Origin of the sequence: Haliscomenobacter sp., assembly GCF_041740695.1 — a bacterium.
GTDB lineage: Bacteria > Bacteroidota > Bacteroidia > Chitinophagales > Saprospiraceae > Haliscomenobacter.
Genome location: NZ_JBGSLK010000001.1, coordinates 57,672 through 115,342, shown reverse-complemented (window position 1 = coordinate 115,342; position 57,671 = coordinate 57,672). Strand labels below are relative to the sequence as shown.

Genomic DNA, 57,671 nt, shown 5'->3' with positions numbered 1-57,671 from the left:
TCAACTTTACACGCCGAAAAACGCAAAGTTTGGTCGCTTAGTTTGTTTTGCATTCAAATTGTTGAGCATGGATGCTTGAATGTAAACTAAGCACCGGGTAAAGGACAATTTTTACCAATTTCTGTGCTAAAACATTAATCAAAGCCTTACAATTTCTTATTCCGTTCTAGCCAAACCTAGCCTTTTATCCCTCCTACCTTTGTGCGGAAATCTACACAAACACACTATTCTACTTTAAGATTTTTTAAACAAATTCACCACTATGAATCTTGCACGCCGTAAGCGTCGACGCTCCAATTTGCAGACCATGAGTCTTTGGAGTTTCGCCATGATCTCGTTTTTGGGGCTTAGCCATCCCCTTTTTTCCCATCCTTCTTTTGGTACCAATAAAGCAAGCAATGCATCCATGGAAATTGCCATTGCCGAAGAAGTCGTTGAAGGGAAAGTTACCTCCGAATCGGGCGAACCCTTGATTGGTGCCTCGATCCGAGTAAAAGGTACGGACAAAGGCGCAGTCACAGACATCGAAGGTAATTTTTCAATTGCCTTATCGACCGAAGAACCCTCTACTTTGATTGTTTCGTACATTGGATATGAAGAACGAGTCATCATTTATACTGCAAAAGCTGGAGAAAAGAATACGTTGTCCGTCAACCTGAAAGCTTCTTCCACTAACCTCAACACCCTTGTGGTTACTGGTTATGGGGTAAGGGCCAAGCGTGACCTAACGGGTTCGGTTGCTTCGGTACAGGCCAAAGATATCAAAGAACAGGCCGTAACCTCATTTGATCAAGCCTTGGTGGGCAAAATGGCAGGTGTGAACGTCATTCAAACCAGCGGTGCACCGGGCGGCAATGTATCCATCCGTATCCGTGGGGTGAGTTCGATCAGTGCGGGCAACAACCCCTTGTTTGTGATCGACGGGATTCCCGTGACCAATGATACCCGCAGTGCTTCCAACGGTGTGAACAGCTACGAGCAACCCTTCAATCCCCTGGCTTCTTTGAATCCCAGCGATATCGAATCCATCGATGTATTGAAAGATGCGGCTTCTGCGGCAATTTATGGTTCCAGAGGTTCAGGTGGCGTGGTACTGATCACCACCAAAAAAGGAAAATCTGGCCAGCTCAGAATCAACTACGACGGTAGCTACGGCCTACAGGAAGTCAACAAAAAAGTAGATTTGTTGGACGCTTACGAATACGCTCAAGTGGTATACGACGGACACAACAATGCCTATTTTGATGCGGTGCCTACGGGTAAACCAACCGACCCCAACAGTGTTCGTCCAACCAACCCTGCCTTGCGCATTCCACATCAAATTGCTCCTTACTTGGCTGGCCAGCAAGGTTTGACCAACACCGATTGGCAAGACGAAATTTTCCGCCAGGCACCGATGCAAAGCCACACTTTGAGCGTCAGTGGAGGTACAGAAAACATCACGTTTTTGTTTTCAGGCGCCTACTTGAACCAAGATGGCATCGTGATCAACAACAACCTGACCCGTTACAACACGCGCTTTAGAGTAGATGCCAAGTTGAATAAATTCAGTTTTGGCGTCAACATGAGCCCTTCTTTCTCCACCAACCAGGTGGTGAATTCTGAAGGACCTTGGTTTGCGCCCAACTCAGGCGTCATTTCGATGGCCTTGGGTTATGCGCCAATCTTCCCGGTATACAATCCAGATGGTTCCTTTGCCGACTCGGTAAACGTATGGGGTTTTGGACAAACCAACCAGCTGAACCCAGTTGCCGTAGCGAATTTGACCAAAGATCAAATCAAAAACTTCCGCCTTTTGGCCAACTCTTATGGCGAATACGAAATAATAGAAGGTTTGAAATACCGTTTGGCTGTTGCTACCGACATCAATTCCTTCCGTCGGGATTATTATCGCCCTTCTAACTTGCCTACCCAAGGTGTACTTGGCCGATCGGTGTCAACGGGTTATTCCAATACCGATCAATTTTCCAACTGGTTGGTTGAAAATACTTTGACGTATTCCAAGCTGTTTGGCGTGCACAAATTGGACTTACTGGCGGGGTATTCTGCCCAAAAAGAAAACCAGGATCGCAATACCTTGACCGCGAATAACTTTCCAACGGACGCCGTATCCACGCTGAATGCGGGTCAGATTTTGTCGGGTAACTCTTCTTTGCAGCAATGGAGCTTGCTTTCTTTGTTGGCCAGAGCGCAGTACAACTATGCTGGGAAATATTTCCTTTCGGCTTCGGCTCGGCGAGATGGTTCTTCTCGTTTTGGTGCCAACAACAAGTGGGCCTTGTTCCCATCAGTGTCTGCTGCCTGGGACATTGCCAGGGAAAACTTTTTTGGAAACTTAGGATTCATCAATGCGTTCAAAATTCGCGCCAGCTATGGTTTGACGGGCAACTTTCAGATTCCCAACTATGGCTCACGCGCCCAGTTGAGCAACAACAACAGCAACTACATTTTTGGCAACTCCGCCTTGAACAACGGGATTTCCATCACCACCCCGGCCAACGATAACTTATCCTGGGAAAATACCGCCAGTACCGATATTGGGGTGGACATCAGCTTTTTCAAATCAGCATTGAATTTGACGGTTGATTACTACAATTCCAACACCAGCAAACTACTGTTGAACCTGCCAGTACCCAGTGGTTCAGGATTCAGCACCTACCTCCAGAACATCGGGGAGATGAACAACCGTGGAGTGGAAGTGTCCTTGGGGTACAACAAAAGACTGAGCACCAATTTTGCCCTGGAAGGTAACCTCAACTATTCGACCAACCAAAACAAAATTACCAAACTGGGGCCATCTGGTGCGCCAATTATCCAAACGGGTGGTACAGGTAATACCTATTTCATTACCCAAATTGGCGAAACGATTGCCTCTTACTACCTTTACAATGTGATTGGCATCTACAAAGACCAAGCGGATCTGGACGCTTCGGCGAAAACCAGCAACCCGACCAAAGTTGGTGACTTCAAGTTTGAAGACGTCAATGGAGATGGAAAAATTGATGCCAACGACCGCAAGATTCTGGGCAACTTCCAGCCCAAGTACACCTTCGGATTCAGCAACACTTTCCGCTACAAAAACTTTGATCTGAACGTGGCCGTACAAGGCAGCCAGGGTTTCAAAGTAGTAGCGTTGCTCAACCGTTACTTTGCCAACGTAGAAGGAAACTTCAACAACACCCGAGAAGTATTGGGTTATTACAAGTCGCCAACTGACCCAGGCAATGGTTTGGTCAACCGCGCCAACCGCTTGGCTACGGGTGGCAACGGGATCACTTCAAGCTGGCACATCGAGGATGGCTCTTACGTACGGGTTCGCAACATGACCCTGGGCTATACCTTCAACAGCGAGTCACTGGCTAAGGCTAAAATCGCGGGGGCAAGAATTTACCTATCCGTTTTGAACCCGATCACCTGGAGCAAGTATCCTTACTTCAACCCCGAGATCAGCGACCGTCCTGATAGTTCATTGACTACTGGCGAAGACTACGGGTCGTATCCCTTGGCGCGCACCTACACTTTTGGCCTGAATTTCAGTTTCTAAGGAACTTGAATTTGTTTTTTATCAAAATGAAATGAACATGAAAAATATACTTATTGCGTTGAGTTTGCTCCTGATCGTGGGCACTTCTTGTCAGCAAGATTTTTTGGACCTGACGCCACAATCCACCATCTCCCCGGAGAATTTTTTTAAAACCTCATTGGACGCAATTGCTGCCGTAAATGGCTGTTACAAGTCACTGGCCGTTGGTGGGCAGTACGGGGGTACTTTTCAGATTTTGATGGAGCACCGTGGCGATAATTTTTCGGATCAGGATCCATCTTCTGGTGCTGGACAAAATTTCCAGATTAACCGCTTTTCCGACAACCCCGGAAATACCAACTTGTACAACAGTTGGACGGCCATTTACAGCAGCATTTTTCGTTGCAATACGGTGATCGAATCGGTTGAGCCGATCAACATGGACAATACCCTAAAAAACCGCATCAAAGGGGAAGCTTCTTTCATTCGTGCACTGAACTATTTCAACTTGGTGCGTCTTTGGGGTGCCGTTCCATTGGTAATCAAAACGATCGACCCTTTGAGCGCTGCCAGCTTGAAGCGCGATGATGTTGCGGCAGTTTATGCCCAAATTGAAACGGATCTGAAGTTTGCAGCGGCCAATCTTCCCGCCACGTACCCTGCGGCCGATTTGGGTCGGGTTACCCAAGGCGCGGCCAAGGGGCTCTTAGGCAAAGTGTATTTGTACCAAAAAAAGTACAACGACACCCGTACCGTGTTGGATGAACTGATCAATGCCAAAACTTTTGCATTGTTGCCCAATGTGGCCGATGTTTTCAGTGCAACCACCAAGTACCACGCCGAAATTTTGTTCGCCATTCGGTTCACCAAGGGTATTTCTGGTCAAGATCATGGATTCTGGTATGCCAATACTCAGGTAATCGGGATCGATACCACGATTCAGAAGGCTTACACGGAAGAAGGTGACTTGCGCAAAACCTTGGTTGATGCAGTAAGACCAACCGGAAGTAGCCTGATCATGCCCCGGAAGTTTCTCGACATACCCGTCAACAACAATTCAGGTACCGACTTCCCAATCTTGCGGTATGCCGATGTTCTGCTGATTCAAGCCGAAGCGCTCAATGAAATTGGGTACAACGCCAGCACGGCTGCGGGTACTGCGTTAGCACACCTCAATGCCGTGCGCAAACGCGCTGGATTGAAGGAACTAACAGGCACGGATTTACCCACCCAAGAAAGCTTCCGTGCAGAAATTTACAAACAAAGAAGGCTGGAACTGCCTTTTGAAGGCGACCGTTGGTTTGACTTGGTGCGCAGAGGTACGGCCATTGCCGAAATCGCAGCCAATAAAAAAATCACCATCGCGCCATTTCGGCTCCTGTATGCGATTCCTCAACAGGAAATCGACATCATGAACAACCCGACAACTTTTGGCCAGAATCCTGGCTACTAATCATTACTGTACTGTTTTATGATCATTTTGAAGGTAGCATCGCTGAGGGGCGGTGCTACTTTTTTTTTGCTAGCAACGCTGATTCAAGGTATACGCATAATTTTTGTCAATAGCCACCACGAAAGCAATTTGCTAACCTGCAATGAAACGATAGTGGTCTGCGTTTTAGGAAGTGATGATATGCACCTAAATGCCTTGTTCAAATTGCTTAGCAAGATATTTGCAAGTAAAACACTGCCTGCTATACCCCGCGTGGGGTATAAAACAAAGCATTGCAACAGTCTCCCTCCAAATGGAACATCCCAATTATGGCACATCGAAAAGTACCGAGGAACACCTTGTAGATGATACGTTTATAAATCCGCTGCCCCGGACGGTTTTACGCTCTAACACGCCTATACTGCTTGATGGGGAGTGGCGTTTTGCTTTAGACCCCGACGATAAAGGATTATTAGAAAGCTGGCATGTAGGGCACACTTATACTTCCACTGCCCATTGGCCCGGCTCAATAGAAGATCACATTATAGCGGCAAGAGAACCATCAGGCAACGCAGCATGGCAGGATAAAGTGGTGGCGTGGTATGAGCGTGAGTTTCCTTTGCCTGCAATGCTGCATCGCGATGGCGTCCACTCCATGCTGCAGCTTACCTTCGGTGCCTGTGGCTACGAAACGCGAGTGTGGCTCAATGGCATCCAGCTCAGCACCATAGAAGGTGAACAGGTGCACCTTGGTGAATACACCTCATTTTCTTATGAGCTTGATGAGTCTATTTTAAAGCCGATCAATCGCCTCACGGTGCGCATCTGTGACACTATGGATGCCGACCAGCCGCGGGGCAAGCAAGAGTCTCACATCTTTAAGCGTGGTGGCATTTGGTACCAGACCTATACTGGTGCTGTGCGAAGTGTGTGGATAGAGCAAGTGGAGCGCAACAGATTACGGGTAGTTTCTATTGTTGAGGATAAGCTGGTGCGGTTCAACCTCACCACACGTATTCACGATCCCGGCTTCTATACCATACGCCTTAAAGTCTTTAACCGCAAGCAAGACGGCACAGAGCCTATTGCTACTTCCGATTTTCCCATCAGGTTGGAGAATGGGCAAAAGAGACAGCGGGTGGTGGTGGAAGTGCCCGATGCGCAATTATGGTCGCCTGCCGATCCGCATCTTTATCGTCTTGTTGCACAGCTTATAGATGCGCAGGGCTACACTGCAGAAATAGAAACTTACTTCGGCCTACGCAAAATTGAATCACGTGGAAGTTTTATTTACCTCAACAATGAGCCCGTTTATCTCGATGGCATATTGTACCAGCCCGGCACTGCCACCTACGAACAAATCAAGCTGCACATTCATGCAATGAAAAAGCTTGGATGCAATCTCATCCGTATTCACATTGCAGGTGTCGACCCGCGCATTTATAACCTTGCTGACAAGCTGGGCATCCTGCTTTGGGTGGAAGTGCCAAGCCCTCATCAGTCTACTGTGATAAGCCGGCAAAATCACCGAGAGGAGCTGCTGCGCATGCTTGCATTGATAGAAAACCATCCTTCTGTAGTGATCTGGAGCCTGTATAATGAGGACTGGGGTGCGGAGGATATTGCCAGTAACCCGGAAACACGCAAGTATGTGACGGATACCTTTCACTACATGCATATAGAGCATCCGCAGTTTCTGGTGGTTGACAACGATGGCTGGAACCACATCTCTCACGAAGGCCGGCTAAGGTCTGACCTGCTGACGGTGCATCTTTACAACCCTGATTTATCGATGTGGTGTGAAAAACTGGACAGAATGATCGAAGGCGAGTTGGAAGATGTTACAGGATTCCCGCTGGTAATTGGTGACCCGTTTTTCTTTAGAAAGCAAGTGCCGCTGGTGGTAAGCGAATGGGGAGGCTTTGGCTTTGCTCATTATGGTGGACCGAGGGCTGCAGAAGAGCGGGCCAAAAAAATAAAAGCATACAAAGCAGAATTGCGCAAGCGCCCCCTGATGGGCGACATTTATACCCAGGCAACAAACATAGAAGACGAAGTAAACGGCTTAATAGATGCCGAAACAGGTGAGCTGACAGTCCCTGAAGGGTTGTTAAGCAGCGGAAGTAAGGAAGAATAAGGTCAAACGAGCGAAGTCAAAACGGGGATTTTTTTTTCTTGTTCCTAAATGAGGCAATTGTCCCTGTTTTATCCCGCCAAAATTTATATTTGCAAATCAACTCCAATTTGCAATCCAACATCAGACCAACGCGGGAAGGAACCAAAAAGAGATCAAACAGAAAACTTATTTGAATTTCGTAACTTTTCATTTGATCTACTTTACCATTGAAGGCTTGCCTTATTTTACCTTTGCAGGCGCTGCGGAAGCATACATACCATCGTAAATGAGTCAAAAATATACCCTTTTCGGAGCCATCAAGCTCTTTTTTTTATTGTTTGGAGGAATCTACGTCAACCCTAGTTTTAGCCAAAGCCTGTCGCTCAAAGCGGCCATAGATCAGGGTGTGGCCAACTATGGCATCCTCAAGGCCAAAAAGCGCTACGCACAAGCTGCCTCGGAAACGATTGTTCAGGTAAAGAGAGAGTACCTACCCAACCTGAATCTTTCTGCTCAACACAACTTTGGGACCATCAACGGCCAAAACGGCCCATTGTATGGTTTGGGCGGTTTGGGGGTCGCTTCCTCCGGACTTCCATTGGACCAACAAAGTTGGAATGCTGCTTTTGGCGCCTTGTATTTGGTCAACGTAAATTGGGAGTTTTTCAATTTTCATCGCACCCAGCAGCGCATCAGTGTGGCCCAGTCCGAGGTCGAGCGTTTTCAAAAGGATTACGAGCAGGAATTGTTCCAACATCAGGTAAAAATTGCCGCCGCTTACCTCAATCTCCTAGCCAGCCAACGCCTGCTCATTTCGCAGCAGAAAAACCTGGAACGCACCCAAGTGGTGTACCGCAATGTGAGCACCCGGGCCAAAAATGGCCTATTGCCTGGGGTGGATACCACCATCGCTTTGGCCGAAAATTCCAGAGCCAGGATCACCCTCAATCAGGTCAAAGAGCAGGTCAAAATTCAGAACAATGAATTGGTGATTTTGCTGGGCATCGCGCCCCAGGATTTGCGAATCGATACCACTTTTATCAGCAAAATCCCCACGGCAATTGCTGCAGCTGAAGCAGCGAGCGACAGTCTCCAGCACCCCAGTCGGCAGTTTTTTCAAAGCCGCATTGTACAAAGTAAGGAACTGGAAAAACTGTTCAAAAAAGAATACATGCCCACATTTACTGCGTTCGGCATTTACCAAACCAGAGCTTCGGGTTTCCGCTCCGATTATGCACAAGACCAAAATTCTTTTACCCAAAGCTACTTTACGGGTATCCTGCCAACCAGGCAAAACTACCTTTTCGGGGTAGGAGCGGTGTGGAACCTGACCAGCATCAAACGTGCGGAAAAGAAAATAAGTTACCAAAAACTGCTGACACAGGGGTTGGAAGAAGAATACAAAGCCCTTGATTTGGAGCTGCGCGTCCGGGAAGATGCCGCCAATGCCAGGCTTGGATACGCTTTGCAAAATTTCCGCGAAGCCCCCTTGCAGGTCAATGCCGCATCGCGGGTATACCAACAACAGCTGGCCCGCTACAACAATGGCCTGGCCGACCTGATCGACGTCACTACCGCTTTGTTTACCCTGAACCGCGCTGAAACCGACCGGGATGTGGCCTTCACCAATGTATGGCAGGCATTGCTGATGAAAGCGGCTGCAACGGGTGATTTTGGCTTATTCATTAATGAATTTTAATTTGCTCTAGGCGATGAATTTAATCCGTTTTGCGCTGCAAAAACCCATCTCTATCCTGGTAATGGTGGCTGGTCTTTTTTTCTTTGGCGTTCGGGCAATCCAGGAAATAAAAATCGACATCCTGCCCCAAATGAACCTTCCGGTGATCTACATCGCCCACCCCTTCGGCGGCTACACCCCGGATCAAATGGAGGCTTATTTTGCCAAAAACTACATCAATATCCTACTGTTTGCCAACGGGGTAAAATCCATCGAAACCAAAAACTTGCAGGGGATTACCCTGATGAAACTGACCTATTACGAAGGGACGAATATGGCCCAAGCTGCCGCAGAATTGACGGCACTGGCCAACCGGGTGCAAGTAGCTTTCCCGCCAGGTTCTCAGCCTCCTTTTGTCATCCGTTTTGATGCTTCTTCCTTGCCAGTTGGGCAATTGGTTTTGAGCAGTAAAGTTCGCACCAACAACGAGTTGCAGGATTTGGCAAACGTCTACGTGCGGTCTTCTTTTACCGCCATCCCCGGTTTGTTGGCGCCAGCACCCTTTGGCGGTAGCCCGCGAACCATCGAAATCAACATCGATCCAGCCAAATTGCGCGCCCACAACCTCAGCGCCGATCAGATTGTGGAAGCCCTGCGACTGAATAGTCAAACCGCCCCCTCGGGCAACGTAAGGGTAGGGAACTTCAATTACATTACACCCACCAACAATACCATCAAAAACGTAAAGGACTTTGAAAAAATCCCCCTGTTTAAAGGCGGCGTGGGAACGGTAACGGTGGGGGATGTGGCTACGGTAAAAGATGGCGCAGACCTCGTTCAAGGCTATGCCCTGGTCAATGGAAAACGCTCCGTTTACGTCAGTGTGGCCAAAGCTGCGGATGCCTCCACCTGGGAAATTGTGAAACAACTGAAGGCCAACCTGCCTAAAATCCAAAGCACCCTTCCCGAAGATGTGCAATTGACTTATGAATTTGACCAATCGGTATACGTCATCAATGCAGTAAAAAGCCTGGTCACCGAAGGGGGCATTGGCGCGATCCTGACCGGCTTAATGGTCATTCTTTTTTTGGGCGACCGCCGCGCCGCGCTGATTGTGATTTTGACCATCCCTATTTCGTTGATTTCGGGCGTATTATTCCTGAAAATGTTGGGTTTTACCATCAACCTGATGACTTTGAGTGGCCTGGCCTTGGCCATCGGCATCCTGGTAGATGAGAGTACGGTAACCATCGAAAACATCCATCAGCACCTGGACATGGGCAAATCCAAGGCCAGGGCCATTCTGGATGCCTGTGCGGAAATTGCCCTGCCCAAGTTGCTCATTTTGCTGTGTATCCTGGCCATTTTTGCACCCGCCTTCACCATGTCGGGCATACCGGGTGCCTTATTCCTGCCCTTGGCCCTGGCCATCGGATTTTCCATGACGACTTCGTTTTTGTTGTCACAAACCTTCGTGCCTGTCATGGCCAACTGGCTGATGAAAGTACACCCGAAAAAAGCCCACATTCGGGACAAAGAAGAGTTGTCAGAAAGTGAGGATTATGACGACAATGGAAAAATAAGCCCCTTTGAAAAATTCAGAATGGGGTTTATGAAACTCCTTGAAAAATTAATGCAGGTGAGAAGAATCGCCTCAGTGAGCTATTTGGTGATTGTTTCGGCGCTGGCCTTCCTGCTGATCAATCAAATCGGGCGCGACGTTTTTCCCAAAGTGAATTCCAGTCAGTTTCAGCTGCGGCTTCGTGCACCGGAGGGCACCCGCTTGGAACGAACGGAAGAAATGGCTTTGCAGGTTCTGGAAGAACTAGAGGATTTTGTAGGAAAAGAACACATTGGCATCACCTCAACCTACGTCGGGATGCACCCTGCCCAGTTCTCCATCTCACCCATTTATCTGTTTATGGCGGGCGGGCACGAGGCGGTGTTTCAAGTGGCTTTGAAGGATCTGCATCTCGATATGGATGCATTCAAAGATGCCTTGAGGGCAAAAATTATCCAACGTTTGCCCCAGGTTAAACTCTCTTTTGAACCCATTGAACTCACGGATAAAATCCTGAGCCAGGGTTCACCGACCCCCATTGAAATCCGCTTGGTAGGCAAAGACAAAAAACTCAACGCAGAGTACGGAAGAAAACTGGTGACCGCCTTGAATGACATCTCCTATTTCAGGGATGCACAAATTGGCCAATCGATCAATTATCCTGCCCTGAATATTGAAATAGACCGCACGAAGGCTGCGCAAATGGGCCTTGACGTGAACCAGATTTCCCGCTCACTCATTGCTTCTACCTCTTCCTCGCGGTACACGGAAAAAAACACCTGGATCGATCAAAAAGCTGGCTTGTCCTACAGCGTGCAAGTCCAAATTCCACTGAGTAAAATGGAGAGTGTGCAGGAAATCGGGGCTATCCCTTTGTCTAGCAACAACATTAGACCTATCCTGAGTGACGTTGCGACCATCACTCCTGGAATTACCAATGGTGAAAACGACAACCTAGGGGCAATACCCTATCTTTCCGTAACCGCCAATATTGACCACATCGACTTGGGCACTGCGGCCAAAGACGTGGAAAAAGTTATTGCAGACCTGGGTGAATTGCCGCGTGGTTTGACGGTTGAACTGATCGGCTTGAGTAAGGTTCTGCGCGAAACTTTATCGAGTTTGGAGTCGGGATTGTGGGTGGCCATCGTGGTCATTTTTTTGATGCTTGCCGCCAATTTTCAATCCTTTAAGGTTTCTTTGATCATTTTGACCGCCGCCCCAGCCGTGGTATTGGGCTCCTTGCTGATGCTCCTGGCCACGGGCTCGACCCTCAATTTGCAATCTTACATGGGCATCATTTTGTCGGTCGGGGTTTCCATTGCCAATGCGGTACTGTTGATCACCAACGCCGAACAGTTGCGCAAAAAAAATGGCGACGCCTTAAAATCAGCCAGAGAGGCTGCTTCCATTCGTTTGAGGCCAATCATCATGACCAGTATGGCCATGATTGCGGGCATGCTGCCCATGGCCATCGGCCATGGAGAAAGTGGGGAGCAAGTTGCGCCACTGGGTCGGGCGGTCATCGGCGGACTGTTGTTTTCTACCTTTGCGGTATTGGTCATTCTGCCACTCATCTTTGCCTGGGTACAGGGTAAAACCACCACCCAATCGGTTTCCTTAGACCCTGACGATGCGGAGAGTAAATTTTTCGAACCTTCAACATCCTTGTAATATGCACAGCCAAATAGTTAAAACAATCACCGCATTGAGCCTTTTGTTGGCCATCAGCGGCTGCAACAATGAAAAGCCAGTTGAAAAAGCACCTCTCGCAGCAGCAGCACCCGTGAAACTGGAAACTTTTGCCTTGCAAAAACAAACCTTAAGTTCCGAAATGCTGCTCCCAGGGGAATTGTCGGGTTTTACCGTAGTAGAGCTTTACGCTAAAGTGAACAGCTATGTCAAGTCGCTCAAGGTGGACATTGGCTCAAATGTGAAAGAAGGCCAGTTGTTGATCGAATTGGAGGCGCCCGAAATAAGTTCACAAATAGCCGCTGCATTGTCCCGCCTGCACGCCCAGGAAGCCATCTATACGGCCAGCAACAGCACCTATCAGCGCCTGTTGGAAACCAGCAAAGTGGAAGGTACGGTGTCCAAAAATGACCTGGAAGTAGCCTTGTCCAAAAAAAATGCGGACCACGCCCAATGGGAAGCTGCCCAGGCCGGCTACAAGGAATTTCAAATCATGCAAAGTTACCTGCAAATCAGAGCGCCCTTCAGCGGAAAGGTGACGGCGCGCAATGTCAACGTGGGGGCTTATGTCGGCCAGGGGGCACAGGCACCTTTGCTTACGATACAAGATCAGAAAAAGCTGCGCCTCGCTGTAGCCGTACCCGAGGCTTATTCGGGCTACCTAAAAGTTGGGGATGAACTAGCGTTTAAAGTGGCCGCCCTACACGGCAAAACCTTTAAGGCAAAAATTGGCAGAAAGTCCGGTGCGCTCGACCTCAAACTGCGCTCCGAACGGGTTGAACTGGATGTCTTCAATCCCAGTGGCACACTACTGCCGGGAATGATTGCCGAAGTTTTTTTTGCTTTAAAAAGCAAGGAAGGTACTTATGCGGTGCCTAAATCGGCTGTGATCTCTACCAGCGAAGGGGTTTTTGTCATCAAGGTGGTCGACAAAAAAGCCCAGCGTATTCCGGTAGAATTGGGCCTGGAGGCAGAGGGGAACGTGGAAGTTTTTAGCGCTTTATTGCAAGAGAACGACTCCTTGCTGATGAAGGCGAGTGAAGAAATCCGGGATGGGGCGGTGATTGAGTAGGCCCCGAACTCGTATTGATCACTTCCTTCCAAAATCCGCCGGAATCTCTCCCCAATCTTCCGTTTCCCACTTGATCATTTTGTTGCTGTAGGTATTGTCGTGCAGCCATTGTTCGGCGCGGTCAATCACATCGTAGAGATCGGCGGTTTTAGCGTTTTCGACCAGGGTCGTTTTGCATTTTTTCAGTTTGACCCACTTCATCGCGTTGACGGAGTCGGAATAAATGGGGTAGTTCCAGCCTTTTTTTTGGCAAAGCGCCAGGGCGTGCACCAGTGCCAAAAACTCGCCGATGTTGTTGGTGCCCAGGGGGAATTCTTTGTGAAAAATCAGTTCTTTGGTATCCGTCCAAACCCCCTGGTACTCCATTTTGCCGGGATTTCCACTGCAAGCTGCATCCACGCTGATGCTGGTTTTGATGATGGCACTTTTGGAAATGGTAGTGCGGGGCGCCGTAGATTTGCTACCTGTACCTCCTGCTTTGGGCTTGAAGTTGGGTGCCCCTTTTTGATAGGCAGCTTCCGCTTCGGATTTGCTTTCAAAAGACTTGTACGCTGCTCCGGGGAAGCCTTGGATTTGCGCCTGGCACTCGGGCCAGCTTTCGAATATGCCAGGTTTGGCGCCTTTCCAGACTACGTAGTATTTTTTTGCTTTGGCCATTGGGAGTGCTTTGGATTTGGAGCAAAATTACAAAAGTTGGGGGAGAAAATGGAGGGAAATGTGGGGGGACGTGGTCAACTACTTAAGCTTCTACTCTGCCGCCGTAAACAAATAAATTGCCCCAGTTTGTGGCCTTCCTATTAATACCCCATTGTCATAGGCTCTGACGACGTAATAATAAGCTCCAGGCGGTAAAAAGGCACCATTGTCCTTACTTCGCCCTCGCCATGGATTGTTGTTGTCATAGCCTGAACTTTGGTAAACAAGGTCTCCCCAACGGTTCGTAATGCTAATCTCCACTTTGGTGAAACCCTCCAGCCCTTTGATAATAAGTGTACCATTTGCACCTGGATCATTCAATACTAATCCTTCGGTAGGTTTCGGATAGTTCAATACTTCGATGAGTACAGTCGCAGTATCGCAGGGGCTTGCGCATTGGGCTTTTCCATCGCAGACGATGTATTGGTATTCCAGGTTCCCTCTAAAAAAAACATCAGCGGTGAAGCGAAAACTTTGATTGAAGGTTAAGTATTCAAATTGCCCGTTTTGGGGAGCGTTTAGCCAAGTCAGTACTGTGTCAGAAACTCCTTTAAGGTCATCGTTGAGCAATACGTTCATGACTGCGGCTGATTGTGCGTGTTCAATGGTATACTTGTCGTTTCGTAAGCGAGGAGGGGATTCCACAAAAATAGAAAGGGTATCCAACGCGGCCTGTTCGCAGCGTCCAAGTTGAACTTTTAAGACCAGTTTGTTGTCTCCAATGGCGAGGTTTTCAGCAACAGCACTCAGCGATCTGGGGTTTTGTAAGCTAATTTTGTTGTTTAAAGGAATCCAGACAGGGTTGCCTTGAGCTGCTCTGCCACGAAGTTGAATGGTATTGCCTCTGCAAATGACGGTGTCTTTTCCCGCATCAAAATTGTTTGTAGAAAGAGAAACCACATCCACAAAGACAGGCCCAAAGGCACCAGATCGGCAGCCGCCCGAGTCGCGGGCTACCGTATATTCGCCACTATATGCGCTGCTGTTGGGGGTCAATCTCAAGGATGAACTGCTCGTGGTGCGTTCCTCTCCATTGGGTAATTGCCAAATGTACCGCACAGTTGGATGAGGAAACAAATCGTCAGCACGCAGGGTGAAGGCTGTATTCCCACAAACTGTATCGGGAGCTACCAGGCCATACAGTGATTTGGGCCGCCTACTATTGCTTTCGAGGTCTACCAATACCGAATTGCTGCAACCGGCGGCATCACTCACCTCTAATTGGTAGATACCAGCGGGTAATTCGGTGATTTCAGCGGTGGTTTCTCCATTCGACCAACGAAAGCGGTAGGGTGCTTGCCCTCCAGATACTGTTGCACGGATGCTTCCATCACTACTCTCTGGGCATTGTTCATTGCTCGTCTGTATAGAAATCACAATAGTACTACACGATCTTTCTACCCCAATATTTAAGGAGGCTTTACATCCATTGGCGTCCTGAACCTCCAATTGGTAAGCGCCTAGCGATAAGTTATTGAGATTAGCGGTACTTGCACCGGTACTCCAGCTGAATTGATAAGGGGCTGTTCCTCCTGTAACTTCCACTTGAATTGAACCATCTCGGGAATTCACTCCGGTTTCGTTGCGGACTGATGGATTCAGGTTTAATGCAATTGGGGCTACTAGGTTGACCTGCGCCATATTGCTGCACCCATTGGCATCCGTTGCCGTGAGGGTGTAACTGCCTACGGCCAAATTGCTGACGGCACTGGTCGTAGCGGCATTGCTCCAGAGATAAGTGTAGGGTGCCGTTCCGCCGGAGATGCTACTGCCGATTTGGCCAGAGTTTTGGCCATTGCACAAAGGGTTGATGGGGCTCAAAGTGAGGTTGACCGCGCTTGGCGCAGTGAGGTTGACCTGTGCTGTATCGCTGCAACCGTTGGCATCGGAGACAGTTAGCGAGTAGCTTCCGACAGGCAAATTGTTGATCACACTGGATGTGGTATTGTTGCTCCAGCGGTAAGTGTAAGGTGCGGTTCCGCCAGAAATACTGCTGCTGATTTGCCCAGTATTTTGGCCATTGCACAATGGATTGATGGGGCTCAAGGTGATGCTCAAGGCATTGGGTGCGCTGATGTTGACCTGCGCGGTATTGCTACAACCGTTGGCATCCGTTGCCGTGAGGGTGTAACTGCCTACGGGCAAATTGCTGATCGCGCTAGTGGTCGCACTGTTGCTCCAAAGATAGGTGTACGGTGCCGTTCCACCGGAGATGCTGCTGCTGATTTGGCCGGTGTTTTGGCCGTTGCACAATGGGTTGACGGGGCTCAAGGTGAGGCTCAAGGCATTGGGTGTAGTGATGTTGACCTGTGCGGTATTGCTGCAACCGTTGGCATCCGTTGCCGTGAGGGAGTAACCGCCTACGGCCAAATTGCTGATGGCGCTAGTGGTCGCGGCATTGCTCCAAAGATAAGTGTACGGCGCGGTTCCTCCAGAAATACTGCTGCTGATTTGTCCAGTGTTTTGGTCGTTGCACAGTGGGTTGACGGGGCTCAAAGTGATGCTCAAGGCGTTGGGCGCAGTGATGTTGACCTGTGCGGTATTGCTGCAGCCGTTGGCATCCGTTGCCGTGAGGGTGTAGCTACCGGCGGCCAAATTGCTGATGGCGCTAGTGGTCGCGGCATTGCTCCAGAGATAAGTGTACGGTGCCGTTCCGCCAGAGATGCTGCTGCTGATTTGGCCGGTGTTTTGGCCATTGCACAAGAGGTTGATGGGGCTCAAGGTGATGCTCAAAGCGTTGGGCGCAGTGATGTTGACCTGCGCGGTATTGGTACAGCCGTTGGCGTCTGTTGCAGTGAGGGTGTAACTGCCGAGGGGCAAATTGCTGATGGCAGTTGTGGTTGCGGCATTGCTCCAAAGATAAGTGTACGGCGCGGTTCCTCCAGAAATACTGCTGCTGATTTGGCCGGTATTTTGGTCGTTGCACAGTGGGTTAACGGGACTCAAAGTGATGCTCAAAGCATTGGGGGCAGTGATGTTGACCTGCGCTGTATTGCTGCAGCCGTTGGCATCCGTTGCCGTAAGGGTGTAACTGCCTACAGCCAAATTGTTGATGGCACTAGTCGTTGCAGTATTGCTCCAAAGATAGGTGTACGGCGCTGTTCCACCGGAGATGCTGCTGCTGATTTGGCCAGTATTCTGACCATTGCACAGTGGGTTAACGGGGTTCAAAGTGATGCTTAAGGCGTTGGGGGCGTTGATGTTGACCTGTGCGGTATTGCTACAGCCATTGGCATCCGTTGCCGTGAGGGTGTAAGTGCCGACGGCCAAATTGCTGATGGCGCTAGTGGTCGCGGCATTGCTCCAAAGATAGGTGTAGGGCGCGGTTCCGCCGGCGATGCTGCTGCTGATCTGGCCAGTGTTTTGGCCATTGCACAAAGGGTTGATGGGGCTCAAGGTGATGCTCAAGGCGTTGGGTGCAGTGATGTTGACCTGTGCGGTATTGCTGCAGCCGTTGGCATCCGTTGCCGTGAGGGTGTAGCTACCGGCGGCCAAATTGCTGATGGCGCTAGTGGTCGCGGCATTGCTCCAGAGATAAGTGTAAGGTGCGGTTCCACCGGAAATGCTGCTGCTGATCTGGCCAGTGTTTTGGCCATTGCACAAGGGATTGATAGGGCTCAGGGTGATGCTCAAGGCATTGGGTGCAGTGATGTTGACCTGCGCGGTATTGCTGCAACCGTTGGCATCCGTTGCCGTGAGGGTGTAGCTGCCGACGGCCAAATTGCTGATGGCGCTAGTCGTCGCATTGTTGCTCCAAAGATAAGTGTACGGTGCCGTTCCACCGGAAATGCTGCTGCTGATTTGGCCGGTATTTTGGCCATTGCACAAGGGATTGATTGGGCTCAAGGTGAGGCTCAAGGCATTGGGCGCAGTGATGTTGACCTGTGCGGTATTGCTGCAACCGTTGGCATCCGTTGCCGTGAGGGTGTAGCTGCCTACGGCCAAATTGCTGATGGCGCTAGTGGTCGCAGCATTGCTCCAAAGATAGGTGTACGGCGCGGTTCCACCAGAGATGCTGCTGCTGATTTGGCCATTGTTTTGGCCGTTGCACAATGGATTGACGGGGCTCAAAGTGATGCTCAAAGCATTGGGTGCAGTGATGTTGGCCTGTGCGGTATTGCTACAGCCATTGGCATCCATTGCCGTGAGGGTGTAAGTGCCGACGGCCAAATTGCTGATGGCGCTAGTGGTCGCGGCATTGCTCCAAAGATAGGTGTAGGGCGCGGTTCCACCGGAAATGCTGCTGCTGATTTGGCCATTGTTTTGGCCGTTGCACAATGGGTTTATGGAACTTAAAGTAAGGGTTAGTGGAGCTGGATCGGATAAAACAGCCGCACTAGAGTTTTTGCAGCCTCTTTGGTCAGTTACGGTAAGGCTATACGCTCCTGCGGGCATTTGACTAAGGCTGGCAGTGGTCGCTCCGACATCCCATTGATAGACATAAGGGCTAGACCCACCGCTTACCAAGGCAGTCAATTGTCCAGTGCTGCTCCCGGGGCATTTTATTGCACTAGTGTTGATGCTAATGTTTACCGTAGCACCGGGCAGGAGTGTCGTTTTTTTGCTGGCTTGGCACAGGAGGGTATCGAATACCAATACTTCATAATCACCGGGAGCGAGGGATTGGATGGCGGAGGTGCTTGCACCATTGCTCCAATAATAGGCGTAAGGCCCGGCACCACCACTGACCACGGCTTTAATAAACCCCTTATTTTCTCCAGCGCACTGCGGGCTACCTTCATCCAAAAAGATGTTTAAGGCGGCAGGGGCATTGATGTTGGTCGCTGCTGCAATGCTACACCCCTGGGCATCGGTAACGGTAACGCCGTAGTTGTTCCGGGGGAGATTCATGATGGTGCTGGTGGTCGCACTGGAATTCCAAAGGTAGGTGAAAGGGGCAACCCCTCCACTGACGACTACCGTAGCGCTACCATTGGCCTCGGTGGCGCAGGTCGCGTCGGTTTTATCGATTCTTATCGATATCGGAACTGGGCCACCGACTGTAAAGGAACGATTCAGCGTACACTGCAAAGCATCGGTGACCGTTAAACTGTATGTACCAGGACTTAAGTTGCTGTTTACCGAAGTGGTTGCCCCGTTGCTCCAGCGGTAGGTGTAAGGAGGAACCCCACCATCGATGAACACCTCAACCCTGCCCAGTTGGCCAATACAAGAGGCATTGGACAGGTTTGATTTTATCCCCATATTGGAGAGGTGGTCGACAAAAACCTGAGCAGTACTTCTACAATTTGCCCCGTCAATAACCGTGACGCTATAATTTGCTGGTGTGGCTAATCCAGTGGTGGTGCTGGTCGTTGCACCGTTGCTCCAATTGTATCGGAACCCTTGATTCAGTCCACCAGTGGTTGTAACAGTAGCAGCTCCGTTGTTTGAATCGGCACAAGTGCCGTTGGTTGCACGGGCTGTAGCTTGAAAGTTTGAACAAACATTGATCACGGAGGCGCAAGATGAAAATTCAGAAGTATTGTTATCTGCATTGTGCTGGGTGGCGCTGACGCGAGCACCAGTACGGAGAGGCGGAGAAATATTTGCCGTCCAAGTACCATTATTTGAAACTGTGGCAAACCCTACACCTTGCTTTCCCTGGCAAACGTTTATGGTAGAGCAGGTTTGCCGGTCATCACTAAAAACTTCAATCAGGCTCCCAGGAACGCCTCGGCCGGTAACTAAAATCGGGGTAGGATTGGCATTTACTGTAGGTATGGCTGGAACTCCGGTAGTTCCAATGTAGTCTATACCCGCAGAGCGATTGCAATAAATTTGATTTGATGAAATCAAGGCACCATAACCATTTCCAATTTTTATGCCTGTAGCATTATAGGCAAGTTCATTTAACAAAATTGTGCCAACAGAACCCAAAGCAGAAGCGCTTTTTAGGAGATCTCCAACTTCTATTCCAACTAAATTAGGTCGGGCCAATCCATTTGCATCCACTCCAATCTTATTGTTACGGATGTAGTGGTTATTTGATCCATCAATAAATATTCCAACGTTATTATTGAAAAATTGGCAATTCTCAACGCTAGAAGAGTTTCCTTTTAGGATTAATGCATTTGAATTTGAGACATTATAATTTTGGAAGGTTAATCCATTCACCGCTATAGCATCCGCAGACAATTGTAAACTAGCTGATGATGGAGTTCCTCTGCCATCAATGGCGATGTTGTCCGTGCTCCCATCAATTTGAGCAAATGCCCTGGTCACCGTGAGATCAGAAGGCATAATGACGTGAGGGCCATTTCCGGGAATGTTAAAAGTAATCCTGTTGGGACCATTGGGGTTATTATTCATGCAACTGATGGCCCAGGGTAAACTTCTTGGAGTCAAAGGGGAACCGCTGGTATTTTCAACGACTATGGGGCCAGTGGTGGGACATTGGCCAGCTAAAATTTTTCCAAACAAACAAAGTAGAACAATTGGTACGATCCTTTTCATCATCTCTTCCATCACTAAGGTTTAGTAAAATAAAGGGTATACACCGTCGGGCCGTTCGTGGTCAGTTTAGCCAAGGGATTTCCTTTCAGCGCCGCAAGGGAGGTAATGCTGCCATTCACATCGACCCAATTCAACTGAAAACCATTGATCGTCCAGCTGTCTTCAGGTGCCAAAGAGTAGGGTAGGCCGCCAAAAAAATGCAGGGTACAGCCCAACACATCCTTAGCACTAGTACCCGCAGGAAGGATGATTTCCTGGGTTTGAGAAGTCTCGGGCCCCCAGGAAGCTCCTCGGTTTAGAGGAAACTCAATTCGTTCGGTACTGTTTTTCATGCGTACCAACAGACGCGCCTGACTCGAAACCCGCAGGTCTTCGGTACCTGTTTCGATGCTCAAGCGCAATTTGGGTGTCGCCCCCGTACCAGTTGCGGCAGGATAAATACTGCGCATAAAATGGATGTCACTCTCTGTAATTTTTTCGTTGGGCAGGATAGCGACATCCCCCAGAGTCAGTTCATTGGGTACCCCAAAGCGCAGGATGGAACGAGGATCTTGCAGCGTAAACTGACTGCGGCTGCGCTCATAACGAACCAGTATATTGTGCCCTACCTCGAGTGGACTCCAAAAATTTGGTGGGCCAGCGTAGTAGCGATTGGTGGCCTCTACATCCCAGGGAATACCAACAGCGGGATGTTGGTGCTCGTGAACTGCCCCGAGTACCTGTGCAAAAAGCCTTAACACCAGTGGTCGTAAAACGGCTGCCTCGGTGGTTTCGCTTACACTGCCCAGATTCATGGAAGGATTTTGGGTGCTGGCTGCCGAACCAGACCAGGACCAATCACCTTGATTAGCCTGAAAAGCAACCCGGATATCGGCGGGTTCGGCAGCAACAAAATCAAACTTGAGGTTTACATATTGTTGCCACTCCTGGATGTATTGTTGCACCTGAGCACTCGCCTTTGGGTAATTTTGATCAATCAGAATTCTCAGCGTTTGTCCATTTTTCCAGAATTGTCCAGGTGCAGTTTGTGGATTTTGGTCAAACGATTTTTGAGTAGGAAGTCGATCAAAACACAGGGCTGGTAGGGACGAAGGCCTATCCGTATTGATTTTGCCGAAGGCCACAAAATTAAAAGAAGTATTGACGGGCATCGGGGCATTGGCGCCGTTGTAAATCAGCCAGTGGTTGTCGCGATAAGGGTAAGCGTCGCCAGGCACGTCATACCAAACATTGAAACCATGCGGGTTGTATGCACCTGTCCAGCGCTGGGTGGCAAAGGCATAATAGTCTGGGATGTAATTCAATTTGGGGTGGTCGATTTTTGTATAGGCCCCCAGCACTCCGCCCAGTTGTCCGCTGTTGGTATGGGTGTGTACGAGCGCTACACTACCCGCTTGGTTATCCCCTTTGACCCCTTTTTTGGTCACCATCACATTGAATTGTGTACCCACAGGCATACTGGCGCGATCCAGGTTCAGAATGACCCAACGACCATTGCGGTACCACACCCCAACGTGGTGGTTATTGACCGTGTTGTACCGTTGGGTGACGAGCACGACTGCGTCGGGATTGCGGTTAAGGGCAGGATGGTTGAGGATGGTGTAATTGCCAATCCGATTGGCTGGGGTGACGGTGTGTACATAATTGCTGTCGCCAGGACCCTGGTACGTCAGGATGTTGAAACGCACTCGTTGGGTTACGTTGAAAAAAGGGTTGTTCAGTAGTGTTTGAATCGTCCAGCGCTCCCCATTGTAGCGAACAACATAGGGATAAACTACATTGTCGTCGCCATTTTCCTGCCATACTGGCGAGGCGATGACCAGGGCGTTGGGCTTGCCGTTCAGCAATGGATCATCAAGGACAGTTGAGGTGTCATTTGAGTTGGCTCGGGTAGCCAGGTGCTGGGCAAGGTGGAACGTATTGTTGCTCGCAGTAGCACTACTGGGGAAGGCCAATACATTGATTTTGCAGCCAACCGGGAATGGGGTGCCGTCACTGTTGAAAATAGACCAGAAGCCATTGCGGTAGTTCCAAATATCGTTGGGGTGATCGTACCAGGCATTGATGGGACTATCGTTGTAAGGGCCCGAAGTTTGACCTACAGTTCCACCTGGGCTCCAACCCCAGTTGGGCGTGGCAAAAACGATGGCATCGGTATTGCTATTCAGTTTCGGCTGATCCAGATAGGTGATGTGGTAGCCTTGCTCGTATCGATTGGCCTCCGTAACGGTGTGCAGGTAGGCAATGCCATTGAGGAAACCCGGCACCTGACCATTTTCAATGACCATCACATTGAATCGTGCGCCGATGGGCATCGTAGACTTGGCAGAAATGGCCGGATCGGGAGACAGGTACTTGTTGTTGGCGATGTACCATTTGCCGTTGGCGTAGCTCAATACCTGAGAGTTGTCATTGTAGGTTCCCGACCAATTCTGGGTGATCATCAACAATGCGTTGGGTTTGTTGTTGGTGGCGGGGTGATCAATGACCATCCCATTTGGAGCTAGTCCAGTCTTGCTGTTCTGCGTACAAGTGATGCTGAAATAATTGGAATTACCCGCAGGCGCAATCAACATGTTAAAGGTGAGGTTTACGGGCATCGGGGCCTCGGTATTTTGGTTGAAAATGGCCCAACGCCCTCCTGAATAAAACACCCCGGCATTTTGTTGGTAATCTGCTCCAGTAGATTCTGCTCCATTTTTATTGTAATTGGGCATAATGAAAACCAGGGCATTGGGGTTGCCATTCAACTGGGGATGATCCAACCTGGTGATGTGGTCTGTAGTGTTGCTCGCGTGCGTAACATGTCTAAACACTACTTGCGCCTGTACACGCGCTGCCAATAGCGTAGAGAATAGGAAATACCAGAGCGTATAGTTTTTCATCTACCAAAAGCTTTTCAGCAAATTTAGTATTTGTTTATCTCAGATGTCATCACATGAATATGGGATGGCAGCAGACTCTGCTATGCCCTAACTTTGGGCGACTTTTAGGAATCTATGCCTACAAAACTAAATGATCATGAAAATTCAAATGTCTTTGTTGCTGCTGGTAGTGGTTGCTTTTTCCAGTTTAAGCGCCCAACCCAACAAGCGTGTGGCTCCTGCGCTCGGTCAATTTATGCAGACCGAATTTATGGTCAAATTTCATGACTTGAAGCTGGAAGCAGAAAGCACCGTGCAAAACATCATGGCCAAAGAGCAGAAACTAAAACCCGATGATGTCACCCGAGTGCGGATTGCTTTTGAACAAACCGGGCAAAGGGCCAATAAAATCTTGGAGGGTGTCAAGCAGGATTTTCTGGACCCCAAGCGACTAAAGGCCATTGAAATCGACCCGAATATGTATTCCGATGGCTTAAAATTGAAGTTGATGGAATTGCAGGATTTTTACTCCAGTCATTTTCAGCAAGCCGTGGCTGACGCTACCGCCGATCAGCTGGATGGCAGCCCGCTCTTGTTCATCATCACCGAACTGATCGGCCTGGCCAAAGGACTGAGTTCCTATTTTGCTCAAATGCAAAGAGAGTCCAGGATGTACACCGAAGACTACCTGAACCAACATTTGGTCAAACCCCATCGCTGGCGGTATTGGAACGAGGTACAGGCCAACGAGGCACAAAATGATCACTACTCCGACAACATCCAGTACCACGACATCCAAACCAACCCCAATGCTCCCGCTGTTCCTACACCAGACTTGAATACCTGGAACAATGGCCTTAAAAAGACCAACAACAACGGGGCGTACAACAACCCAGGCTACAATAACAACGATCCCGGCTACAACAACAATCCCAATTCTGTCCCAGGAACTTATCCGCCACCTGCCACAACTTATCCGCCGGACAACACCATGACCATGCCACCGGCAGATACCTTAAACCAGGCCAACGATCCTTTTAAATACGACCAGAATTCAGCTAAAAAATCAATCCCCAATTTGCCAGCTGATCAAAACCAGGCTCCGAAACAATCGGTGAACAAGGATCTGAAAAACAAGGTGAATCTGGATCAACCCAAAAAGGTGAACAACAATTAATTTAATACTTTAGCCAGTAAACTCATGAAAACAAAATTATTGCTCAGTGTAGCTTTTCTATTCTTCTTGCTGTTCGCTAAAGGACAAAATAAACTGATCGTAACCATCGTGACTGGTGGGGATGACTTGCGCACCAACAGCATTGCGGAAGGTATCATTCATTTGCAAGGTGGCAGCCAATTGAGGATGCCCCTCAACAATGGCCAAGGATGGGGCAACAACAGCCGGAATGTGCGGGAATACCGAATTCCCAGCGGGATCAGTATAAGCCAAATCACCGGGTTTACCCTCACTTTCCGCTCGGGTGATGGCGGCGCTTTTAGCACTGGCGACAACTGGAACGTGGATCAAATCAGAATTGATTATCAGACTCAATCCGTGGTAAATGGACGAGCAATCAGCAGCATCGCTACTTTAGCAGAACGCCAGGGAACGCCGTGGGTGCGTCACGAGGAGATTCCCATGCGGGGTAGGGGCTATATCCCGATTACTTATCAAGCTCCAACAACCAATGCGAATGTTAACATTTCGGGGGTTAATTTGGTGCAGAGTGTAAGTAGCGCGAAATTCATGGGCATTGCCGGAGGTCAAACTCAGGATGGAGCCCTTGCCATTCAATGGGACAATGCCAATCAAATAGACATAAGGTGGGATTTTATTCCTGAAGGTGGAAATATTTACCGCATTCGCAATCTAAATAGCGGGCGCTTTTTGGCCATCGGAGGTGGAGCGCGAACCAGTGGAGCAAGGGCTTTGCAATGGATTGATAGTGGTCAAGCGGATGTGTATTGGGAATTGATCAATCTGGGAAATGGCACCTATAAAATCCGTAACCGCAACAGTGGGCTGGTTCTGGGCGTAGCAGGAAATTCGTTGCAAAATGCTGCAAACATCGTCCAGTTGCCGGATGGTGCGCAAAATAACCTGCGTTGGCGCATCACCCCGATTGTTCCAATACAAACCTTGGAATTGCGTGGTTTTCAAGTATTTGCCCATTGCAATTATGGCGGACCTGTTGGCATGTCGGAAGGCTATCACCGTACCTTACCGGCGGGAGTACCCAACGATGGTATTTCAGGGCTACAGTCTGGCAACCTGAGAATTACCCTGTACGAGCATGCCAATTTTAAGGGCAATTGTGTGGTGTTGCCTTTTGGCGCACAAGTCCCTTGTTTGTCTGCGCAAAATTTTAATGACGCAGCGAGTTCTTTGATAACCACGCGGTGGTAAATTCATCAATTGAATAAAAACTGGTATCGATGAATTGATTAAAAAAAATGCTTCAACCGCTGTTTCAACTATTCGCGGGCGTTTTACTGGTTGTGGTGCCAAAGGCACTCGATGCACAAAGCTCAGTGAAAGGTGATTCCCTTTCGCCAACCCTGGAGATCATCGGCACCGATACCATTTATTGGAAAACCGAAGGCCTACCGGGCTTTTCGGGCGGGCAGGCTGGCTTGTTGGCATACCTGGCAACAAATATAGAATATCCAGCTGCCGCCAGGAAAATTGGTGCGGACGGCCAGGTAGTCGTACAATTTGTCATTGACCCTAGTGGGCAAGTCAAGTATGCCATGATTGCAAAACCAGCTTTGGAAGTAAAATTGGATGTGGTGCTGACCAAAAAAGACCAGAAAACGATGGAGGTGTATCGATTACTGGATGAAGAAGCACTCAGGGTCGTACGGAATATGGTGGGATGGACACCAGGAACCGTAAAGGGAAAATTGGTACATACCGCCCTGCGATTGCCCATCTCATTTGGCCTCAAAAATGATTAACGAACCATCGGTGGTTTGATCCTGAATACTCACCTGTTGCAGGACTGCGTATTGTGAAAAAAAAACTGAATTTTTTGGGCAAGGATTTTATTTTAGTTAAATTGACACGTTTTTAGTACGTAGACTAACCAATGGCTTAATGAAACCCCACCTTCCTATCTGTAGCCTGGAAATCCTCGTCGTTATTTACAATGCTCTGCGGAGCTGGGTAAAGAAGTCGATGTTATGCTATTTCATTTTGCTCTATACCAGTTTAGGCGCTCAACCGCTGGACATCAAATTTGATCGCTTCGATCAGTGGGCGAATGCGCCGAGAGGCAGCATTCAGCATATTCAACAAGATAAGGCTGGTTTTTTATGGCTCTCCACCGCCACCAATCAGGTTCGTTTTGATGGCAACGAATTTCAGGTGTTTCCGCTCAAAAGCATTCAATTGGCCGATAATCAGCTTGGTACCCAATTCACCGACAAAAAAGGGAACCATTGGTATGGGGATTCTTTATTGCGCTGGCAAGCACCAAAAACCAAATCGCTGCAAACCTTTCGCTTACCACCAGGAACGGGTATTTGCCGGGCCTTATTTTTTCACCCACAAGTGACCGGAGACTCTGTATTGTGGATACTGACGAGTAAAGCGTTGCATTGTTTTGACCTCAAACGCAAGCAATTTGTCCGTAACTTCCAGTATCGTTCCCATGATCGACAAAGCCTGTATGGTGCAGCGTTTCGCAGTGCATTTTTTTCAAAGGAAGGCATCCTTTGGCTGATTGGTGAAACGGGGTTTTGTAAATACGATTGGCGAAACCAGGAGTTTCGGCAGTATGATTTAAACCCGGGGAAACGGAGTGGTGGTGGTGAGCTAAATTTTGTGCAGGGCCTTGCTGGAGACTCTACGAAGTGCTGGGTGACTACTTCTGATATGGGTTTGTTACAATATGATTTACTGAAGCACCAGATTTCGCCTTTGAAACAAACGGGAGGCTTGCTTCAACTGACCCAACGCGGTAGCTACGGCTTAGCTTACGATAAGTTGGGTCGTTTGTGGGTTGGAGGTGTAACTGATTCAATTGTTGTTTACGATGTAAAGAAAAACAGAATTGTTCAGTGGATACCCTTACATGGGGATTTGCTTCATTTTATTGATTCAGATTTTAGAAGGGGATTTTTTTGGTATTTATTAGATCAGAATTCTCCCAAAACTGGACTCATTCGAATTGAACCAGTAAGCATGAAAATAGATACATTTTGGGTTCCGTATTGGCAGAAACGGCCTAAGCGAATAATCATGTTATTGCCAGATTACGATGGGACACTATGGTTCATACATGATAATACATTCATAGAATATTTTAATCCGCAGCCCAGAATGGTAGGGCAGAAAGCCCTATCATCTTTTTCAACAATAGACATAGATTTTTCAAAATTCTATTGCCTTCGCAACGATGCGCTGCGGAAGTCAATTTGGCTCATGTCGGATGAGGCGCTGCTAAAACTAGATTGGGAAAATCAAACTGCTTATACCTATTACAATGCCCAACAAAGACCAGATGAAAAATACGTACGTATCCATCTAGATGATTTAGGGCAAGTCTGGATACAATGTTTTCCTAGTAATGCACTCTATCGATTTAATCCTAAAAAAGAAACATTTGCAAGGTATGATTGGTCAGACGGCTTGCCGGTAAAAGTGATTGAAGGCTTAGAACCAAACCGGGTAGGCAAAAAGTGGTCGCAGCGTTTTCACGACCATACTTTTTTGCTTTTTGATCCATTGAAACTCCCGGTCATTCCTGCGAATCAACCGCTGATCAGCAGTGTCCGCCTGGGGAATCGCACAAAGGAACACAGCTTTGATGCACATAAGCAAGACCAATCCAGCATAAAAACCAAGCAGCGAGCCATATCGATAACCTTTACATCAATTGATTTTGCACAGGGCAGAAATCTACAGTTTCGTTATCAATTGATGGGAGTAGACACCGCTTGGGTGCGGGCCAATTCAGATCGAGAGGCCAATTATACTGGATTACCCCTTGGCAATTACCAGTTCAAAGTCATGGCGGCCAATCGAGAAGGTGAATGGAATCCTGTGCCTGCCATCTTGCCCATTTCAATTCGCCCGGCATTTTATACCCAAATTTGGTTTTGGTTACTGTGTGCTGTATTTATTTCAGGTTTGTTTTATTGGGGTGTTCGCAGATGGGAAAAACGGCAACAGCGAAAGTATCAAATTCGTCAACTCATCGCAGATGACTTGCATGAGCAGGTTGGATCAGCTTTAGACAGCATCCATGAATTGAGCACGCTTCATCACACTTCAACGCACAAATTCGGACTATTAGAACGAATTGAAACCCATACGAATTCCGCTGCTGAAAAATTAAGCGACCTGATTTGGCTGCTTAATCCAGGTAATGACACACTAGCACAAGTTGTACAGCGCATCGACGAATATGCACATAGGCATTTAGCGCCATTGCACATTATCCCCAACATCATACTGGTGAAAGGAAACCCTCAGCTGAGGATTGCCTTGGAGAAACGAGAGTATCTATACCAACAATTCAAAACAAACCTGGTCAATTTGTTGAAGCAATCCACCTTTACCCACTTAACTATACATATTGCCCAGGAAAATCGCCAAATCAAGATGGAATTCATCCTCATGTATACTCAGGAAAACACTACTGGATTGGCACCAGATCAGCACAGCCTGATTATGGATTTGAATAATCCCTTGGTTGAACTAAAATCTTGAGGTTATGCTCCGTGTTATGGTTCTTTCTATCGCTGTCTTACTGGTAAGCTGTCTTACTGCACAAACCATTGACCTCAATGGGTACTGGAAAAACGAGCAGGGAACAGGAGCCAACTGGGCACAATGTAACAATCAGGTCTGGTTTGTGAGCATTACCAAAGATTGGAAAGAGTTTTTTGAAGGTAAAGTTGTTGATTATCATCGAATTGAAGGCAGATTGGTGAAAATCAACTTACACACCTGGCAACGTTTTGAATCAGCCATCCGCTTTGACAATCCTACGGACAATGAAATGAATGTTTTGAGCCCAACTTTTTCGGACGGCAGTTTCGTTTCCTCAAAGCGATTGCATCGTGATGGACTTAATTCACGGTATGAAAACATTCTCCAGCCCATCTTTGACCAGAAACACAGCAACTGGGAAATGAAGTCCTGGTTTCAGGATGGTGATACCATTGCTACAGTAACAAAATATATTTTTGATAAAGGGGTCTGGATAACTCCAGATTCATTACAAATCATTCGGCATTTAAAATGGATGCCCCATGAATGTTATGCCCAAGAAGTATTGCACTGTAAACTTGAGAAAAATGGACTGATTCGGGTAAAAATGAGGAATATTGAAGGGAAGTGTGTACACAGTCCAGATTATGCATGGTTGGGAACCAACTCCAAGCGAGACGATCCTCGAGGTTGGCAAATCAATTGGGAAAAAAGACTCGATTACCACAAGGTGGCCATTCCTCCGACAATATTAATCTTGCGCGTCGATTTGTTCAAAGTAGCTGAGCGAACAACTGGTTTTGATTCTACAAGGGTGAGCTTAAAGCACTTGATAGTTAAAGAACAGCAAAAAGTAGCCTTTCATTTTTCCAATCAAATTGCCGGGGTAAGAATGTACTACCAGCTGGAAGGGTATGATGTAAGCTGGCACGCTGGCTCACCGGAGAATAAGGCAATCTATCCCACCCTCCCGGCGGGAAATTACACTTTTAAAGTAACGACCAACCCAAAAAATCCAACAATTGGCCTTGATACCATTTGTTTCAAGCTCCGGGTTGCCAAGCCCTTGTATCAGCAGCTTTGGGTTTATGTGCTGCTGATTTTTGTTCTGTCTGGCCTTATTGCATGGGCATTTTGGTGGCGAGAGCAGCAGCGCCGTAACCAGGATCAGCTTCGCAGGCGCATTGCGCGTGAACTACACGACGACATTGGCAGTACCTTGAGCAGCATCAGTATTTTGACCGAAGCGGCCAGACAACGCAATCAAGGTGAAATGACCCAATTGGATGCGATTGGCAAAAAAGCGAGAGAAGCTGTAGACAACATTGGTGACATTGTCTGGTCTATGCATACCGCGCAAATGACCGCTGAATCCATGGGGCAACGCATGAAGGAATTTGCCATTGATATTTTAGAAGCCCAAGATGTTTTGGTGCATTTTGAAATAAATGAATCACTTTACACTACCCGCTTGGCTGCGGAGCAACGCAAAGACTTCTACCTCTTCTTCAAAGAAAGCATCAACAATGCCGCCAAATATGCTCAGGCGAAAAATGTATGGGTAGAACTGACCCAAAAAGAAACTCAACTCAGCCTGACCATCACCGACGATGGCATCGGCTTCGACCCTCTGAAAGTTAAAAAAGGAAATGGCCTGAAAAACATGCAGGTACGGGCACAACATTTGGGTGGGCAGTGTTTTGTTCGGTCGGGTGTGGGAGAAGGGACTACGGTATTGTTGTCCTTTCCCATTGTTTGATTCATGTGTTTACCCTGGTAAAAATGAAAACTCAATTGCTCTGTTTTTTGTGCATGTTTTATTTTTTGCCTGTTCAATCAGCATTTGGGCAAAAAAACAATTTTTCCGGGCAATTGCACCTTGGAATACCTTACGTCGATATAGGAGATGATCGTTGTGACACCTTGACGCCATTCATACAGGGTGCTTTTTTACCGGTTAGAACAACGCTTGATGAGGCGCAGCGGAGTAGGCGCTTTGTGCCCTTAAAGGATTTACGTAGTACTGATTATACCTCAATAAGTTGTTGGATGCGCTTTGCTTTTTACAATCCCAGTGAGGAACCGAGGTCTAAATGGCTCGTTTTAGACCAACCCGGGATTGAGTATTTTCGATTGTATCAACTTTTTCAAGGTTCTATCGACTCCTGTGAAGGGGGCCTAGGCCGAGATCGTCAGAAATCTTGTTCCGCCTCCTATCTTAACAGTATACGACTGGACATCGCTCCAGGTGATACCTTAATTTGTTACCTTTTTCTTTATGAGCGAGTACATTATTTTAAAACAAAGAACCTTCGATTATTTGATGAAAATCCTTTTTTTGAGTATCATGTAGAACTCGATCGACAATTGGACAAGGAAAGAATATTTTTATCCATTACTTGCAGTTTGATTTTTTTCATTGCTTGTTTTTTTGCGTTTCAAAGCTTATTTGGGTGGAACACTAGTTATTTGTGGTACGCATTGTATCTAACCGCTTTAACTTTGTTTTTTCTTCGGCATCTTGAAGCCCTTTCAAATGAACCCATTTTGTTTGGACATTTTCAATGGGTATTGATTGCTACGGAGATGCCCTGGATTGGGTTTGTTACTGCAACTTACATCAAATTCGTGCTTGATTTTTTTCAATTTGGAGATAGATACCCCACTCATTTTCGCTTGTTTACCTTCTACATGTGGATAAGCATCATTGAAATTACAATTGGTATCCTGCTTGATGTATTTTTCTTTGAAAGGAACTACAGTAAGCCATTTTTTGCGAACAGTCAACTTGTTGGAGCAATATTCCAAATCTATGCGATTACAGTATTGCTCAAAAAACCGGGATTACCTTATCGACTGGTAGTAATTGGTACGATCTTTCTGACTATGACCTCGGGGTTTACAATACTTGTGCCGTATGACATGCGGAGAACTATGTTTGGGGTTCCACTATTACTGTTCCAAATTGGAGCTATTGTGGAGGTGCTATTCTTTTCAGCGGCCTTTGGAATTAGAATGAGCCAAATTGAAAAAAGTAGAAGAACCTACGAACGCATCCGCGAAAACATTTCCAGTGATTTACACGATGAAATTGGCTCTACCCTCAGCAGCATCGCCATTTTGAGTGAAGCATTACAAAGGAAAACGGCAACAGGGGACAATCATCAGTCCATCGGGGTGATTACTGAACGCACTCGCCAAGTGATGGACACGATGAGTGACATCGTTTGGAGCATAAATCCGCTGAACGATGAAATGGATGCAGTCTTGCTAAAGATGCGGGAATTTGCGGTGGAAACCCTTGAGGCAAAAGAGATTCTGCTGCATTTTCATACGGATGACGTACTTCCTACCTTACGACTGGTTATTGAACAGCGCAAAGATTTTTACCTGTTTTTCAAAGAGGCGATCAACAATGCGGCAAAATATGCCCAAGCTACTGAAGTATGGGTATCCATCACCAAGGTGGGAAAGGACATCCAAATGAAGATCCAAGACAATGGCCAAGGGTTCAACCCTGAACTCATCCGGCGCGGCAATGGACTGCAAAATATGCAAGAACGGACACATCGACTGCATGGAAATTGGACATTAGAGAGCACGCCTGGGCAGGGGACACAGATATACCTTTCCTTTCCCATCACATAATCATGGGATATACATTGTAAATAAAAACAATGAACTTAGAACCTAAAAACTATGCCTATAAAAGTGACCATATATGAGGACAATAACGCGCTTCGCGAAGCCCTTGAAGTTCTGATCAAAGGAGTAGACAATTATCATTTGATTGCGACCTATGCCGATTGTTTGCACATCGAAACAGACCTGACTCAAGCACAACCCGACGTCATCCTCATGGACATTGATCTGCCCGGCCGTTCGGGTATTGAAGGGGCACACCTCGTCCAAAAAATATCTCCCACCACCGAAGTGCTGATGCTCACTGTATTTGATGACGATGATAAAATTTTTAAAGCCATTTGTGCTGGTGCCAATGGATATCTATTAAAAAAAACACCACCCGCTCGGATTTTGGAAGCCATCGAAGAGGTCTACAATGGTGGCGCCCCGATGACCCCGGCCATCGCCCGCAAGGTGCTGCAACTCTTTCCCAAAACGCCCGCAGTCAATCTGGAGCTGGACAAACTCACCGCCCGCGAACAGGAGGTGCTCCAAAGTCTGGCTAGAGGCAACAGCTACAAAATGGTGGCTGCCGAACTGGAAATCAGCATCGATACGGTGCGCACCTACATCAAACGCATTTACGAGAAGCTGCACGTGCATTCCGTGGCGGAGGCGATAGCTAAGGCTTTTTTGAAGCAATAGGGTAGGGCGGGTCACATCATCATGCGATTTCATGGTAGGTGAATTTTATAGATTTTTGAATCGTCTTACGAACTAAACCTCAGTTGAAATGCCTCATGCCGTTGTACCTTTCTTGGTTAGCCACCATTCTGATCACATCCCATCCAACATGTGTGTAAATGATCCTGTATTGCCCAAAGTCCGCAGGGATTTTGGAGTGTAAATCCTTCATTTTTTTCATATTTTAACTTTTACACAATGAAAACGAAACTCATTTTTATTTTAATGATGGTTACAGGGATGTATACCATAAAAGTGCAGGCCTGCAATGAATTAAACACGACTTATAATGCGGTTACGAGAACTGTCATTCAGTCCAGCGATGCATGTTTGACTACCACTGCAATTGATGGAAGCAACTCTAGCGCGAATCGCATCCCAACAGGAACCCTGGTTTTTTACCGCACCAACCAGGGGCGCTACGGGAAAATGGAAATTTTAGAATACGGCCACAGTCTTCGGGTGCGATGCACTACCTACAATGACAATGGCACAATATTCAGGGCAAATGAAAATTTAACGGTTCGAGGTACCTGGAGTTGCGATCTAGACATTGCTAGCGAGGCTCAAGCTGGTGCGGACTTTTTTTGGAACCAACGTACGAGTGTACTGCGGAGTCTGGATCCAATTGGTGGTGCACGATTTTGGGTAGCTAAAAGTGGAGGAACCAACAACGCTGCAATCAATCTCACTGGTTTTTACCGTGCCGACAACGGATCTTGTGGACAAGCCTATATTCGGCAAATTGGCAATCAGGTGTACTGGTTTGGCGAACACCCTGATGGCAGTTTTGCTCATATTTTTAGAGGCACCATTAGTGGCAATACCCTGACGGGCAATCTCTGGGATGTGCCCAAAGGGACTCTCCTCAATAGGGGGACTTGTGTGTACAACATTGCCCCCAATGGCACTTTAAATCGAACCGGTGGTACGATTGGTTGCAACCAGTTGGTTAGAGCAACGTTGCCAACTAGCCTTCCTGCCAGTAGGCCTATGCAGCCGGGTAGTGGCGCCCTCACGGGCGTTTGGGATTGTAATGATGGCGCTGCAACTTACGTTCGTGAAGATGGCGCTAATTTCCTTTTCTTTAGCGAAGCCAGGAACAATGGAACCCGCCCCGGTTTTTCAAATCTCTATGTCGGCAGGCGTTCCGGAAATACCATCACGGGTACTTGGGTGGATGTGCCCAAAGGCACTTTGCTTGGCAATGGCACCATGACCCTGCGGGTCGAAAGTGATACCCGCTTTGTACGGACAGACGCCGGAAGTGGTTATGGAGGAAGTGTGTGGACGAGAACTAGCGGGCAATCAGGGGCACAAACTCGAACCATTACCCCCAATCCCATTGGCATCCTTTGCCCTACTCGTCTGGTTAGGGGGGATGCAGAACTAGGCGGTGGTAATTTTGGTGGACCACGGATTCAGTGTAATGTGAGCTTGAGGGTTAGTGCGGATAATGCTCATCTGGAGGCGATTATTTATTATAAAGTCGAAGAAGAAGTTGGGGATAACTCAACAGTGGAACAAACTTTTACACAACGAATTTGGACAGCACCTGCAAATCAGCGCATCACAAACATTAACTCCGCCCGAAGCTCCAGTGCTTCCCAACGTGGGCCTATGGCAGGCCCCGAAATCTTTGGTTGTAATGATGGAGAAATTGTGAACATGCGTCTTACAGGTGGTTTACTAAGATCGCTACAAGTAATCGGAGATACCGGAGGTAGTGATATTAGCAATGATAACGATTGTGGCTGTGATACCCAGATAAGGCGCATTGAATTCAATCCAATCACGCTGACCCTGACTCAAAGGTAATAAAATTCATTTTTTCAAAGATTAACTTCTTCACAATGAAAACGAAGCTCTTGTTTCTGTGCCTAGTCTATATTGTTTTGGGACTGATTACCCCTATTAATGCGCAAGTGGCCTTCCGACACGTCACCAGTTCAGGTAATACCCAAGGCCACATCACCCGCTTGGACCATCCTCAGTTGAATGGCAACCCCAATGCCCTGGTTTTCATCATGCCCAACTACAACACCAATGGCGCAGACCCTACTGGGGCGGATTATGCACAAAATGCGGGTATCTACTATTCAGGCTGGCGCTGGGCCATTTTTAACCAAAACACCAAGGCTCCAATGCCTGTCAACCTCACCTTTAACGTGCTGGTTGCGCCTGCAGGGAATTCCAATTATTTCAGCGTCACCTGTACGCAGAACAGCAAGGCAGGGCTCGCTCCAAATGGAATGGTCATTGATCACCCCGCCACCAACAACAAACCCAATCTATTGTTGATGGTCACTCAGAATTGGTCGGGAACCTACAATGACAACTCCCCAATAGTGAGCTACGCCAACGGGAAATGGTACATCTCCAACAACAAATACCTGTCTCCTGACCCGGCCATTTCGGCTAAGTCTACCTTGCCAGTCGGAGCACGTTTTAATGTCATGGTGATCAGCAATGGGGTGGTTCCTGGTTTCCCTACAGCAAAAGCATTCATGCATACGGTCACTCCAAACAATATCCTTGCTGGAGGCATCACCTATTTTGATCAGCCCTTTTTAAATAGAAACACCAATGTAATGCTCTGGGCAACGCCAAATTGGGGCTGGAGCCCTGGTGGAGCGGCTGGGCAAACCTCCGGGCCGTACAACGATAGTCCGATCAATGCCTGGTACGATCATCCTACCGATGCCTGGAATTATAAAAATGGGTATTGGACGATATTCAACAATGATGGAACAGCGATGAAAGCCGGGGCGAAGTTTAATGTGCTGGCAGTCAGTACAAATCCGGGTATACAACCGAGAATCTGTTATGACCAAATCCCTCTTACTATAAATGGGGCGAACAACATTGCTGTTTTGGGGAGAAATCTATGGCAAAATGGACAAACCATTCGGATCATGATGAATGGTTCAACCCCAATTGTACGAGAAAGAGTTCGTCGATACGCCAATGAATGGCTCCCTCACGTTAACCTACGATTTGAGTATGTAAATCAGGAACCTGCCGATATTCACATCTCTTTTGAACCAGGTGGCTCTTCGTCCTGGAATGGAACGAGCTCCAGGTTGCACAATCCATCCATGAATTTTGGATGGCTTACCGATGATTTAAGTGAAGATAAATTTAGAAGCGTTGTCCTGCATGAATTTGGTCATGCTTTGGGCGCAATACACGAGCATCAACACCCTGAAGGGGGTATACCTTGGGACAGAGAGGCAGTGATCAGGTATTACTCCGGCCACCCTCACTTTTGGGATATGGAGAAGATTGAAAGAAACTTGTTTCGAGAGTATGACCGAACCATAACACAGTTTTCTGCCTATGACCGAACCTCCATCATGCACTATCCAATTGATGATGCGCTTACGATTGGTAATTATTCGACGCCATGGAATAACAATCTCTCTCCCAATGATATTGCTTTTATGCGTAGCCGATATCCATTTGGTCGGCCTACAAACCAGCCTAGCCTTAGATTATCAATTCGTACCGGAAATGATGACTTGCAGGAAATCAGTGTAGCAAAGGCAATAATCAAGCTGAGAGGACAAGCCCAAGACTTTGAGTTGACACTTAATCGGAGTTTACGTTGGGCCGATGGTTCCTTAAACGAGGTATTTATTCCGCTACCCGGTTCAGTCACAAAAGATGATGTTTTGAGCTGTAAAATTGTATTCATTTCAGGACGTTCTTCAGCGTTTTCAGCTGGAGATACTTGGACTATAACCATGGTTCGTCTGGATTTTTTTCCAATGGCTGGAATGCCTACCCTGTTAAAGTACATCACCAGTGTTTCGGGTTTATTCCGGTTTTTGGCAACTTCTCCACCAAGCGAATATCTGGTATATCAAAAGCCATGACGTGGTTTTGAAGAAACAATGTCACATCATCATGCGATTTCTTATTAGTTGAATTTTATTGATTTTTGAATCGTCTTACAAACTAAACCTCAGTTGAAATGCCTCATGCCGTTGTACACTTCTTGGTTAGCCACCACTCTCATTACTTTCCATCCAAAATGTGTGTAAATGATCCTGTATTGCCCAAAGTCCGCAGGGATTTTGGAGTGGAACCCTTCATTTTTTCATGTTTTAATTTTTACCTAATGAAAACGAAATTCTTTTATTTGTGTCTAGTCTGTATCATTTTGGGATTGGTTACCCCTATTGGTGCGCAAGTGGCCTTCCGCCACGTCACCAACCCAGGCAATGTCCAAGGCCACATCACCCGCTTGGACCATCCCCAATTGAATGGCAACCCCAATGCCCTGGTTTTCATCATGCCCAACTACAATACCAATGGCGCAGATCCTAGCGGGGCAGATTATCAACAAAATGCAGGGGTCTATTATTCAGGCGGGCGCTGGGCCATTTTTAACCAAAATACCAAGGCTCCAATGCCCGTTAACCTCACCTTTAACGTGCTGGTTGCACCTGCTGGGAACGCCAATTATTTCAGCGTCACCTGTACGCAAAACAGCAAGGCAGGGCTCGCTCCAAATGGAATGGTGATTGATCATCCTGCCACTAACAATAAACCCAACGTATTGTTGATGGTTACCCAAAATTGGTCAGGAACCTACAATGACAACTCTCCAATAGTGAGCTACGCCAACGGCAAATGGTACATCTCCAACAATAAATACCTGTCTCCAGACCCGGCCATTTCTGCAAAGTCCACCATGCCAGTCGGCGCACGATTCAATGTCATGGTGATCACCAATGGGGTGGCTTCCGGTTTTCCTACAGCGAAGGCTTTTATGCATACGGTCACTCCAAACAATATCCTTGCTGGAGGTATCACCTATTTTGATCAGCCCTTTTTAAATGGAAATACCAATGTAATGCTCTGGGCAACGCCGAATTGGGGCTGGAGCCCTGGTGGGGCAGCCGGGCAAACCTCCGGACCGTATAACGATAGCCCCATCAATGGCTGGTATGATCACCCTACCGACCGCTGGAATTACAAAAATGGGTATTGGACGATATTCAACAATGATGGAACAGCGATGAAAGCGGGGGCAAAGTTTAATGTGTTGGCGATGAATGTGGGAAGTATTAGCCCTATTCCACAGGCAAAAGTGTGTATAGACCGTTTTCCTATCTCTTTTAATGGAGCGGTCAGTTTAGCTGCTTTGAGGAGGAACTTGTGGCAAAATGGACAAACCATCCGTATTATGATGAATGGCTCAACACCATTTATTAGAGAGCGCGTACGTCGATATGCCAATGAATGGCTACAATATGCCAATTTAAGGTTTGAATATGTAGATCGAGAACCTGCCGATATCCATATTTCTTTTGTACAAGACGAAACTTCTTGGTCTCATATAGGAACCGACTCAAGATTTGCTAACCCCTCCATGAATTATGGATGGTTTACCGAAACGACCACTGAAACGGAATTTAGAAGAACAATCCTGCATGAGTTTGGTCATGCATTAGGTGCCATTCACGAACACCAACACCCTGATGCGGGCATTCCTTGGGACAGAGATGCGGTGATGAGGTTTTTTTCGAACCTAAGCCCACCCTGGGACGCGGCAAAAATTGAACATAATATTTTCCAACGCTTCGACCGCGACCAAACTCAATTCACCCGTTACGATCCAACCTCAATTATGCATTACCCCATTAATGATGCACTTACGATTGGTAGTTATTCAGTGCCCTGGAATACCAATTTGTCGCCAAATGATATTGCATTAATGCGTACGCTGTATCCTTTTCCTGCTCCTACTCAAAGTCAAATTGTTAACCCCGCTTCAATTGGTACCCTTTGTCCAACGCGAAAAACCAGAGGTGATGCAGAGTTTGGTGGAGGTCCTCAAATTCAATGCAATGTAAATATTCAAGTGAGTGCGGATGCTGCCCATCTTGATGCCGTAATTTATTTCAAAGCGGAAGAAACGGGAGGAGATTATTCAACGGTTGAACAAACTTTTACACAACGTATTTGGTCCGCTCCCGCAAATCAGCGGATCAGTGGAATCACTTCTTCGAGATCATCTACGTCTAGTCGACGTGGCACCAATGCAGGAGGTGAAGGATGGGGCGGTTGTAATGATGGTGAAATATTAGAAATGCCGGTCATGGGTGGTCTAGTCAGGCGTATTCAAGTGATTGGAGATACTGGAAGTGGAGACATTAGTGGAGACAACGACTGTGGTTGTGATACCCAGATAAGGCGCATTGAATTCAATCCCATTACAGTGACACTATCTCAAAGGTAACCTTGCCTTATTCTGGTAATTAAACCTTTTTCACCATTGAAACCATTTAAAATGAATACGAAAATCTTTTTATCCCTGTCATTTATCACGGCAGCCATACTCACGCTGTCCGCCCAAAAACCCATCGGCACGACCATCAACCGGGCCCTACTCCAAAATGTCAAAATCAATCGGTGGGTCTCCCCCGTATATGGCGACTGGGAAAGTATCCCTGCAAACCACGTCAGCGATGCAGTTTTGCTTCAAAATGGGTACAAAACCAAAACCTTCCAGTTTGAAGCCTACGCCGTCCGGCCTAGCGGCAACAACGTTATTGCGGTTAACCGCTGGACCCTGCCCGGGTGCAATACCTCTATTTTGCTTGGGGAGCACGAGCACACCGACGCGCAATTGCAGAGCTGGGGTTATCGCGATAAGAAGTTTCAATTTTACGCTTACCGCACCAGACCCGCTACAGGGAAATTTTTGGAAGTAAGCCGCTGGGTAAACGCCTTGCCGCAGGGAAACCCCTGCCGGGATTATACCCTGTGTCTGGTGGAAGGAGAGCATACCGATCAAAACTTATTGAACTGGGGCTATTCCAGCAAAAAAGTGATGTTTTATGTGCCAGATCATCGGCAACCTGCTTCAAATATTACCACCATCAACATCCTGCCTTTTGAAGAATGGCTTTGCCCCAAAGCTTTATTGCGTGGCGACCGGGAATTCGACGGGCACGGGCCCCGCATCAAATGTGAAGTTAAGCTTAGCATTGGCGATGCTGGACGCTCATTGTATGCCGATATCTACCTGTGGGCGCAAGAAACGGTACACGATTGGTCCACCACCGAGCAAAAGTGGCGCAAAAAGGTTTACGATGCCCCTTATGGCAAGACCATTGCTACCATCAATTCGGCCACGGCTTCGCGCACCCAATTCATCAGCCCTCCTGGTGGATTTCAATTTATTGCTCCTGGTGCGGATATATCCAATGCGGTTGCCTCATTTTTAGGTTCTGGTGTGACCGTTGCGGGTGATGTATTTGCCAGTTTTGGAATCCCTGTTGGAGACTATCGATCTTTTGCGCAGTTGGTCAAGGGTGTTTCCGTTGGAGGCAATACCATATGCCAAGTACCTCCCACGGAAGGAACCCTGGTTCGCTTTTTCCACATCGTTGGCGACACGGGCGGCCCCGATATTAGTGAGGATGACAATTGCAATGATGATACCCGCATTGTGAAACTAGAATTCAATCCGGTGAAACTTACCTTCCGCTAAACAAGTGCTAAACCCGCACACATTAAAGTCTTATTTGACTGCCAAAGCGTGTACCTTTGTTCGATTGACGACCAAATGGTACACGCTTTTTTATTCGATACTTTCCGGTTTGTTGGTACGCCAGAAAATTCCCTATCTTCAGCCCCCACAAATCACACCACCTTCATGAGTCAAAAAACAGCCCGCATTGCTTCAACCACCCGCCTTTACCGCAAGCTGCACCGCTGGTTTGCCATTCCTTTGTTCCTGTTTTTGACGCTGATTGGAACCACTGGTTTGTTGCTGGGCTGGAAAAAACAAGTAGGCCTTTTACCCAAAACCGAAAAGGGCAGCAATCTCGAAACCCCAACCTGGATCAGCCTGGACAGCATCAGCAAGGTGGCCAGCAATTACGCTACGTTGACTTTGAAAAAATCTCCTGAGATCGACCGCATCGACGTACGCCCTCAAAAGGGAGTTGCTAAAGTTGTATTTGTACACCATTTCACCGAACTACAAATTGACTGTGCTACTGGCCGGATTCTGGCAGTGAACGCCCGCAATTCAGATTGGATTGAAAAAATCCACGATGGCTCGATTCTGGACTTGGAACTGAAGCTTGGCAGCGATCAAATCAAACTGGCCTATACCACGCTGGCGGGAATTGGCTTGGTGTTTTTGGCCATTAGTGGCTTTTGGCTTTGGTACAACCCAATTCGGATGAAAAAGCTCAAGAAATAAGTGTGAAAGTGCTTACGCTAATAAACTTTTGATTTTTAAGGGTTAAAAGTAAGGGTGCCTGATAACGCTACCGTCTTTGATCAAAAACGGTAGCGTATGAAAATTTTACTATCACTCCTTTTTACTTCAAAAAATAGCACACAACTGGTACTCTCTTTATCGGTATGTTTGTTTGCGTCCCCTGGGTTTGCCCAAAAAACAACCCAAGCCCAATTGGGTTACCGCTCAGCCAAAATCATCAAAAAAGCGGGCTTTGAATTCAAAGACCTGAACAAAAATGGCAAACTGGATGCCTATGAAGACTGGCGACTCCCCGTCGAAACCCGCGTTCAAGACCTGATCAGCAAAATGAGCATCGAGGAAAAAGTGGGCTTTATGCTCATCAGCACCACCCGCCTCGCTGGTGATTTGTCCTTTCAACAAAATGCGCCAAGGGCAGAGATCACTAGTGGCTTCAATGAAGAAGACCTGAAGCAGGAAACCAACATGTTTTCCCGCAAACCCTTGCCCTTCCCTTTGCTCACCGCCTCAGGCACCACCAAAGGGGTTAAAGAACGACACCTGCGACACTTCATCCTGCGCGCCAATACCTCGGCTAAAACCATGGCAGAGTGGTCCAATAACCTACAAGCCCTTTGTGAAGACAGTCGCCTGGGCATCCCCGCGATCGTGGCTTCCAATCCCCGCAACCACATCACCGTTGATGCCTCCATCGGACTGAGTGTAGGAACCACGGTTTTTTCCCGGTGGCCGGGCGAATTGGGTTTGGCCGCCATGAACGACCTCAAAATGACCCGTACCTTTGCCGAAATTGCCGCCAAAGAATGGGCTGCTGTAGGCTTGCGCAAAGGCTACATGTACATGGCCGATTTGGCAACCGAGCCGCGCTGGCAACGGATTGAAGGGACTTTTGGCGAAAATGCCGACCTGGCCGCTGGCATGATGCGGGAGATTGTACTGGGCTTTCAAGGCAATAAACTGGGGGCACAATCTGTCGCTTTGACTACCAAACATTTCCCCGGCGGTGGCCCTCAAGTAGAAGGCCAGGATCCTCACTTTGAATGGGGCAAAGACCAACATTACCCCGGCAAAATGTTCGATTACCACCTGAAACCCTTTCAGGCGGCCGTTGATGCGGGCACTTCGGCAATCATGCCCTATTACGCCAAGCCCATCGGCACGCAATACGAAGAACTGGCTTTTGCCTACAACAAAGCCATTCTCAAAGACCTCTTGCGGGATAAAATGGGCTTTAAAGGCATCATCAACTCCGATACGGGCCCCATCGAAATGATGCCCTGGGGTGTGGAAAAGCTCAGCATTCTGGAGCGTTACCAAAAAGCCATCGAGTGCAGCGTTGACCTGTTCTCCGGTTCTGGCGACCCTGCCCAGTTGTTGGAAGTGGTCAAAAAAGGCATGGTTTCCGAAGCGCGGATCAATGAATCCATTGCCCGTTTGTTGAAAGAAAAAATGGATTTGGGGCTGTTTGAAAACCCCTATGTGGATGTGGCTGTAGCTGAAAAAACGGTGGGCAACGCGGAGTTTCAAAAACAAGCTGATCTGGCCTTTCGCAAATCCATTGTCTTGTTGCGCAACAACGCCAAACTGTTGCCACTGGCCAAAAAAACCAAAGTATATGTAGAGTCTTATTACGACAGTGGCCGAGGTGCCGCGCCCACTAACGTCATCCTACCCAAAACAAACCCGTGGGATCTGGAATTTGTGTCCACCCGTGAGGCTGCGGATGTTGTAGTGCTATGGCTGACCCCCACCATGGGCGGTTTGTTTTCAGCTAAAGAGGGCCCAATTGAGTTGCAACTGTCCAAAAATAAAATCGACATCGCCCGGGTCAATGAAACCACTTACCACAAACCTACCGTGCTGGTGATCAATTACACCAGCCCCTGGGTGATTGATGAAATCGACAATCCGAATGTAAAAACAGTCTTGGCCACCTTTGGGACTACTACCGATGCACTTTTGGACGTGTTGAGCGGGAAATTCAATCCAAGTGGAAAAATGCCATTTTCTACTCCTGTTTCACGCAAAGCGGTGTTGGACAACCAATCGGATGTACCGGGTTACCTCAAATCTAAAGAATATGCTTTGTTCAGATTTGGAGATGGGTTGAGTTATTGATACGAGAGAGCTTTTGTTTCAATAGGATGGAATAAAAAATGAAGCGCAGCAGGTATTCCACCTGGCTGCGCTTCTTCGATTACTGATCTATATTGGAAAGGTTTAAAACAAGGCTTAGATATAAGGAACATTCCAAAACCAGGGTTGCTCTTCAGCTATCCGTTGTTTGATCTGCTCTTTTACAATTTTGTCATAATCCACTTGTTTGATTTTTTTGCCCTTCACTTTGGCAGGAGCGTCCAATTCATTCGCAAGCTTTTTCATTTCAATCAAATCTGCGGTCAAAGTCATGGCGCCATCATTGATGTCAACTTCCAGGATCATTCCAGGTAAGCCGTGAAAACTTTCAGGTCCGCCACTGTGCAGCAAATCCTGGGCAAACCAGGCCACAATTTTTTGTTTGCGCAACGTGTCCACCATCATAGCATTCATACAGATGTGGCCTGCTACTTCTTTGAGGTCATTCAAAATGCGCCACTTTTGGTTTGCCATAGTATCCTCAACTATATAGGGCTTGCTCATTAAAGTACGGCCATCATAAATGGTACTTTTGGCAAAATCACGCTTGAGAAAAAACTGTTCTTTGCGCCAGGAGTAACCGCCTTCTGCATCTGGCTCAGCTTTTTCTTCTGAATCTTCATATTTGGTCTGATCCGCTGTGAAATATAGGTTGTTGTACGTTTTCCATTCCGAGCGGTTGCCCCACATGTAGGACATCCTTTCACGGCTTTGTTTGCTCATGTAATCCAGGCTCGCCATCATTTTAGCCGAGTTTCTGGTCACCAAATAACGAATGCGACCCTCCATGGGCTGGGAAAAAACCAGTGCCGGACAAAACAGGAGAATCAAAAAGAATATTTTTTTCATGTGTGTATTTTTAGCTGTCAGCTATGAGCTATCAGCCATCAGGAGCCAACCACTAATCGGGCTGATAGCTGATGGCCGACAGCTGATTGCTGACAGCTCATGGCTGATTGCTTGTTTACCAATAATTGTTTTTCTTCAACTTGTTCTCGTAGCCCCGCACATTGTAGCTCAAGCTGAGCATGAAATAACGAGCCAGGGTATTGGAGATGCGGCGTTCAACATAGTTGGCGGAGCCGTTTTGATTGATGGTCAGGCGTTTGTTGAGCAAGTCAAAAGCAGCCAGGCGCATCTCAATCTTATTGGCTTTGCCAATGATGCGGCGCACCGAGGCATTCCAAATTGGAATGTCCTGTTTGAAATCAAAACGGTCGTTGCGGAAAATGTTGTAATCCAGGTTGGTTTCCAGAAACATTTTTTTGGCAAACTGGTATTTCAAGTTGCCATCGATCCCGGTATTGCGGATTTTTTGGTTTTGCGATTCCTGAATCGAATAACTGATGTTGGTCAAATTGAGATCGCCAGTCAGCGAGAAAATCAATTTTGGATTTGGTGTTGCACTCAAAGTCATCGAAATATTCCCACCATTGCTTTTGGTTTCGTTTTCGACACCGTTGACAAAAGCTGGGTTTTTGCTGAATCTGAGGCTACCATTTACCGACATCGTCAACTTGGTTTTGATGATCGGGCGGTTCATCCACAGGTAACTGGACAGTTCTCTACCACCACTCACATTTTCGGGGCGGGTGATGCTCAGGATGCCCAACTCATCATCACTTTGGATGACCTGATTGTAAACGATTTGACTTTCTTTGATGGCGTAATCCATACTCAAACCCATGCTGCTGAGGCTGGATGGATCCCAGAAATACATCCCTGCCGAAAGATTGTGACTCAGTTCAGGATCCAAATCAGGGTTACCTTCCGAGCGGTACGCCGGGTTGTTGAAGGTGGTCACTGGCCGCAAATCGTTGAACCTGGGTGCAACGACCGAATAGGAATAACTGGTATTGACGCTAAGGTTGCTCAGTATTTCAATATCCGCGCTAAAGTTTGGCGTAACGTGGGTAAATGTACGATCTACCGCTGGAGCAACCAGTGGCTGATCTTCATCCCTGGAAAACTCTCCGTGCAGATTGTATTGCAGCGCGGCCAGGCCAACGGACAGGTTTACCCCCTCGTGTGAATAACGAATCCCGCTACCCAGGCGATTGTACACGAGTTTATTGTCTGAAAAAAGGCTCAGGTTTTCAATCAGCTGATCGTTCAATTCGGGATCACTTACCCGGCGCTGGTTTTGGCTCGTGGACTGACTAAAGTTGTAAAAGGTTTCCCAAAACCATTTTTTGCTCAAGGCATCGGTATAGAGGATGCTGGATTTGACTTCGTCGCTGCCATTCTTGTCGCGGTTGAGCTGGCGGATCTGATCGGTAAAGGTGTTTGCAGTAAAAAAGCGATTGATCGTAGTAAAACGTTCATCCAAATCGTTTTGGTTCTGGTTAAAAGCCGCACTAAAGGCAAAAGAGCGTCCTTTTTTCTTGAAACGATGACGGAAAATCAGGGAGCTGGTGAGCGCCCAGGTATCCCGATTGGAATCGTTATCGGTAGAAAGGCGGTTGTTGGCTTTTTCCAGATTATTGGAAAAGAATTGACTTTGTGAACTCCCCGCATCCTGGTTGCTCAGGCGGGCATTGGCTTTGACGATGAGCACATTATTCGAGTCGAGGTTTTGTTCCAAACGTCCATTGAGGATGTGGTTGTTGCGGTATTCACCTCGGCTGAGCGTGTCGTTGTTGAAAAAACTGGTATCCAATAAGAAGGTCTGGCGGAAAGCATATTCGTCCAGGTTCAGGTCGGTTTGGTTGTAGGTATAACTGGCGTTGAACTTGGATTTTTTGCCGTTGTCGAAATTGTAATTGGCCCCACCGCCAAAGTTTTTAGTGAAACCACGGCCGTCAAAATAGCTGGTCAACCCACCGCCCTCAGAATAAAAAAAGCGCATACCGCTACCACTGTTGAAGCCGAAGTCGCCGCTGTCAAAATCGTTGTAAGCATTTTGGCCCTTAAATTCGCCGTAATCCTCCCAGTTGACCCCGGTTTGGTTGATGTTGTTGCCAAAACCAATGAGTGAAAACTGTTCTTTGGTATTGAAGCGGTTGTAGTTGCCGCGGGCAGCCCAGCGGTCTTGATCGCCCAGTGCGCCAGTGATTTTACCAAAGGCACCTTTTTTGTATTCGGCCTTGAGTTCCAGGTTCATCACCTTGTTCTTTTGGCCATCGTCTACGCCGGTAAGTTTGGCTTGTTCAGATTTTTCATTGAACACCTGTACTTTGGAGATGGTCTCCGCGCCCAGGTTTTTGGTGGCAGCTTTGGGATCGTCGCCAAAGAAGGTTTTGCCGTCGATGTAGACCTTGTTTACGTCTCTACCCTGCGATTTGATGTTGCCATCAGCATCCACCTCAATACCTGGCAAACGCCGCAGCAAGTCTTCCACCGTTGAGCCAGGAGGCACTTTAAAGGTAGAAGCGTCGTATTCGATCGTATCACCATGGATACTCAGGGTGGATTTGGCGGTTCTGATCACCACCTCCATCAACTCCAGGGAGATGGGTTTGATGGGTACATTGCCCAGGTCGTTTATTTCTTTTTCATTTGCGGGAAGCAACATTTGCTGCGGCTGGTAGCTGATCAGCGATATTTTCAGCAAATAGGGAACGTTGCGCACGTTTTTGAATTCAAATCCTCCTTTTTCGTCCGCACGGGTAAAATTGATCAGACTGGAATCGGTAGGGTTGAGCAACATTACTGTCGGGTAGGGGGCAGGCATATTGGCGGTATCCACCACACTGCCTTTAATGGTTACTTTTGCCGGGTTTTGGGCAAAGACGATGTTGACGGCCAACAACATGATCCATAAGCCTAGAGAGCGTTTCATTAATAAACTTTCAGTTAGTCGGGTGTGTGAATATTGTTTCAGTAATATGCAAACGGACGAATCCGTTTTGTTGATATTTGAATGATGCGAATTTTGGTCAAATAGTTGCGCGAAAAAAGTTTTTTTGGAAAAATGCTGTGAATAAAGTGTTTTTTGTTGTTTGTTCATTGTTGTAATGGTGTTTGGGATGAATGGTTACAGTTCACTGGCAACTTTTTTTACCCCATTTCGGGTTTTATTCTTTCTTTTCTTTTTTCTGCCAAATTGGCACATCAAACCAAAATATCCTTTACTTTTGTGTCCCACGAAACCTGGGTAGCTATTTCATTGTTCAGGTGAACGGTAATAATCTACGATCATGCATTTGTACAACGACAATCCAACCTTGCTAGATGTGCCGCACCAGCAGATGAAAGAGGAGCAGCAAGGGGAGGTCTTTTTCAAAAATTATCCGCAGCAAGTTGAAGATCCTTCCGGCAAACACTTTTACATCGAAAGTTACGGTTGCCAGATGAACTTTAGCGATAGTGAAATTGTGGCATCCATCCTGGCCGAAGTGGGCTTCAAACCTACCCGGGATTTGGAACTGGCGGATTTGATCCTGGTCAATACCTGCTCCATCCGTGAGAAGGCTGAAGAAACCGTGCGCAAACGCCTGCGGGTGTTTGATGCCATGAAAAAACAAAGACCGGGCACCCTGGTGGGTGTACTGGGCTGTATGGCGGAACGTTTGAAATCCAAATTTCTGGAAGAAGAACGCCTGGTCGACCTCGTAGTTGGCCCCGATGCCTACCGTGATCTGCCCAAATTGGTCGCTACCGCTGAAGACGGCGACAAGGGCATCAACGTTTTCCTTTCCCGGGAAGAAACTTATGCGGATATCAGTCCGCTGCGCTTGGATTCCAATGGCGTGAGTGCCTTTATTTCCATCATGCGGGGCTGCGACAACATGTGCTCTTTTTGCGTGGTGCCCTTTACCCGTGGCCGCGAACGGAGCAGGGATGCTTTCAGTATTTTGGCCGAAGCACAAGAACTGTATGAGCGGGGATACAAAGAAGTGACCCTCCTGGGGCAAAATGTCGATTCTTACAAATGGACCAATCCAGAAACGGAAAACCTGGTCAATTTTGCCCACTTGTTGGAAATGGTGGCCCTGGTAGCCCCCGATCTCCGGGTGCGTTTTTCCACTTCACACCCCAAGGACATCACCAATGAGGTACTCCACACCATCGCGAAGTACCCCAATATTTGTAAGTACATCCACTTGCCCGTACAGTCGGGCAACAGCAACGTGCTGGAACGAATGAATCGCACCTACGACCGCGAGTGGTACATGGAGCGCATTGAGGCCGTTCGTCAGATCATTCCCGATTGTGCCATTTCTTCCGACATCATCGCTGGTTTTTGCAGCGAAACGGAAGAGGAGCATCAGGACACCTTGAGCATGATCGAATTTGCCGATTACAGCATGTCGTACATGTTCTTTTACTCCGAACGCCCCGGCACCCTGGCGGCACGGAAATACCCCGATGACATCTCGCTGGAAGTGAAAAAACGCCGCCTGCAAGAGATCATTAATCTACAATCCAAGGTAAGCTACGGCCACAACCAACGCGACATCGGCAAAGTATTTGAAGTATTAATTGAGGGTGACTCCCGCAAATCCGACCAGGATTTCTGCGGACGCAACACTCAGAACAAAATGATTGTTTTCCCAAAAGTGGCTGGCTACAAGCCAGGTCAATACATTAATGTCCTCGTTAAAGCTGCCAGTAGCGCAACTTTGATTGGGGAAGCCGTTTTATAGTTGAAATGTTGAAGAGTTGAAAAGTTGAGCCCCCGGTCACTGAGCGTAGCCGAAGTGCCGGGGGCTCAACTTTTCAACTTTTCAACATTTCAACATTTCAACTTAAAGCATGGACAACCTTCTTTCCGTAAAACAGCGCTTTGGCATCATTGGCCATTCGCCCCTGCTAGATCGGGCGCTCAGCAATGCTGTGCGGGTAGCCAACTCCGACCTGACGGTGCTCATCACCGGCGAGAGTGGCGTGGGAAAAGAGGTGTTTTCAAAAATCATCCATTCACTCAGCACGCGCAAACACAATCAGTTCATTGCGATCAACTGTGGCGCCATTCCCGAAGGCACCATCAACTCAGAGTTGTTTGGCCACGAAAAAAACTCCTTCACCGGAGCTATGGCAGATCGCAAAGGGTACTTTGAAACCTACGACGGTGGGACCATTTTTTTGGATGAGATCGGCGAAATGCCCCTGCAAACTCAAACTTTTCTGCTCCGCATCCTGGAAAATGGCGAATTTACCCGGGTGGGCTCCAATAAGGTCTTGCGCACCGACGTCCGCATCATTGCTGCCACCAATGTAGATTTGGAGGAAAACGTCAAAAAGGGCAAGTTCCGCGAAGACCTTTATTTCCGTCTGAACACCGTGTCTATTGTGGTACCTGCCTTGCGAGATCGCGCCGATGACGTGTATTTGCTTTTCCGCAAATTTGCCGCCGACTTTGCCGAACGCCACCGTTCTGCAACGATCCAACTGGATGAGCGGGCTCAGTTGTTGATCAAAAATTACACCTGGCCGGGCAACGTACGCGAGTTGAAAAACGTGGCCGAACGGGTTTCGGTCTTGTCTGAAGAAAGAGTCATTACTGCTGAAGCGCTGCTGGAGATTGAACCGCGGATTGCTACGCGCAATTTGCCCGTTTTGGTGGGCAATGGCGGCGAAGCACCTAGTAACTTGCAGGAACGGGATATTTTGTACAAGTTCCTCTTCGAAATGAAGCAGGACTTGAACGATTTGAAATCACTGGTCTTTGAACTCATCAAAAGCAACGACCTGCGGGTGCCCGACCTGCGGCCTTTCCGCTCCTTGGATCCTCCCCGCAGCATCATTCCTTCGCCCGAGCCCCGCTTCAATTATACCGCGCCCAAAGAGCCGATTCCCTTGCACAATGGCCTGGATGATTTGGAAGAGGATTACGAAGACGACCTGAATCCCCAAGTCATCATCCCCCAGCACTTACCCGAGCACAAAGGGGCGACCCAAGGTGCCTTTGGCAGCGTGGAAATCCTGGATGACAACTATCGCATCGAAGACCACGAAAAAAACCTCATCCAGAAGGCCCTGCGCAAATACAAGGGCAGAAGGAAAGAAGCCGCTAAAGAACTCGGCATTTCGGAGCGAACCTTGTACCGCAAGATCAAACAGTACGATCTATGAAAGTAAAGCCATCCGTGTCATTTGTACAGTTGAGCATAAAAGTGTTGAGTATAACTTGTCTGTACCTGTTCAGCGCGTGCAGCATCAAGATGAACCCGGCGGATACGGGTGAGTTAAAAACCTACTACGTCCCGCAGTTTCTCAACAATGCAGACAACTCCCTGCCCAACTTGCCCATTCAGTTGACAGAAGCGCTCAAGGATAAGGTGCGTTTGCAGTCTACCCTCAAATACACCGACGAAGACCCGGACATTGAATTGCGGGGCACGCTAGTCGATTTTCGCATCACTTCCGAAGCCCCCAGGGTAGGGGAGACCACCGCCATCAACCGTTTGACCATCACGCTGGCCATCGAATACTTCAACAACCGCACTCAAAAAGAGGTCTTTAAGCGCAATTTTTCATTTTTCTACAACTATGCATCCGATCAGGATTTTTCTACGGTGCAGGAAACGGCTATTCGGACGATTAGCAACCAGTTGATGGAGGATATTTTTAATGCGGCGTTTTCGGATTGGTAGGATTACCTAAGCCAAATCCTGCCTGAAAATCCTCTCCAACAGATCAAACAACTCCGGGTGGTTTTTTTTCAGCCGTTCAGGCTGTTGGAAAAAGTATTCGCTCACCACGCTGAAAAACTCGGCCTCGTTGGTACTGCCATACACATTGATAGTAGACTTTCCCGCTTTGATGGCTTCAATTTCCCGGTGCATCAGTTTCACCCAGGGAACCAAGAAGGGTTGTTGGAGTAGTACTTCCGGGAGGCCATCCGTAGCGCCATCGGCTTTATCGAGCAGGTGAACAAACTCATGGATGCCCACATTGTGGTAGGAACGCTGCTGATCAAAACCTTCGTGTAGAGCAGGTTTGGACAAAATCATCATCCGGTTCATGCTACCGCTGCCGACCATGCCCAGGATATTGCGCGCTTTGCCCTGCTCAGTCTCGTAGTCATGGTTGAATGGCGCATCGTACAAGAGCACCTCGTGCAGGTTGCGGTAATGCCATCCCGGAAACCCGAAAAGTGGGATCACTGCGCTCGTCGCTACCAGCAGCTTGTCGGTATCATTCACGTCAGTGTCGATGCCAGTGATGCTGATTTTGTCCAAAAACGCTAGTGCGCTCTCCTCAAAACGGACCTTTTCTGCGGTGGAAAGTTGACTGTAAAAATCGACTTTTTCGCTTAAAATGTACCTCCACGCTGCTGGAAATGGGTTAGGTTTGGGGCGTTTTTTTTTGAAAAAAAGCCACCACCAGTAGGTGATCAAAAGCAGCAAGAAAAAAGCAGCTGCGATGAATTTGTAGTTGGGCATGGTATAGGCAAATGGGTGTTTTCAACAAGGTGAACATACAAAAGTAAGCTGTATTCACCATATAATTGAAAACACCCTTGGCCAAACTCTAATTCCTATTCACAATCCTGATCAACTGCCCATTCATTTCATCCGTCAAAATGTACAATTTCCCCATTGGACTTTGTAGCACTTTTCGGGCACGAACCCGGCTATCCAAAAACAGTTCTTCCACATTTTTAACCGTTTCATTTTCAAGCGTTACGCGCCAAAGACTGCCTTTGGATAAACCTGTAACAAATAGATTGCCTTTCCAGGTGGGAAACTCATCACCCGTATAAAAGGTCAAACCTGTGGGTGCTACCGTTTGTTGCCAAAACCAAACGGGGGCGGTATAGGTACTGTCTTTCAATTTGGGAGGAGTATAGCCTTCAAAACGGTATTTTCCGCTGGTTTTAATGGGCCAGCCATAGTTCGCGCCTGCTTTCAACACATTGATTTCATCACCTTGCTGGGTGCCATGTTCGCTAAACCAAATTTTGTGTGAGATAGGGTCGTGGGCCAGGCCTTGTGTTGCCCGAATGCCCATGGCATACAGTCCGGGTGTGGCACCTGCGCCAAAATTTGGGTTGTCACTCGGAATACTTCCATCGGAATTGATGCGGTATATTTTCCCCCTTTTGTCCTGCACATTTTGAGCAAAGGGCAGTGCTGGTTCGTCTTTTTCCGTAAACAAACGCTCGCCAATGCTGATGTACAATTTGCCATCAGGCCCAAAAATCATCCCGCCACCATAGTGACAACATTCATTGGCGTATGGTGTAGCGAGCAATAGTGTTTTGAGATTCGTCAATGCGTCATTTTCTAAAATTGCTCGGATGACTTTTGTGGTTTTACCTGCTTCGTTTTCAGCTGAATAAGACAGGTAGATGTATTTATTTTGTGAGAACTGAGGGTCTAACACTACCTCGAATTTGCCCGCATTATCGCCAAACCCTCCCATCTTACCTACTACGTCAGTTGGATAGCCTTTGATGGGGGTTCTTACCTTTGTTCTTAAATTAACCCTCAATAAATCACCTTCTTTTTCGGAGATAATTACCTCATCTTCTGACAAAAAAGCCATGCTCCAGGGGCGGCTCAACCCCTTTAAAACGGGCTCTTTTTCTGGCATAGCGGTTCTAATCCGATGCGGCGTTCGAGTTGAAATTTTATCCACAATAAACCACCCTTCAGTGGTTTTCATCAAATTGAAATAGTCAGTGAATTTATCCGTAGCCGTATGGATTTCCACCTTTGCCCCGGCAATCAGGTTATCCGTAATGTCCACGTAGACGATATTTGTGCTGAGGTTTTTATCCCTTTCTTTGGGTCTAAAACGGCTGACATAATCTGATTTTGTAAAAAGGATAAATCGCCCATCCCGATAATTTTTCAAATGACAAGAGTAGTGCATGGCTTTGCTCAACTTGGCTGTATCGCCAGTGGCCCAACCATCGAAATACAATTGAATGGTGGTTTCAATTTGTTGCCGATCAGTTTGGGCAAAAGAGCTGTAGCAAGTTAGGCATAGCGCCAATAGTACGAGTGTATTCTTCATTCTTAAAATTTAAAAATTCACAATACACAAATGTCCTAAAGGAGTAGCTGAAAATTGTCCGGATAAGGTGTTACAGGAGTTCGGATTTATAAATGTGGAGTAGATAATTATGGTTTGACCAAATGCTGTCTAAATTTAGCAGGGGTTACACCTTTGATCTTTTTAAAAGTTGTGAAAAAAGTAGATTTTGAATTAAAGCCCACCTCATCACCAATGCCTTCAACGGAGAGTAGTGTATCCGTTTCCAATAATTTACAGGCTTCATTGATGCGGTATTCATTGATGAATTGGGTGAAATTTTTACCCAAATTGTCATTCAAAAACTGAGACAATTGGTGGGTTGTGAGGCGTAATTCTTGAGCAAGGTCTTGCAGTTTAAGATTGGGGTTTCTGAAAATTTGCTTGTCGCCCATGAGTTGCTCCAGGTTGTTTAACCAAACTTTGGCCTCCTCATCGCTCAGCTTTTTAGTGTTGTGGCGGGACGCACTTGGGAACAAATCATCATTCTTTGTTCTGTTCAATAGTATAAAAATGCTGACGTACAACGCAAAAGAGAACGTAATTGCTGCACTGATGTACGGTAGTCCACCCCAAAAGGCCCAAAGAAACGCCGCAAAAATCAAAACATTGATGAGGTAAATTGAAGCCATCCAAAGATCATAAGCCTTGGCCTCTGAACGCGGGATAAGTACTTTCTTCAGCACATCTTTCATTAAAATGCCAGCCGCAACTACATAAATTGCCCACTCCGTATAGATGATCGGCACATAAACCCGGTTCCATACCCAGGGGTATTGTTGATATGGCAAAATGATGCCTCCTAAGGTGATGAGCAAAAAAAGAACCAGCAGATGGATGCCCCAATTACGAGGTAAAGATTTAACCGAATTTAACCCCGATTTTAGGAAAAAATAAAGCGTAGGCCCAATGAAGAAACAGGCCGATAGTCCAATTTGCAAATAGATTTTGGGCAAATCATGGTCGAAATAAAACAAAACGGACTTGCCAACCCTTAAACTCAATGCCAAAAGCAATGCTCCCAGAAAATAATGAGCTACGGCTCTTTTTTTGGCAAAAAAGAAAAAATAGCTGCTCAACAACAAGCCATTAAATGCGCCCAATGCACTGAAAAAAAAGAAGATCCCTTTGCTTAACTCCATGTTGTTTTAGGTTATTGAACAAGGCAAAGGTAGTCAATATAAATTTTTCCTTTTCCACAGTAGATTTGCGAATATTCGCTATTTTTATACCCTGACCAAAATATTATTCTCTCATCCTTGTAGCTGCTGACACGGCTCACTCTAAAACACCTCTGCACAAATGATGCGTAGATTTACCTTATTTACGGTTTTACTGGCTTTAGCTTTTTCTTGCGGCAAAGAAAACAACCTGAATTTGGACACCAGCCCTAGCCAGGACTACACGGGTACAAAAGCCAAAACCCGCGCCGAGATCAATCAACAAGCCATGCGCCTGCTCAATGAGCACCAAAAGTTTGAATGGAGCATGGTGGACGTCCACACCGTTTGGAGCGCCAATTTGCTGAGCGATTCCATCATGTGTATCGGCTACCAACCTACCAATGAAAAAAACGTCAATGAACGCCTGCACCAAATCGACATCCAACGCAAGGAATGGAAACAAGTCCGGGAAGAACTGATCAATTACATCGTTGAAGAAACCAATCGGCAAAACCCGGCCAAAACCATCACGGCCCGAGACCTGATGCCTTTTGGGGACGAAGCGGTTTTACCCGTGATCGACATCAAAATTACCAGCTTGGGCATCATCGAAAAATTACGGAATTTGCCCCAGGTGCGCTACATCGAACCCATGGGCTACAGTTACGTTGAAGAGCGTTTGCGCAGCGATTCGGGTTGTAGTGTGACGGGTAACCCCAGTATTCCCGCCGCAGATTTCAGCAACATTACTCCAGGTGCAAAACAATCCTGGCACCACGGCGTGCCGCGCGTAAGCACTGCTTGGGGCAACAATTCCGGTAGAGGCATTACAGTTGCACTTTTGGACACCGGCACTCCCAATCCTACCAGTCAACCCAAAATGGGTAGCCAGTTCAATTCCGGATTGTCCACGGGGCGTACCCTTACCCGCATCGGCACCTACGTGAGTTGCTGGTTTTGTGGCACCCCGGATGGCCCCAACGACCAGTGCGGGCACGGCACCCAAATGTCTGGCTTGATTGCCGCGCCACGCGGTTACGATGGCACTCCAGCGGGAGTGGCTTACAACTGTAACCTGCTCGGCATCCGGGTCACCAGCGACGTGATTATCAACGGCTCTAGCGAAAAAAAGGGAGTAGCCGATGGCCTCGTGATTGCAGGCAACAATACTAGTGTAAAAATCATCAGCATGTCGATTGGAGATGTTTTTTCCAGCGGGCAGGTTGAAGATGGCGTACGTTATGCCTATGGAAAAGGCAAAATGATACTCGCTGCGGCAGGCACTTCCACCAGCTATACCAGTTGGTATGGCGTAATTTTCCCAGCTTGGATGGCCGAATGTATTGCCGTTACGGGCGTAAAGGATGGTGGGCTTCCACTAATCCGCTGCAACACTTGCCACAGCGGCAGCGATGTAGAATTTGTAGCGGTAATGCAGCGTAGAATAGATGATAACCGTACTGCGCTCACCCTGGCGCCTTCGGGCAATGTACCCGCCAATGTGGGTGGTTCCTCGGCGGCTACGGCGACTACCGCAGGCATCGCGGCGCTAATTTGGGCAACCAACCCAGCCCAAACGCGTGCGCAGGTATATGCGCGGATGAAAGCGAATTCCTCCTGGCCGAGCAGCCGGAATGCCGAGTTTGGGTACGGGATTATTGATGTGGGTAAGGCGGTGACAGGGCTGTAAGTCCTGCTTCGCAGGGATTTTTTTCACCACCTAAGAAACCTAAGACACTAAAGGGGCACCTTAGAAGTAGTTAATTACTGAGGTGCCCCTTTAGTGTCTTAGGTTTCTTAGGTGGTGAAAAATGAAAAACCCTTTACTCCCTTTCATTCTCCATATCTGGAAAGTTCCCAGGCTCATAAAACACTGGTGGAAACGCACTTTTATCTGTACCTCGGCTGGTATCGTAAGCCATCACTGCCTTGTTGGACAACTGGAAAGTCCCCCTGGCCTCCGACAATTTACCCGCCGTAACATCCGCATAAATGGCCTGAGCCCGGATGAGTGACTTACTCATCGGCGTAATGCTACCATCCGTATAAGTATGCCGTACATTCAGATAAGCCTGAATCAGGGCGCGTTCATTCTGATCGCTAAAGGTGCTGGGATTACTCAATCCAGTTTGTTGCATGGCCAGTTCTACACAAGGTTTAATCCAGGCCGGGCGATTGACGTGGTTGTCCAGCAACAGTGCAACCCCATACGCTGAAGTAATCACCGTGCTGAGCAAGCTGCCAAATACCGCATAACTGGGCTTCCAATAGAAGTTTTTGAGGCGATCCAGCGCATGTTCAACTTGTACCGCCTGAAAATCTGGCTCCTGGAGCGCTCTCCAAAAACGAAAACCCCAGGCGGGATCCCGAAACTGCTCCTTGGCTTGGATTGAATTGACCGGGTAATTGTTCAAGGTCAAAAAACCATAAGTGGTATTGGTATCCTGACTTACATCTATTCCAATTGGAGCAAAATGGCGACGGAATGAATCGGGAAACTGGTCGCGGAATTTTTTCAACAAGGCGGGCAACTCGCCAGCTTTGTCATCCCGGCCCAAAGTCCATTGATAAGTGCCAATGCTCAGAATACCTCGATCGTAGGAGTTGATGGCGTCCATACGGCCTTCATTTTTGGCAATGGATTCCATCACTTGCAATGCAGAGTAGGTCAAATCCAGCTCAACCAGGCGCTCTTTATTTTGCTCCACAAAAGTCACCAGGCTGTTGAAACCAGGGGTGGAAACCCCCAGTGGCTGGTGTTTGCGGAATTGAATTTGGCGGGAGCCATCTGAAATGACAATCGTTCCACCACGGTCGTCAATTTGTAAATTATTGCCAATGGCGGGATTGGTAAGTGGAGGGAAACCAGTTCCGCCGGTGTTTCCGGTATTGGTGTTTCCAGTATTCCCCGTGTTTGTATTCCCTGTGTTGGTATTTCCGGTATTGCCTGTGCCTGTCCAGGGGGGATTCGTTGTCCCCGGGTTGATGGATAGTCTGGATAAGCTATCGCCATACAATTG

At 47.6% G+C, this 57,671-nt stretch carries 32 protein-coding genes (1 of these 32 only partly in view); 23 read left to right on the top strand and 9 right to left on the bottom strand.

Features of this window, described 5'->3' with window-relative positions; genetic code table 11:
* The first annotated feature begins 262 nt into the window (after positions 1 to 262).
* From ACEW9O_RS00390 to ACEW9O_RS00365, 6 genes are all read left to right on the top strand, one after another.
* On the top strand, positions 263 to 3,544 hold the full coding sequence (locus tag ACEW9O_RS00390) for a SusC/RagA family TonB-linked outer membrane protein (RefSeq protein WP_373548127.1): 3,282 nt from the start codon (positions 263 to 265) through the stop codon (positions 3,542 to 3,544).
* 37 nt (positions 3,545 to 3,581) lie between these two features.
* Positions 3,582 to 4,976, top strand: a complete 1,395-nt coding sequence (locus ACEW9O_RS00385) for a RagB/SusD family nutrient uptake outer membrane protein (protein WP_373548126.1) — start codon at positions 3,582 to 3,584, stop codon at positions 4,974 to 4,976.
* Positions 4,977 to 5,268: 292 nt separating this feature from the next.
* The gene (locus tag ACEW9O_RS00380) at positions 5,269 to 7,092 is read left to right on the top strand and encodes a glycoside hydrolase family 2 protein (RefSeq protein ID WP_373548125.1); all 1,824 of its coding nucleotides are present in this window, start codon (positions 5,269 to 5,271) and stop codon (positions 7,090 to 7,092) included.
* 265 nt (positions 7,093 to 7,357) lie between these two features.
* Positions 7,358 to 8,770 carry a TolC family protein gene (locus tag ACEW9O_RS00375; protein WP_373548124.1) on the top strand — a complete coding sequence of 471 codons (1,413 nt, stop codon included), beginning with the start codon at positions 7,358 to 7,360 and terminating at the stop codon, positions 8,768 to 8,770.
* Between the two features lie 13 nt (positions 8,771 to 8,783).
* Complete coding sequence (locus ACEW9O_RS00370) at positions 8,784 to 11,984, top strand: efflux RND transporter permease subunit (RefSeq protein ID WP_373548123.1); 3,201 nt, start codon at positions 8,784 to 8,786, stop codon at positions 11,982 to 11,984.
* Position 11,985: 1 nt separating this feature from the next.
* Positions 11,986 to 13,074 carry an efflux RND transporter periplasmic adaptor subunit gene (locus ACEW9O_RS00365; protein ID WP_373548122.1) on the top strand — a complete coding sequence of 363 codons (1,089 nt, stop codon included), beginning with the start codon at positions 11,986 to 11,988 and terminating at the stop codon, positions 13,072 to 13,074.
* Between the two features lie 18 nt (positions 13,075 to 13,092).
* Here ACEW9O_RS00365 and ACEW9O_RS00360 read toward each other — a convergent pair whose 3' ends face one another.
* From ACEW9O_RS00360 to ACEW9O_RS00350, 3 genes are all read right to left on the bottom strand, one after another.
* Positions 13,093 to 13,731 carry a viroplasmin family protein gene (locus ACEW9O_RS00360; RefSeq protein ID WP_373548121.1) on the bottom strand — a complete coding sequence of 213 codons (639 nt, stop codon included), beginning with the start codon at positions 13,729 to 13,731 and terminating at the stop codon, positions 13,093 to 13,095.
* Between the two features lie 90 nt (positions 13,732 to 13,821).
* Positions 13,822 to 19,629, bottom strand: coding sequence for an Ig-like domain-containing protein (locus ACEW9O_RS00355; protein WP_373548120.1), 5,808 nt, complete (start codon positions 19,627 to 19,629; stop codon positions 13,822 to 13,824).
* Between the two features lie 611 nt (positions 19,630 to 20,240).
* Positions 20,241 to 23,111, bottom strand: coding sequence for a hypothetical protein (locus ACEW9O_RS00350; protein ID WP_373548119.1), 2,871 nt, complete (start codon positions 23,109 to 23,111; stop codon positions 20,241 to 20,243).
* Positions 23,112 to 23,247: 136 nt separating this feature from the next.
* On the opposite strand from ACEW9O_RS00350, the gene ACEW9O_RS00345 reads away from it, so the two are divergent.
* The 13 genes from ACEW9O_RS00345 to ACEW9O_RS00285 all read left to right on the top strand — a co-directional run bounded on the left by ACEW9O_RS00345 (position 23,248) and on the right by ACEW9O_RS00285 (position 43,543).
* Positions 23,248 to 24,267 carry a hypothetical protein gene (locus ACEW9O_RS00345; protein ID WP_373548118.1) on the top strand — a complete coding sequence of 340 codons (1,020 nt, stop codon included), beginning with the start codon at positions 23,248 to 23,250 and terminating at the stop codon, positions 24,265 to 24,267.
* A gap of 24 nt (positions 24,268 to 24,291) precedes the next feature.
* Positions 24,292 to 25,497 carry an RICIN domain-containing protein gene (locus ACEW9O_RS00340; protein ID WP_373548117.1) on the top strand — a complete coding sequence of 402 codons (1,206 nt, stop codon included), beginning with the start codon at positions 24,292 to 24,294 and terminating at the stop codon, positions 25,495 to 25,497.
* Positions 25,498 to 25,544: 47 nt separating this feature from the next.
* Positions 25,545 to 26,048 (top strand): energy transducer TonB, encoded by a 504-nt coding sequence (locus tag ACEW9O_RS00335; protein WP_373548116.1) that lies wholly within the window; start codon positions 25,545 to 25,547, stop codon positions 26,046 to 26,048.
* A 139-nt stretch (positions 26,049 to 26,187) separates the two neighbouring features.
* Positions 26,188 to 28,806: a triple tyrosine motif-containing protein gene (locus tag ACEW9O_RS00330; protein ID WP_373548115.1), complete on the top strand. Its 2,619-nt coding sequence runs from the start codon at positions 26,188 to 26,190 to the stop codon at positions 28,804 to 28,806.
* Between the two features lie 4 nt (positions 28,807 to 28,810).
* Entirely contained in the window at positions 28,811 to 30,568 is a 1,758-nt protein-coding gene (locus tag ACEW9O_RS00325; RefSeq protein WP_373548114.1) for an ATP-binding protein, read from the top strand.
* Between the two features lie 23 nt (positions 30,569 to 30,591).
* Positions 30,592 to 32,457, top strand: a complete 1,866-nt coding sequence (locus ACEW9O_RS00320) for an ATP-binding protein (protein ID WP_373548113.1) — start codon at positions 30,592 to 30,594, stop codon at positions 32,455 to 32,457.
* Positions 32,458 to 32,508: 51 nt separating this feature from the next.
* Positions 32,509 to 33,138 carry a response regulator gene (locus ACEW9O_RS00315; protein WP_373548112.1) on the top strand — a complete coding sequence of 210 codons (630 nt, stop codon included), beginning with the start codon at positions 32,509 to 32,511 and terminating at the stop codon, positions 33,136 to 33,138.
* 237 nt (positions 33,139 to 33,375) lie between these two features.
* The gene (locus ACEW9O_RS00310) at positions 33,376 to 34,995 is read left to right on the top strand and encodes a hypothetical protein (protein ID WP_373548111.1); all 1,620 of its coding nucleotides are present in this window, start codon (positions 33,376 to 33,378) and stop codon (positions 34,993 to 34,995) included.
* 35 nt (positions 34,996 to 35,030) lie between these two features.
* Positions 35,031 to 37,055 carry a M12 family metallopeptidase gene (locus tag ACEW9O_RS00305; protein WP_373548110.1) on the top strand — a complete coding sequence of 675 codons (2,025 nt, stop codon included), beginning with the start codon at positions 35,031 to 35,033 and terminating at the stop codon, positions 37,053 to 37,055.
* 245 nt (positions 37,056 to 37,300) lie between these two features.
* A complete protein-coding gene (locus tag ACEW9O_RS00300) occupies positions 37,301 to 39,427 on the top strand; it encodes a M12 family metallopeptidase (protein ID WP_373548109.1) in 2,127 nt (708 codons plus the stop codon).
* Positions 39,428 to 39,478: 51 nt separating this feature from the next.
* On the top strand, positions 39,479 to 40,684 hold the full coding sequence (locus ACEW9O_RS00295; protein ID WP_373548108.1) for a hypothetical protein: 1,206 nt from the start codon (positions 39,479 to 39,481) through the stop codon (positions 40,682 to 40,684).
* A 165-nt stretch (positions 40,685 to 40,849) separates the two neighbouring features.
* Positions 40,850 to 41,404, top strand: a complete 555-nt coding sequence (locus tag ACEW9O_RS00290) for a PepSY domain-containing protein (protein ID WP_373548107.1) — start codon at positions 40,850 to 40,852, stop codon at positions 41,402 to 41,404.
* Positions 41,405 to 41,500: 96 nt separating this feature from the next.
* Positions 41,501 to 43,543, top strand: coding sequence for a glycoside hydrolase family 3 protein (locus ACEW9O_RS00285; RefSeq protein WP_373548106.1), 2,043 nt, complete (start codon positions 41,501 to 41,503; stop codon positions 43,541 to 43,543).
* 114 nt (positions 43,544 to 43,657) lie between these two features.
* On the opposite strand, the gene ACEW9O_RS00280 is transcribed toward ACEW9O_RS00285, so the two are convergent.
* Both ACEW9O_RS00280 and ACEW9O_RS00275 read right to left on the bottom strand, forming a co-directional pair.
* A complete protein-coding gene (locus ACEW9O_RS00280; RefSeq protein ID WP_373548105.1) occupies positions 43,658 to 44,410 on the bottom strand; it encodes a GLPGLI family protein in 753 nt (250 codons plus the stop codon).
* 115 nt (positions 44,411 to 44,525) lie between these two features.
* Positions 44,526 to 47,342, bottom strand: coding sequence for a TonB-dependent receptor domain-containing protein (locus ACEW9O_RS00275; protein ID WP_373548104.1), 2,817 nt, complete (start codon positions 47,340 to 47,342; stop codon positions 44,526 to 44,528).
* Positions 47,343 to 47,700: 358 nt separating this feature from the next.
* On the opposite strand from ACEW9O_RS00275, the gene miaB reads away from it, so the two are divergent.
* From miaB to lptE, 3 genes are all read left to right on the top strand, one after another.
* A complete protein-coding gene (gene miaB / locus ACEW9O_RS00270; RefSeq protein WP_373548103.1) occupies positions 47,701 to 49,149 on the top strand; it encodes a tRNA (N6-isopentenyl adenosine(37)-C2)-methylthiotransferase MiaB in 1,449 nt (482 codons plus the stop codon).
* Positions 49,150 to 49,258: 109 nt separating this feature from the next.
* Complete coding sequence (locus ACEW9O_RS00265) at positions 49,259 to 50,578, top strand: sigma-54 interaction domain-containing protein (protein WP_373548102.1); 1,320 nt, start codon at positions 49,259 to 49,261, stop codon at positions 50,576 to 50,578.
* A complete protein-coding gene (gene lptE / locus ACEW9O_RS00260; protein WP_373548101.1) occupies positions 50,575 to 51,099 on the top strand; it encodes an LPS assembly lipoprotein LptE in 525 nt (174 codons plus the stop codon). The genes ACEW9O_RS00265 and lptE overlap by 4 nt, the downstream gene beginning before the upstream one ends.
* A 6-nt stretch (positions 51,100 to 51,105) precedes the next feature.
* Here lptE and ACEW9O_RS00255 read toward each other — a convergent pair whose 3' ends face one another.
* From ACEW9O_RS00255 to ACEW9O_RS00245, 3 genes are all read right to left on the bottom strand, one after another.
* Positions 51,106 to 51,891 carry a zinc-dependent peptidase gene (locus tag ACEW9O_RS00255; RefSeq protein WP_373548100.1) on the bottom strand — a complete coding sequence of 262 codons (786 nt, stop codon included), beginning with the start codon at positions 51,889 to 51,891 and terminating at the stop codon, positions 51,106 to 51,108.
* A gap of 88 nt (positions 51,892 to 51,979) precedes the next feature.
* Positions 51,980 to 53,470 (bottom strand): PQQ-dependent sugar dehydrogenase, encoded by a 1,491-nt coding sequence (locus ACEW9O_RS00250; protein WP_373548099.1) that lies wholly within the window; start codon positions 53,468 to 53,470, stop codon positions 51,980 to 51,982.
* A gap of 107 nt (positions 53,471 to 53,577) precedes the next feature.
* Positions 53,578 to 54,630, bottom strand: coding sequence for a helix-turn-helix domain-containing protein (locus ACEW9O_RS00245; protein WP_373548098.1), 1,053 nt, complete (start codon positions 54,628 to 54,630; stop codon positions 53,578 to 53,580).
* A 160-nt stretch (positions 54,631 to 54,790) separates the two neighbouring features.
* On the opposite strand from ACEW9O_RS00245, the gene ACEW9O_RS00240 reads away from it, so the two are divergent.
* Positions 54,791 to 56,341 (top strand): S8 family serine peptidase, encoded by a 1,551-nt coding sequence (locus ACEW9O_RS00240; RefSeq protein WP_373548097.1) that lies wholly within the window; start codon positions 54,791 to 54,793, stop codon positions 56,339 to 56,341.
* Positions 56,342 to 56,474: 133 nt separating this feature from the next.
* On the opposite strand, the gene ACEW9O_RS00235 is transcribed toward ACEW9O_RS00240, so the two are convergent.
* Positions 56,475 to 57,671: the 3' portion of a hypothetical protein gene (locus ACEW9O_RS00235; RefSeq protein WP_373548096.1), read on the bottom strand. 519 nt of this gene lie beyond the right edge of the window; only the last 1,197 of its 1,716 coding nucleotides appear in the window; the start codon falls outside the window, past its right edge; its stop codon occupies positions 56,475 to 56,477.

Bases quoted from the DNA above. Each gene is read 5' to 3' on its own strand.
- ACEW9O_RS00345 (WP_373548118.1), top strand. From the start codon at position 23,248: ATGAAAATTCAAATGTCTTTGTTGCTGCTGGTAGTGGTTGCTTTTTCC.
- ACEW9O_RS00380 (WP_373548125.1), top strand. From the start codon at position 5,269: ATGGAACATCCCAATTATGGCACATCGAAAAGTACCGAGGAACACCTT.
- ACEW9O_RS00285 (WP_373548106.1), top strand. From the start codon at position 41,501: ATGAAAATTTTACTATCACTCCTTTTTACTTCAAAAAATAGCACACAA.
- ACEW9O_RS00245 (WP_373548098.1), bottom strand. From the start codon at position 54,630: ATGGAGTTAAGCAAAGGGATCTTCTTTTTTTTCAGTGCATTGGGCGCA.
- ACEW9O_RS00290 (WP_373548107.1), top strand. From the start codon at position 40,850: ATGAGTCAAAAAACAGCCCGCATTGCTTCAACCACCCGCCTTTACCGC.
- ACEW9O_RS00340 (WP_373548117.1), top strand. From the start codon at position 24,292: ATGAAAACAAAATTATTGCTCAGTGTAGCTTTTCTATTCTTCTTGCTG.
- ACEW9O_RS00275 (WP_373548104.1), bottom strand. From the start codon at position 47,342: ATGAAACGCTCTCTAGGCTTATGGATCATGTTGTTGGCCGTCAACATC.
- ACEW9O_RS00365 (WP_373548122.1), top strand. From the start codon at position 11,986: ATGCACAGCCAAATAGTTAAAACAATCACCGCATTGAGCCTTTTGTTG.
- ACEW9O_RS00320 (WP_373548113.1), top strand. From the start codon at position 30,592: ATGAAAACTCAATTGCTCTGTTTTTTGTGCATGTTTTATTTTTTGCCT.
- ACEW9O_RS00350 (WP_373548119.1), bottom strand. From the start codon at position 23,111: ATGAAAAACTATACGCTCTGGTATTTCCTATTCTCTACGCTATTGGCA.
- ACEW9O_RS00335 (WP_373548116.1), top strand. From the start codon at position 25,545: ATGCTTCAACCGCTGTTTCAACTATTCGCGGGCGTTTTACTGGTTGTG.
- ACEW9O_RS00250 (WP_373548099.1), bottom strand. From the start codon at position 53,470: ATGAAGAATACACTCGTACTATTGGCGCTATGCCTAACTTGCTACAGC.
- ACEW9O_RS00315 (WP_373548112.1), top strand. From the start codon at position 32,509: ATGCCTATAAAAGTGACCATATATGAGGACAATAACGCGCTTCGCGAA.
- ACEW9O_RS00300 (WP_373548109.1), top strand. From the start codon at position 37,301: ATGAAAACGAAATTCTTTTATTTGTGTCTAGTCTGTATCATTTTGGGA.
- ACEW9O_RS00385 (WP_373548126.1), top strand. From the start codon at position 3,582: ATGAAAAATATACTTATTGCGTTGAGTTTGCTCCTGATCGTGGGCACT.
- ACEW9O_RS00255 (WP_373548100.1), bottom strand. From the start codon at position 51,891: ATGCCCAACTACAAATTCATCGCAGCTGCTTTTTTCTTGCTGCTTTTG.
- ACEW9O_RS00360 (WP_373548121.1), bottom strand. From the start codon at position 13,731: ATGGCCAAAGCAAAAAAATACTACGTAGTCTGGAAAGGCGCCAAACCT.
- ACEW9O_RS00310 (WP_373548111.1), top strand. From the start codon at position 33,376: ATGAAAACGAAACTCATTTTTATTTTAATGATGGTTACAGGGATGTAT.
- ACEW9O_RS00240 (WP_373548097.1), top strand. From the start codon at position 54,791: ATGATGCGTAGATTTACCTTATTTACGGTTTTACTGGCTTTAGCTTTT.
- ACEW9O_RS00325 (WP_373548114.1), top strand. From the start codon at position 28,811: ATGCTCCGTGTTATGGTTCTTTCTATCGCTGTCTTACTGGTAAGCTGT.
- lptE (WP_373548101.1), top strand. From the start codon at position 50,575: ATGAAAGTAAAGCCATCCGTGTCATTTGTACAGTTGAGCATAAAAGTG.
- ACEW9O_RS00390 (WP_373548127.1), top strand. From the start codon at position 263: ATGAATCTTGCACGCCGTAAGCGTCGACGCTCCAATTTGCAGACCATG.
- ACEW9O_RS00265 (WP_373548102.1), top strand. From the start codon at position 49,259: ATGGACAACCTTCTTTCCGTAAAACAGCGCTTTGGCATCATTGGCCAT.
- ACEW9O_RS00370 (WP_373548123.1), top strand. From the start codon at position 8,784: ATGAATTTAATCCGTTTTGCGCTGCAAAAACCCATCTCTATCCTGGTA.
- ACEW9O_RS00280 (WP_373548105.1), bottom strand. From the start codon at position 44,410: ATGAAAAAAATATTCTTTTTGATTCTCCTGTTTTGTCCGGCACTGGTT.
- ACEW9O_RS00375 (WP_373548124.1), top strand. From the start codon at position 7,358: ATGAGTCAAAAATATACCCTTTTCGGAGCCATCAAGCTCTTTTTTTTA.
- ACEW9O_RS00330 (WP_373548115.1), top strand. From the start codon at position 26,188: ATGAAACCCCACCTTCCTATCTGTAGCCTGGAAATCCTCGTCGTTATT.
- ACEW9O_RS00295 (WP_373548108.1), top strand. From the start codon at position 39,479: ATGAATACGAAAATCTTTTTATCCCTGTCATTTATCACGGCAGCCATA.
- miaB (WP_373548103.1), top strand. From the start codon at position 47,701: ATGCATTTGTACAACGACAATCCAACCTTGCTAGATGTGCCGCACCAG.
- ACEW9O_RS00305 (WP_373548110.1), top strand. From the start codon at position 35,031: ATGAAAACGAAGCTCTTGTTTCTGTGCCTAGTCTATATTGTTTTGGGA.